Source organism: Stenotrophomonas sp. TWI1183 (genome assembly GCF_039673115.1).
GTDB classification, from domain to species: domain Bacteria; phylum Pseudomonadota; class Gammaproteobacteria; order Xanthomonadales; family Xanthomonadaceae; genus Stenotrophomonas; species Stenotrophomonas maltophilia_AA.
The window spans coordinates 1-57066 of the sequence record NZ_JBDJKZ010000011.1 but is presented as its reverse complement, the minus strand read 5'-3'; the positions used below and the strand labels follow the sequence as shown (position 1 = coordinate 57066).

Genomic DNA, 57066 nt, shown 5'->3' with positions numbered 1-57066 from the left:
CAGCGCTGGATCGAGGCTGGCGTGTGAGCGTCGCGCCAGGTGACGCACTGCTGCGGATGACCGCTCGACCGAACGCCGACAAGGCGTTGGCTGGAGGTTCGAAGGTTCAACCGGGCGGCAGACCGGTATCGATATCCGCACCTCCGTGAATGCTCCACGTGGAACATCGTTTCTTCCGCCCAAAAAGAAACCCGGCATTGCCGGGCTTCTCTGAACCACTCGGTTCCACGTGGAACCTGTGCGTCTCAGGTCACAGACGCAGCGGCATCACCACATGACGCGACTTCTCGCTGCTGGCCTCACGGACCAGGGCGGAGGAGTTCGAATCGCGCAGCTGGATAACGACGTGCTCATCGCGCAGTGCCGACAGCGCGTCCAGCAGGTAGTTCACGTTGAAGCCGATGGCCAGATCGCTGACCGTGGTATCGGCCTCGATTTCTTCCTGGGCTTCTTCCTGCTCCGGGTTGTGCGCGCTGATCTTCAGGTTGCCCGGCGAGACTTCCACGCGGATGCCGCGGTACTTCTCGTTGGACAGAATCGCAGCGCGCTGCAGCGAGGCACGCAGCGCTTCGCGATCGACCTTCACTTCGCGGTCGGCACCGATCGGGATCACGGCCTCGTAATCCGGGAAGCGGCCATCGATCAGCTTCGAGGTGAAGGTCACATCGTCGCGCTTGACGCGGACATGGCTACGGCCGACTTCCAGCTCGATCTCGCGATCGCCGCTTTCCAGCAGACGCTGCAGCTCGGTCACGCCCTTGCGCGGCACGATGATCTGACGCTTGGCGCCGCTGGCTTTTTCCAGCTCGGTTTCGCACAGCGCCAGGCGGTGACCGTCGGTCGCCACGGTACGCAGGGCATCGCCACGCAGGTCGAACAGCAGGCCGTTGAGGTAGTAGCGCACGTCCTGCTGGGCCATCGCGAACGCCGTGCGCTCGATCAGTTCCTTCAGGGTCGCTTCGCCGATCGCCACGCGCTCGGTCGCTTCGACTTCGTCTACCGACGGGAAGTCGTTGGCCGGCAACGTTGCCAGGGTGAAGCGGCTGCGCCCGGCCTGCACGGTGATCTTGTCACCGGTCTGCGAGACGGTGATCCGGCTGCCATCGGGCAGGGCGCGGATGATCTCGAACAGCTTGCGGGCGGGGATGGTGGTCTCGCCGTCCTGGGCATCTTCCACCGCGATCCGCGACACCATTTCCACTTCCAGGTCCGTGCCGGTCAGCGACAGCTGTCCGTTCTGGACCTGAACCAGGAAATTAGCCAGAACCGGCAGGGTCTGGCGGCGTTCGACCACGTTGACGACTTGTGCCAACGGCTTGAGAAAGGCTTCGCGCTGCAGTGTGAAACGCATGTGGTTCCGTGCCCCTATGCTTTAAAAAAATGTGGAATAAATCAAAAGCTTGGTGGTGCTGGTAGGGCCAGAATCGCGGGAAAACACGACTAAGCCTTTGTAAACAAAAGGATTTCTGACCTCGAAACCCTCTGCATTACTAGCCCCCAAGGGGTGGGGAAAGGTGTGGATAACTTTACCGTCGAATCGAGCGGCTTTTTTATCCACAACCTATCCCGCGCTTACTACCGGATTCTGCACCGTTTTATGCGATGACGCCTTAGCGGCGTACATGCATCATTCGCTCAACTTCCGGATCAGCTTGTCCCAGTCTTCCCGCAACTTGCCGTCCGCTTCCATCAACGTCCGGATCTGCCGGCAGGCATGCAGCACCGTGGTGTGGTCCCGGCCGGCAAAGGCGTCGCCGATTTCCGGCAGGCTGTGCTCGGTCAGTTCCTTGGTCAGGGCCATGGCGACCTGACGGGGACGGGCCAGCGACCGGGTCCGACGCTTGGACAGCAGATCCTTGATCTGCAGCCCGTAGTAGTCGGCCACGGTTTTCTGGATGTTGGGAATGCTGATCGCCTGCTGCTGGGCGCGAAGCAGGTCGCGCAGGGTTTCCTGGGCGAAATCAGTGGTGATCGCACGGCCGGTGAAATTGGCGCGGGCGGCCAAGGTATTCAACGCACCTTCGAGGTCGCGGACATTGGAGCGCATCTTCTTGGCAATCAGAAACGCCACATCGTCGGGGATATCGGTGCCACGCTCGCGGGCCTTGGCCAGCACGATCGCTGCACGCGTTTCGAAGTCCGGCGGCTCGATCGCCACCGACAGGCCCCAGGCCAGCCGCGACTTCAGCCGTGCTTCCAGGCCCTCGACTTCGCGCGGGTACCGGTCGCAGGTCAGGATGATCTGCTGCTTGCCGTCGAACAGGGCGTTGAACGTATGGAAGAACTCTTCCTGGGTACGGTCCTTGCCGGCGAAGAACTGGATGTCATCGATCAGCAGCGCGTCCACCTGCTGGAACTGGCGCTTGAACTGGTCCATGGTTTTTTCCTGCAGCGCACGGATCATCGCGCTGAAGAACTGCTCCGAACGCAGGTACAGCACCTTGGCCGCCGGATTGGCCTGACGCATCGCATTGCCGGCCGCGAACATCAGGTGGGTCTTGCCCAGCCCGGTCCCGCCGTACAGCAGCAACGGGTTGTGGGCCCGGTCGCCCGGCTTCTGCGCCGCCTGGAACGCCGCGGCCAGACCCAGCTGGTTGCTGCGGCCTTCCACGAAGTTGGCGAAGGTGTAGTGCGAATCCATGTTGCCGGCAAACGGCACCAGCGGTTCCGCCGGGGCCGCGGGCGCGGACAGGCCCGGAATCGACGCGATCTGCGCCTCTACCGGACGCGGACGCGAGCCGATTTCAAGAAAAACGTCGCCGAAACCGGCGAAGTGCGCCACCAGCTCCTTGATGCGCGGCAGGTACAGCTCGCGCACCTGGTCGACGATGAAGGCGTTTGGCGCATAAAGCACCAGGCTGTCCGCGCGCAGATCTGCCTGCAGCGGCTTCAACCAGGTGTGAACATCTTCGGGCGGGAACTCCGCTTCGAGGCGTTCGAGGGAACGAGACCAGGCATCCATCGGCAATAATCGTCTGAGGCCAGCGGATAGGCGAACAAAAGCGCCGCACCGCAGGCCGGAAGGGGGGAAGAATGGATGGCGCAGACTACCACCGACGAGGGGGGCCGGGAATGGTTGTCCCAAAGTTATTCACAAAATGATCCACAGCTATTGCACAGCCCGGTGAATTCCCGTAGTGAGAGACACTTGACGGGACCTCGATGAGGTCTATAGAATTTCCGGTTCTTTCCGTCCCCTTCATATAGAGGCCCGCATGGCCACCAAGCGCACTTTCCAACCCAGCAACCTCAAGCGTAAGCGCGACCATGGCTTCCGTGCCCGTATGAAGACCGCTGACGGCCGCAAGATCCTGTCGCGTCGCCGCGCCAAGGGCCGTAAAGTCCTGAGCGCTTGATTGCAATGCCGCTTTCCGCGGCAGACGCAATCCTGACTGTGAGCAGTTCCGACCCGCGCAAGCGATTTCCTCGCTCTGCGCGGGTTCGTACGCGTGCCGAATATACAACGGTCTTCAACGGCGCCCGCCGTGTGTCCGATCCGCTGATGACCCTGCACTGGCTGAAGAGCGATACGCCAGCCAGGTTGGGTCTTGCGGTGTCGCGCAAAGTCGATCCCCGAGCCGTGGGTCGCAACCGAGTGAAGCGTGTGTTGCGCGATGCCACACGCCATCTACGGCCGTGGATGAGTGCCGGCGATTATGTCGTCGTTGCCCGCAGCGCCGCCCGTACCGCCAGCAATCCCGAAATCCGCCAGGCCTTTGAACGCCTGCTGCGCCGCCTTGGCGCATTGCCCATGCCGGGCGCGGACGGCACAATGCCGCCGCCCCTGGGCGTTGCACCCCTTTCCCAGTCCGAGCCGGCATTGCGTGCCGGCCCCGCCGAGCCTGCACGCTGATGAACCAGACCCGCGTTTTCCTGATTTTTGCCTGGCTGATGGTGGCCGTGTTGCTGTGGATGGAGTGGGGCCGCGACAAAGCCGCGCCGCCGACCCCGGCCGTGGCCACCCAGACCACCCAGGCCAGCGTGCCGGGTGCCGCTGCCGGCAGCATCCCCGGTGCCGCCGTGCCCCAGGCCGACGGCACGCTGCCGGCGGTCCAGCCGACCGCGCAGGCGGCGACGGGCCCGGCCCGCGTGACCATCACCACCGACGTGCTGCGCCTGGTGCTGGACGGTGGCACGGTGCTGGACGCCGAGCTGCTGCAGTTCCCGCAGACCAAGGAAGAAGGCAGCCCGCCGGTCCGCCTGCTGACCGAAGAGGCGACCCACCCGTACCGCGCGGTGAGTGGCTGGATCAGCGAAGACAAGACCATGCCGGTGCCGGCCGCCAACGGCTTCAAGCTGGTCGGCGACAACCACGACTTCGTGCTGGCCAAGGGCCAGGACGAGGTCACGGTGCCCTTCGAATGGACCGGCCCGAACGGCGTGACCATCCGCCGTACCTACTCGCTGGGTCGCAACGAGTACGCGATCACGGTGAAGGATGAAGTGGTCAACGGCGGCAGCGCTCCGTGGAGCGGCTACGTGTTCCGCACCCTGGACCGCACCCCGACCATCCTTTCGCGCAGCATGACCAACCCGGACTCGTTCAGCTTCAACGGCGCGACCTGGTTCAGCCCGCAGGACGGTTACGAGCGTCGCGCGTTCAAGGATTACCTGGACGACGGCCACCTCAACCGCACCATCACCGGCGGCTGGCTGGCGATGCTGCAGCACCACTTCTTCACCGCGTGGATTCCGCAGGCCGACCAGGCCGCGCAGTACTCGCTGGCGCAGAACAACGGCCGCGACCAGATCGAAGCGCGTGGCCCGGCCTTCACCGTGGCCCCGGGCCAGCAGGTCAGCACCGAGGCCCGCCTGTGGGTCGGCCCGAAGCTGGTCAACCTGATCGCCAAGGAAGACGTGAAGGGCCTGGACCGCGTGGTCGACTACAGCCGCTTCTCGCTGATGGCGATCATCGGCCAGGGCCTGTTCTGGGTGCTGAACCAGGTCCACAAGGTCGTCAACAACTGGGGCTGGGCGATCGTCGGCCTGGTGGTGCTGCTGAAGCTGGTGCTGTATCCGCTCTCGGCCGTGCAGTACAAGTCCGGCGCCAAGATGCGTCGCTTCCAGCCGCGCATCGCGCAGCTCAAGGAACGCTATGGCGATGACCGCCAGAAGTTCCAGACCGCGATGATGGAGCTGTACAAGAAAGAGAAGATCAACCCGATGGGCGGCTGTCTGCCGATCCTCATCCAGATGCCGATCTTCTTCGCGCTGTACTGGGTGCTGGTGGAATCGGTGGAGCTGCGCCAGGCCCCGTGGCTCGGCTGGATCCAGGATCTGACCGCGCGTGACCCGTACTTCATCCTGCCGGTGATCAACGTGGCGGTGATGTGGGCCACCCAGAAGCTGACCCCGGCGCCGGGCATGGACCCGATGCAGGCCAAGATGATGCAGCTGATGCCGCTGGTGTTCGGCGTCATGATGGCCTTCATGCCGTCCGGTCTGGTGCTGTACTGGGTCGTCAACGGTGGCCTGGGCCTGCTCCAGCAGTGGTGGATGACCAAGCGTCATGGCAGCGATCCGCTGCCGGTCGTCACCGCCAAGAAGTAAGCCACACAGGAAACCCGCCGCAAGGCGGGTTTCCTGCATCTGCGGCCCGCGCAGCCGCGTGGTCCGTAGAATGCCCCCTGATTCCCCGCACGCTGCAGTGAGCCCGACATGACCCATGCCCCCGACACCATCGTGGCCATCGCCACCGCGCCCGGCGCTGGCGGCGTCGGCATGCTGCGGCTGTCCGGCCCGCAGGCGCGGCCCATCGCCGAAGCAGTCGGCGTGCGCGCGATGCAGCCGCGGCACGCGCACTACGCGCGCTTCCGCGATGCGGGCGGCGAGGTGATCGACGACGGCATCGCGTTGTGGTTCCCGGCGCCGAACAGCTTCACCGGCGAGGAGGTGGTGGAACTCCAGGGGCATGGCAGCCCGGTGGTGCTCCAGCAGCTGGTCGCGCGCTGCATTGCCTTGGGCGCACGCCAGGCCCGGCCCGGAGAGTTCAGCGAGCGCGCCTTCCTCAACGGCAAGCTCGATCTGGCCCAGGCCGAGGCCATCGCCGACCTGATCGCCGCCAGCGACACCCGCGCAGCGCGCGCGGCCCGCCGCTCGCTGGACGGCGTGTTCTCGCGTCGCGTCGATGAGGTCGCAGAACAGCTTGTTCTGCTGCGGATCCACGTGGAGGCGGCAATCGATTTCGCCGACGAACCGCTCGACACCCTCGGCGGGGCGCAGGTGCGCAGTGGCCTGGTCACCGCGCTGCAGGCGATGCTCCGGCTGCGCGACGATGCCGAGCGCGGCCGCAAACTGCGCGACGGCCTGCATGCGGTACTGGTGGGCCCGCCGAACGCCGGCAAGAGTTCGCTGCTCAATGCGCTGGCCGGCAGTGAGCGGGCGATCGTCACCGACATCGCCGGTACCACCCGCGACACCCTGCGCGAAACCATCCGCATCGACGGCCTGGAACTGACCCTGGTCGACACCGCCGGCCTGCGCGAGGGTGGCGATGCCATCGAGCGCGAAGGCATGCGCCGGGCACGCGCGGAGATGCAGCGGACCGACCTGGCCATCGTGGTGGTCGATGCACGCGAGCCGCAGGCCGGCCGCGACGCGGTGGGCGACAGCATCGCCGAGGTGCCGCAGCAGCTGTGGATCCACAACAAGAGCGACCTGCTGGACGTGATCCCGTCCGACGCCCCTGCGGACGTGGTGCATGTCTCGGCCGCGACAGGCCTCGGCCTGGATCAGCTGCACGCGCGCCTGCGCGCGCTGGCCAGTGGCAGCGCCGGCGACAGCGTGGACGGCGAGTTCTCCGCGCGCGCCCGCCACGTCGAGGCGATCAGCCAGGCCATCGGCCATGCCGAGCGCGCCGAATCCGAGCTGGTCCACGAGCACCTGGAGCTGGCCGCCGAGGAACTGCGCCTGGCCCATGAGGCGCTGGGCGAGATCACCGGGCGGATGAGCGCCGATGACCTGCTGGGGCGGATCTTCTCGAGCTTCTGCATCGGGAAGTAGGGGGTCGCCTTTCTTCGCGCTGTCACAGCCTTGCAGCAGACTGACCGCGTTCTTTGTCGACAGGGGTTTGCAGTGTCCAAGCAGTTGTGGGGATGTGTGTTGCTGGTGTCGCTGGCCGTGGCACCATCGGTGGCCATGAGCGCTGAATCGTCTTCCTCCCCGCCGGCCAAGGCCGCCGTCTACGGCCACCGTGGCGCCAGTGCGCTGCTGCCCGAGCACACGCTCGCCGCCTATGCCCAGGCCATCGCCGACGGCGCCGACTACATCGAGCCGGACCTGGTGATGACCAAGGACGGTGTGCTGGTGTCGCGCCACGAGAACGAGATCAGCGGCACCACCGATGTGGCCGCGCACCCCGAGTTCGCCAGCCGCAAGGCGGTCAAGACCATCGATGGCGAACGCATCGAAGGCTGGTTCACCGAAGACCTCACCCTGGCCGAGCTGAAAACCCTGTACGCCCGCGAGCGCCTGCCGCAGCTGCGCAGCACCGCGTTCGACGGCCAGTTCCGCATCGCCACGCTGGACGAGATCATCGCTTTCCTGGTGCAGCAGGCCGGCCGCGCCAACCGCGGCATCGGGCTGGTACCGGAGATCAAGCACGGCACCTACTTCACGCGCATCGGCCTGCCGATGGAAGACAAGGTGGTCGCCGCGCTGCAGGGCAACGCCTACACGCGCGTGGCGCCGGTGACGATCCAGTCGTTCGAGGTGGGCAACCTGCGTTACCTGCGCGGCAAGCTCGGTCGCGACAGCAACATCCGCCTGCTGCAGCTGCTCGGTGACCCGAAGCAGCAGCCCGGTGACGTGCTGGCTGCCCAGGGCAGCCAGCGCTATGCCGACCTGATCACCCCGGCCGGGCTGCGCGAGGTGGCCACCTACGCCGATGGCATCGGCCCGAGCCTGCGCATGGTCATTCCGCTGGACGCGCAGGGAAAACTGGGCACCCCGACGTCGCTGGTACGCGATGCGCATGCGGCCGGCCTGATGGTGGTGCCGTATACGTTCCGGCCGGAAAACTACTTCCAGCCCGCGGACTTCCGCAGCGGCGAGCCGAATGCCCGCAACGCGGAAGGTTCGGTCGCCGAGATGCGGGCCTACCTGGCCACCGGCATCGATGCGTTCTTCACCGATGATCCGGCGCTGGGCCGGCGTGCGGTGGATGGGGATGGCACACCGGCGACCCGGTAGGTACCGACCGTTGGTCGGTACAAAAGTGATCGGCGCGATATCGGAATGTCCGGCGCACGGCAGCCACGCATGGCGTGGCTCTACCCCGGCATGCCATCAGATGGCGTTGCCGGTCAGTCCAGCGATGACCCTTCATCGCGCCGCCGGAACGGCAGCACCACGAAGTCGCGGCCCTCGCGCGGTTGCCACAGCACCGGTACGCGGGTCGGGGAGGGCGGTTCCAGATCGGCGTCGCGCGCTGCCTCGGTGTCGTCCTCTTCCTCGTCCTCCCAGCTGTAGCGCTTGCGTGGCGCCATCGGGTCGGAGAGGCGGAACAGCAGTGCGCTGATGATGCCGGCGAAGGCACCGCCCATGTGCGACTGCCAGGACACGCCCGGTTCGTGCGGGAGGATGGTGAGCAGCATGCTGCCGTAGAACAGGAAGGCGATCAGTCCGGCCGCGATCGCCGGCCGGTCGCGGCGCAGCAGGCCGAGCACGAACACCAGGAACATCAGGCCGTGGGTGATGCCACTGGCGCCCAGATGGTGGCTGCCCAGATCGCCGAGCAGCCAGGCGCCCAGCCCCGAGCCGACCCACAACAGGGGCAGCGCGCGCAGGGTGGCCTTGGGATAGACGCTGCCGGCCAACGTGCCGAGGATCAGCAGGGCGGCCGCATTGGCACCGAGGTGCTGGATTGAACCATGCAGCAGCGGTGCACCGAGAATGCCGAGCAGGCCGGCCTTGTCCAGCGGGGCCACCGCCCACGGACGCCAGTCGAAGTGGCCCTGGGCGGTATAGACCGCGACCAGCAGCAGCACGAAGGCCAGGCTCAGGTTGAACGCCCGCAGCACACCACCACGGTCGTTGCGGGACGGGACCGGCGGCGCGCCGGCGGGCAGGGGCAGGTTGGCGTTCATACCCTTAGGGATGGCGTCGCCCCGGATGAACACAAGGGCAACGCCGTGGGAGAGAGAGGTACCGCCTGCGGGACAATCCCGCAGGCGGCACGGTCGGTCAGGCGTGGCCGCCTTCCTTCGGCGGGTTCTTCAGGCTCAACACCACGGTCGCGGCGATGATCACCGCCACCACGCCCAGCGAGATCGGGGTGGGGATCTTGAAGATGTCGATCAGCATCATCTTGATGCCGATGAAGGCCAGCACCAGGGCCAGGCCGTACGGCAGCAGGTGGAAGCGATCAGCCATGCCGGCCAGCAGGAAGAACATCGCACGCAGGCCCAGCACCGCGAACACGTTGGAGGTCAGCACGATGAACGGGTCGGTGGTGATCGCGAAGATCGCCGGGATGCTGTCCACCGCGAAGATCACGTCGGTCACCGCGATCAGGATCAGCACCACGAACAGCGGCGTGAACCAGCGCTTGCCATCGCGCATCACGCTCATCGCGTTGCCGGCATAGTCCGGCAGCAGGCGCAGGTGCTTGCGCATCCAGCGCAGGGCGGGGTTGGTCTCGAGATCCGGCTCGCTGCCGGCCGAGAACCACATCTTCCAGCCGGTGAAGAGCAGGAACGCGCCGAACACGTAGAGCAGCCAGTGGAACTTGGTCAGCAGCACGCTGCCGGCGAAGATCATGATCGTACGCAGCACGATCGCGCCCAGGATGCCGATGATCAACACCTTCTGGCGCTGTTCCTCGGGCACCGCGAAGTAGCCCATGATCATCAGGAACACGAAGATGTTGTCCACGGCCAGCGCTTTCTCGACCAGGTAACCGGTCAGGAACTCCAGGCCGACCTTGTTGGCCACCACCTGGCCGGCGGTCTCATTCAGGTAGTACCAGAGGCCACCGTTGAAGGCCAGGGCCAGCGCGACCCAGCCGATGGACCACCACAGGGCCTCCTTGAAGGTGACCTTGTGCGGCCCGCCGTGTCGCATCAAAACGAGATCGACCAGCAACGCGATGATCACCACCGCGCCGAAGCCGCCCCACAACCACACATTACCGATCGTCTGCATTGGGTTTGTCCGTTGGAAAAATAGAATGCCTCAAGCCGGACGGCGAGGATCTGCAACGGAGGATCGGGGGGATCCGGGGACAGAGCTTCGCCATACGGCGAAGGTCTCGCTCGCAGTCCCGATGGGTGGGACTGCCGTTGCACCGGAGCCTGCGGGCTCGAATTGACGGCGACAACGTCTGGGAGCTACTCCCCTTCTGCGGCCGATTCTGCGGGGTGGCCCGGCCGCCGTCAACTGGCGGCCTGCCGGCCGGGGCCGGGGGCCGTTTACAATACGCCCATGAATACCCCCCTTCCCGTTGTCCGCCTCAAGAACGCCTGGCGCTCCAGCCACCCGTGGATCTTCCAGAAACTGGTCGAAAAGCCGGCCGTCCGTCCCAAACCCGGTGCCCTCGTCGACGTCGTCGGCGTGGATGGGGAGTGGATCGGGCGTGGCTTCTACAACGGTCACTCGCGCATCGCCGTGCGCATCCTGGAGACCGATCAGGCCATCCCGGTCGACGCCGGCTGGTTCTCGCGCAAGATCGCCCAGGCGGTGTCGCTGCGTCGTGAGGTGCTCAAGCTGGACGAGATCTCCGATGCCTGGCGCGTGGTCCACAGCGAAGGCGACGGTCTGTCCGGCCTGGTCGTGGACCGCTATGGCGATCTGGTCGTGGTCGAGTTCTTCGCCGCCGGCATGTTCCGCCACCGCGAGTGGGTCTACGAGGCCCTGCGCGAGCAGTTCCCGGGCTGCCGTTTCCACAGCTTCGCCGACGAACACGTGCAGAAGCAGGAGAGCTTCGACTTCCACGGCAACACCACCACCGAAGCCTCGGTGATCACCGAGTATGGCGTGAAGTTCCGCGCCGACCCGGCCGGCGCGCACAAGACCGGCTTCTTCGCCGACCAGCGCGAGAACCGCCAGTGGCTGAGCCAGCAGGTGGAAGGCAAGACCGTGCTGGACCTGTGCTGCAACACCGGTGGTTTTGCGGTGTATGCCGCCGCGCGCGGTGCGGCCGAGGTGGTCGGCATCGACATCGATGAAGACGTGATCGCCATCGCCAAGGGCAACGCCAAGCTCAACAACGTGCGTCCGAAGTTCATCCAGTCCGATATCTTCCCGTGGCTGCGCGATGCCTCCAACCGCGGCGAGCAGTTCGACGTGGTGATCCTCGACCCGGCCAAGATGACCCGCGACCGCGATCAGGTCATCACCGCGCTGAAGAAGTACCTGGACATGAACAAGCTGGCGCTGGGCGTGGTCAAGCCCGGTGGCCTGCTCGCCACGTTCTCGTGCACCGGCCTGGTGGCCGAGGACCAGTTCCTGGACATGCTGCGCCGCGCCGCGTTCTACGCCGGCCGCACCATCCAGATCCTGAAGGTGGCCGGCGCCGGCCCGGACCACCCGTTCATGGCCCACGTGCAGGAATCGCGCTACCTCAAGGCCGTGTTCTGCCGCGTGGTGGATTGATCCGCACCGGGATCCCGGCCACGTTAGGCATCGGGTAGTGCCGGCCGCTGGCCGGCTCCTCCTGGTCTCCGATTGTCGCGGGGAGCCGGCCAGCGGCCGGCACTACCGTTTGTTGTCCTCTCGGCGCTATGGTCTGACGCTTCCCATCCAAGGTGAGGCGTCATGACGTTGCGCAGTCTGTCTTTGCTGGTTTCGCTGGCGTTGTGCACGCCACTGGCCGCCCACGCGATCGAATTCACCCCGCAGGAACTGGCCAGGGCGTCTACGCTGCAGCACCGGCTGCTGACCCTGGACAGCCACCTCGACACGCCGGCCAATTTCCACCGCGACGGTTTCGACATCACCCAGCGGCACGATCACAACGCGCTGTCGCAGGTGGACTATCCGCGCATGGTCGAAGGCGCGCTCGATGGCGGCTTCTGGGCGATCTACACCGACCAGGGCGACCGCAGCGCGCAGGCGCACCAGCATGACCGCGATGCCGGCCTGCTGCGCTTGACCGAAATCCGCGAGATGCTCGCCGCGCACCCGGACACCTTCCAGCTCGCGCTGACCGCCGCCGATGCCGCGCGCATCAAGGCCGCCGGCAAGCGCGTGGTCTACATCAGCATGGAGAACGCCAGCCCGCTGGTCGACGACCCCACGCTGCTCAGCTACTACCACCTGGCCGGCCTGCGCCTGCTCAGCACGGTGCACTTCGCCAACAATGAGTTCGCCGATTCGGCCACCGATCCCAAGGGCGCCGAGTGGAAGGGCCTGAGCCCCGCCGGCAAGGCGCTGGTCGATGAAGCGGTGCGGCTGGGCATCGTCATCGACCAGTCGCATGCCTCCGATGCGGTGTTCGATGATCTGATCGAACGCATGCCGGTGCCGTTCGTGCTCTCGCACAGCTCGGCCAAGGCGATCTACAACCATCCGCGCAATCTCGACGATGCGCGCCTGAAGCGGCTGGCCAAGGCCGGCGGCGTGATCCAGGTCAACGCGTATGGCGGTTACCTGATCGATACGGGCAAGAGCGAGGCGCGCAAGACGGCCGAGACGGCCCTGATGGAACAGCTCGGTACCGATTACGACGGCATGAGCATCCAGCAGGGCGTCGCGCTGAAGAAGGGGCTGGAAGAGATCGACCAGCGCATCCCGCTGCGCAAGGCCACGCTCGACGATTTCTTCGCCCACTTCGAGCACATCCTGAAGGTGGTCGGCCCTGAGCACGTGGGCATCGGGCTGGACTGGGATGGCGGCGGTGGCCTGGCTGATCTGCAGGACGTGAGCCAGCTGCCGAAGATCACCGCGTGGCTGCTGCGCAAGGGCTACAGCGAGAAGCAGATCGCCGGCATCTGGGGCGGCAACCTGCTGAGGGTGATGGCGCAGGCCCAGGCGCATGCCCAACAGGCAGCCAAACCCTGATCCCGGACCGGTAGTGCCGAGCCATGCTCGGCAACGCGCAATGCAGCCGAGCATGGCTCGGCTCTACCCGAACATGGCGGCGGTAGGTGCCGACCGTGGGTCGGCACACGCCCGGATCAGGCCTTGCCCAGCACCGCATTGCGACGCCCATAGGCGAAGTAGGCGATCAGGCCCAGAACGTTCCACGCCAGGAAGTACAGCTGGGTGGTGCTCGGCAGGCTGAAGAACAGGTACACGCAGCCGATCACCGCCAGCGGGCCGACCACGTAGGCCAGCGGCGTGCGGAACTTGCGCACCCGGTTCGGCTCGCGCTTGCGCAGCACCACCAGGCACAGGCCCACCGCGGTGAACGCGGCCAGCGTGCCGGCGTTGGCCAGTGCGGCGATCTCGTCCAGGCGTGCCACACCGGCCAGCGCCGCAACCAGCACGGCGGTGAACAGCGTGGTGGCGATCGGGGTGCCGGTGCGCGCGCTGACCTTGGACAGGCCACGCGGCAGCAGGCCATCGCGCGACATGACGAAGAAGATGCGGCTCTGGCCATACAGGAAGGCCAGCAGCACGGTCGGCAGCGCGATCACCGCCGCTGCGCCGATCCACTTGGCCGCGCCCGGGCTGCCCAGTTCGCGCAGGATCAGGGCCAGCGGCTCGGCGCTCTGGCCGAAGATCGTGTAGCTCATCGCACCCACGGCGGCCAGCGCCACCAGCACATAGATGATGGTGCAGCCGACCATCGAGCCGATGATGCCGATCGCCAGGTCGCGCTCGGGCTTCTTGGTTTCTTCAGCCGCGGTGGAGATCGCATCGAAGCCGTAGAACGCGAAGAAGATGATCGCCGCGGCCGCCATCACCCCGCGTTCCACGCCATCCGCGCCCAGCGACTTGACGAAGCCGAACGGCATGAACGGCTCCATGTGGCCGGTATCGAAGTGCGGCAGGGCGATCGCCACGAACACCGTCAGCGCGATGATCTTGATCACCACCAGGACCGCGTTGAGGGTCGCGCTTTCCTTGGTGCCGGCCATCAGCATGCCGGCCACCAGGAAGGTGATCAGCACCGCGGGCAGGTTGATGAAGCCGCCTTCCACGTGGGGGCCCGCGGTCAGCATCAGGGGCAGGTCGATGCCAAAGCCATGCAGGAAGCCGACCGCGTAGCCGGACCACCCGACCGCCACCGTACTGACCACCAGCGAGTACTCCAGGATCAGGCTCCAGCCGACCACCCAGGCCACCACCTCGCCGAGCGCGGTGTAGCTGTAGGTGTAGGCGCTGCCGGCGGCCGGCATCATCGTCGACAGCTCGGCGTAGGACAGGGCCGCACAGGCGCAGACCGCACCGGCGATCGCGAAGGAGATCAGCACTGCGGGGCCGGCCAGGTTCGCGCCGACACCGATCAGGGTGTAGATGCCGGTGCCGACGATCGCGCCGATGCCCAGCGCGATCAGGTGCGGCCAACTCAGGGTCGGGATCAGTTGCCTGCCGGCTTCATGGACGGTGACGGTGTCTAGGGATTTGCGCCGGAGCAATGACATGGGGCCTCGCGGTGGATGACTGTTAACGACAAGTCTGCGAGTTTTACCGAACGCGGCGCAGCATTACTACTGCCAAGCGTCGTAAGCAGCTGCGCGGCGCGCATGACCGGGGCGAAGGTGACGAAAGCGGCACAAAGGCCGGACACTCATTCCCAGTGGCAGCCGGTGTCGGTGATCGCCTCGACGTCTTCGCCGAAGGCGGTCTGCTGGCCGGTGCGGGCGTTGGTGTACGAGAAGCCATAGATGCGCGCGCCCTGCGAGCTGATCGCATAGTGGCCGACGACCTTGCCGTCCAGGTGCTCGTCCCACACCGTGTCGAACTGCCAGGGGCGGTCCTCGGCAAGCACCGTGCTCTCCTGCGAGGCCAGGGTCAGCCGCAGCCACTGGGTCTTGCCGGCATAACGCACATGGCTGACCCGTTCACCGTCCGCGGTGCCCTCGGGGAGTTTCCATTCGAGGTGGATCTGCTGGCGGGTGCCGCCGGTCAGGCAGCGGATTTCATCGGCGTGGGCCGGCGCGATGGCCAGCAGCAGCAACAACGGGGTGAGCCAACGCATGGGCCAGGGTCCATCCAGACAGAGAGGGGGTCATTGTCCTCCCGGCGCACCCGTAGGGGTGCATCGGCCGGATCGCGCCTGCCGATCCGGCCGATGAAGCTCAGCGGTTCAACGTCGCCATCGCCGCGGGGGCATAGCGCGGGCCGGCAGCGGCATGGGCCGGGAAGATCGCATTGATGCGCGACACGTCATCGGGACTGAGCTCGACCTGCAGCGCGCCGAGGTTCTCCTCCAGGTAGGCCAGCCGCTTGGTGCCCGGGATCGGCACCAGATCGTCGCCCTGCGCCAGCACCCAGGCCAGGGCCAGCTGCCCGGGCGTCACGCCCTTGTCGCTGGCCATCGCGGTGACCGCGTCGACCAGGGCCAGGTTGCGGTCGAAGTTCTCGCCCTGGAAGCGCGGCGACTGGCGGCGATAGTCATCGGCCTCGAAATCGGCCGGGTTGCGGATCGCGCCGGTCAGGAAGCCGCGGCCCAGCGGCGAGTAGGGCACGAAGCCGATGCCGAGCTCGCGCACCGTCGCCAGCACACCGTTTTCCTCCGGATCGCGCGACCACAGCGAGTACTCGGTCTGCACCGCGGTGATCGGGTGCACCGCATGGGCGCGGCGGATCGTGCCGGCCGAGGCTTCGGACAGGCCGAGGAAACGCACCTTGCCCTGCTCGACCAGCCGCGCCATCGCCCCCACGGTGTCTTCGATCGGCACCGTGCCGTCCACGCGGTGCTGGTAGTACAGGTCGATGTGGTCCACGCCGAGCCGCTTCAGGCTGGCCTCGCAGGCGGCGATCACGTACTCGGGGCGGCCATCGACGCTGCGCGCGGCGGTGTCGCTCGGCTCCAGCCTGATCCCGAACTTGGTGGCGAGGAACACGTGGTCGCGGCGGTCGGCGATCGCCTTGCCGACCAGCACCTCGTTGGTGTGCGGGCCGTACATGTCGGCGGTGTCGAGCAGGGTGACGCCGCTCTCCAGCGCGCGGTGGATGACCGCGATCGATTCGGCATCGCTGCCGCGGCCGCCATAGAAGGCGCTCATGCCCATGCAGCCCAGGCCGAGCGCGGAGACGGTGGGGCCAGTGCGGCCAAGGGTACGGGTCTGCATCGGGTACTCCGGGGGAAGAGAGGGAACACCCCCAGCATCCTCCTGTGGACTATGTGGATAAACTGGCTGCTCCTGCATCGTCCTTGAAGCCAGCCTTCACAATGAGTGCCCAGCACCCGCTGCCCGCCGTGGTCGCCTTCGCCCGCGTCGCGCACCATGCCAGCTTCACCCGGGCCGCCGATGAGCTGGGCGTGTCGCCCTCGGCGCTGTCGCAGACCGTGCGCGCGCTGGAAGCCCATCTCGGCGTGCGGCTGCTGCAGCGGACCACGCGCCGGGTCGGCCTGACCGAGCAGGGCGCGCGCTTCCTGGTACAGGTGCGCGAGGGCCTGGCCCGGATCGACGCCGCCTTCGAGGACCTGGACCAGGTGCGCGATGTGCCCGCGGGCAAGCTGCGCATCAACGTGCCGCGGATCGCCGCCGAACTGCTGGTGCTGCCGCACCTGCCGGGCTTCCTGGCGCGGTATCCACAAATCGAGGTGGAGCTGTTCGTGGAAACCGCGCTGAGCGACCTGGTCGCCGGTGGCTTCGACGCCGGGGTCCGGCTGGGGGAAAGCCTGGCCCGCGGCATGATCGCGGTACCGATCGGGCCGCTGGAGCGCCAGGTGGTCGTGGCCACGCCGGACTACCTGGCCCGGCACGGGATACCCGCCACCCCGGCCGAACTGGTCACGCACGAGTGCATCGTGCATCGGCTCAGCACCGGCCGGCGGATGGCATGGGAGTTCACCCGCGACGGCCGCGATCTCGAGGTCGAAGTGGCCGGCCGGCTGGTGTTCAACGACGCCGGCCTGATCCGTGCCGCGGTGATCGGCGGCATGGGCCTGGCGCAGGGGTTCGAGGCGCTGTACGCCGGCGATGTGGCGGCCGGCCGCCTGCAGTGCGTGCTGCAGGACTGGCAGCAGCCGTTCGCCGGGTTCCATCTGTACTACCCGGCCCGCGAGCAGATGGCGCCCAAGCTGCGGGTGTTCATCGACTACCTGCGCGACGCGATGCGGCGCTGACGAACGGGGCGCGCGCGGTGGCCGCCTTTCCCGCGGCGGCGGGGCCTCAGCCGCTGACGCCCAGCCGCACGCCGAACCCGACCAGGAACACGCCCGCCACGCGCCTCAGCCAAAGCCCGACCCGCGGGTGCTGGAGAATCCGACGGCGCAACAGGTTGCCGACCCCGATCAGCACCGAGCAGTACGCCAGTCCCATGGCGAAGATGATCAGCGCCATGGTCGCAAACGTCACCACGCCCTGGTGACGGGCCGGATCGATGAACAGCGGCAGGAAGGCCATGTAGAAGATGATCGCCTTCGGGTTGAGCAGGTTGATCAGCACCGCCTGGCGGAAGTAGTGGCCGGGGGTGAGCCGGATACCGCCTTCCTCGCCCTGGGCGCGCGGCTGGCGCAGCAGGCCGATGCCGATCCACACCAGGTAGGCCGCGCCCAGGTACTGCACGGCGTGGAACACCAGCGGGTTGGCCTTGAGCAGCGCGGCCACGCCGGCCACCGCCAGCCACATCAGAATCTGGTCGCCCAGCAACAGGCCGAACAGCGCCGTGTAGCCGCCGCGCACCCCACCGCGACCGGTGGCGGTAAGCAGGGTGAAGGTGCCCGGTCCCGGCAACGCCAGGAACACCAGCACGGCAGCGACAAAGGTCCACAGATCCTGGATGCCCATCCACGGCATGGCGGCGACTCGACAACGGGGAGGGGCATTGTCCGGCAGCCGCGCGCCGGGCGATAGCGTCAGCGCGCGCTGCTGGGCAATCCGGCGAGCAGCGGCTGCAGGCGGTGCGCGAACATCGCATGCAGCTGCCGGATCGCCGGGGAGAACTGCTTGCGGTGCGGGCACACCAGGTTCAACGGCAGGCTGTCGCCCGCGCCGTCCAGCAGCACCTGCAGGCGCCCGGCCTGGACATCGGCGCAGACATCCAGCCACGACTTGAACACGATGCCTTGCCCGGCCACCGCCCAGCGGCGCACCACGTCGGCATCGTCGCAGACCATGTTGCCGCGCACCGGGATCACCGTCCGCCGGCCATCGAGCTCGAAACTCCAACGGTCATACGCGCGCCCGGCCAGCTGGTAGAGCAGGCAGTGGTGGTCCTTCAAGGCCTCCAGGCTGTCCGGCGAACCGTGCCGGGCCAGGTAGTCCGGCGAGGCGGCCAGCACCCGGCGATTGCCGGGCAGCAGCGGCAGGGCGACGTAGCTGGCGTTGTCGAAGCGGCCCAGGCGGAAGGCGATGTCGACCGGATCTCGGAAGACATCGGCGACCTGGTCGGACAACTGCAGGCGCAGCTGCAGCTTCGGGTGGGCGGCGCGGAACTCGGTCAGCCACGGCAGCAGCAGGTTGCGGCCCAGGTCCGACGGTGCGGCCACCTGCAGCGTGCCGCGCAGCTCGGCATCCTCGCCGCGCACCCGGGCTTCGCCCTCGCGCAGCGCGGCCAACACCTCCTGCGCGTAGGGCAGGTACAGCGCGCCTTCGGCGGTCAGGCGCAGGCTGCGGGTGGAGCGCACGAACAGGCGCAGGTCCAGCTCCCGCTCCAGCCGCGCGACGGCCGCGGCCACCTGGCCCGGGAGCAGGTCGGCCTCGCGCGCGGCGTTGGAGAAACTGCCCAGCGCGGCGGTGCGGACGAACAGGGCGAGGTCGTCGAACCGGATCATTTTCATTCCTGCAGTGAAAGTGCTGCCCGATTTTGCGCCTTTCTCCGCCCGGCCGTGAAGCGCACGCTGTCCGTCTTACCCAACGGATCTCCCCACGATGAAAGCCGTCGCCTATACCCAGCATGGCCTGCCGATCAGCGATCCCGCCGCGCTGGTGGACATCACCCTGCCGATCCCCACCCCCGGCCCGCGCGACCTGCGGGTCGAGGTCCGCGCGATCTCGGTGAACCCGGTCGACACCAAGGTCCGCAACGGCGTGGCAGTCACCGAGCCGCGCGTGCTGGGCTTCGACGCGGTCGGCATCGTGGATGCGGTGGGCGACGAGGTGACGCTGTTCCAGCCCGGCGACGCGGTCTTCTATGCCGGTGCGATCGGCCGCGCCGGCAGCAACGCCGAGTACCAGCTGGTGGATGAGCGCATCGTCGGCCACGCGCCGGCCAGCCTGGATGACGCCGCCGCGGCCGCGCTGCCGCTGACCGCGATCACCGCCTGGGAGCTGCTGTTCGACCGCCTGCGCATCCCCGAGAACGGCGGTGAAGGCCAGACCCTGCTGGTGATCGGCGCGGCCGGTGGCGTCGGCTCGATCCTGGTCCAGCTGGCCCGCCAGCTGACCCGCCTGACCGTGATCGGCACCGCCTCGCGCCCGGATACCCAGGACTGGGTCTACGCGCTGGGCGCGCACCACGTGATCGACCACACCCAGCCGCTGAGTGAAGGCCTGCAGCGCCTGGGCATCGCCGAGGTCGGCCACGTCGCCAGCCTGACCCATACCGACCAGCACTACGACCAGATCGTCAGCGTGCTCGCCCCGCAGGGCCAGCTGGCGCTGATCGACGACCCCGGCCAGCTCGATGTGATGGCGCTCAAGCGCAAGAGCCTGTCGCTGCACTGGGAATCGATGTTCACCCGCTCCAGCTTCAACACCCCCGACATGCAGCGCCAGCACGACCTGCTCGAACGCGTGGCAGCGCTGATCGATGCCGGCGTCCTGCGCACCACGCTGGGCGAGCACTACGGCCGGATCAACGCCGCCAACCTGCGCCAGGCGCACGCCCTGATCGAGAGCCACCGCGCACGCGGCAAGCTCGTCCTCGAAGGGTTCTGACGCAGCCTTTGAGACCGCCGCGGCCTACACTTGCCGCATGCAAACCGAATTCCTCATCCTCGGCGGCCTGGTGTGTGCCGTCCTCGTGCTGCAGCTGCTCGCGCTGCTGCGGCGTTCCGGCCATGGCGACCTCGAACAGACCCTGCGCGAAGAAGCGCGGGTCGGCCGCAGCGAACTGCGCGAGCAGCTCGAAGGCCTGGGCCGCCAGCAGGACGCGCGGCTGGAAAGCTTCGCGCGCGCGCTGACCGATCTGTCCACCCGCACCGACCAGCGCCTGGACCTGCTGCGCGATGCGCTCGGCGAAGACGCGCGCAAGGCCCGAGAGGAAAGCACGCTCAGCCAGCAGCGCACCGGCGATCTGCTGGCGCTGCGCATGCAGGAAGTGCGCGCGCAGCTGGAAGCGTTCGGGCAACAGCAGCAGGCACGCATCGAAGCGTTCGGCCAGCAGCTGGTGGAACTGACCACGCGCACCGACAGCCACATGGCCGCGCTGCGCCAGGCCCTGGCCGAAGATGCGCGCCTTGGCCGCGAGGAAACCGGGCAGTCGCAGCAGCGCCTGGCCGAATCGCTGGGCCTGCGCCTGCAGGAGATGACCCAGCGCAACGAACAGCGTATCGGCGAGATGCGCGCCACGCTCGAGCAGCAGCTCAAGAGCCTGCAGAGCGACAACGCCGAGAAGCTCGACCAGATGCGCGTGACCGTCGACGAGAAGCTGCAGACCACGCTGGAAACCCGCCTGGGCGCCTCCTTCCAGCTGGTCTCCGAGCGGCTGGAGCAGGTCCAGCGTGGCCTCGGTGAAATGCAGCAGCTGGCCACCGGCGTGGGCGACCTCAAGCGCGTGCTGACCAACGTCAAGAACCGCGGCAGCTGGGGCGAAGTGCAGCTGGACAACATCCTCGAGCAGACGCTCACCCAGGAGCAGTACGCGCGCGGCGTCAAAGTGCGCCCGGACAGCAACGAGATCGTCGACATCGCGGTGCGCCTGCCGGGCCGCGGCCATGAAGACACGCCGGTGTGGCTGCCGATCGATTCCAAGTTCCCCCGCGAGGATTACGAGCGCCTGCTCGATGCGCAGGAACAGGGGGATGTCGAGGGCGTGCGCCTGCAGGGCGCCCAGCTGGAGCGCGCGATCCGCATCCAGGCCAAGTCGATCTGCGACAAGTACATCGCCCCGCCGCACACCACCGATTTCGCGGTGATGTTCCTGCCCACCGAAAGCCTGTACGCCGAAGTGATCCGCCGCCCCGGCCTGATCGACCTGCTGCAGCGCGACCATCGCGTCGTGGTGGCGGGCCCGACCACCGTCACCGCGCTGCTCAACAGCCTGCAGATGGGCTTCCGGACGCTGGCCATCGAACAGCGCTCAAGCGAAGTGTGGGGCCTGCTCGGCGCGGTCAAGAGTGAGTTCGGCAAGTTCGCCGGCATCCTGGAAAAAGCCGAGAAGCAGATCACCACGGTGGGTCGCAGCCTCGGCGAAGCCAGCCGCAAGACGCGCACCATCGAACGCCGCCTGCGCAGCGTGGAAACGCTGGGCGGAGAACAGACCCAGGACCTGCTCGGCGACATGAGCGGCGAGGACGAGGATGTGGCCGGCGACGAGGCCAGCACCCTGCAGGACTGAGCGCCGACGCCAAGCATGCATGCGATCGCGCATGCTGCGTGGCACGTCCTTCCCTGCCGTCTTCCACCTTTCAAGGAACCGCCCATGCGTCTGACCCTGATGCTGTCCCTCCTGCTCGCCCTGGCCGGGTGCAGCAGCACGCCCTCCGCCGATACCACGGCGGTCACACCCGCCACGCCGAGCGGCGCCGAATGCACCGCCGCCGGTGGCAGCCTGCAGCCGCTGGGCCGCCTGCAGCGCGTGCAGTGCGTGGTGCCCTACGCCGATGCCGGCAAGGTCTGCAGCGCCAAGGCCGACTGCAGTGGCCAGTGCCTGGCCACCAGCGATGTCGCGCCGGGAACCACCGCGCGTGGCGTCTGCCAGCGCGATGCCAGCCAGAACTTCGGCTGCCGCCAGCGCATCGATGGCGGCGTGGCGCTCGGCACGATCTGCGTCGACTGATCTCCCCACGGCACGGCTATGCTGTGCCTCCCCCGATGCAACGCAAGGAATCTGCAGTGAGCCAGACCGTCTACGACATCCCCGTCACCACCATCGAAGGCCAGCCGACCTCGCTGGCCGACTACCGCGGCAAGGTGCTGCTGGTCGTCAACGTCGCCTCCAAGTGCGGCCTGACCCCGCAGTACGCAGGCCTGCAGGCGCTGTACGCCGACAAGCAGGCGGCCGGCCTGGAAGTGCTGGGCTTCCCGGCCAACAACTTCCTGGCGCAGGAGCCGGGCAGCGAAGCGGACATCCAGCAGTTCTGCCAGCTGGAATACAACGTCAGCTTTCCGATGTTCGCCAAGATCAGCGTCGCCGGTGACGACACCCATCCGCTGTACCAGCAGCTGACCGCCGCCCAGCCGGCCGCCACCGGCGAAGGCCCGATGCGCGAGAAGCTGCAGGGCGCCGTGGCCAAGTACCCGGACCTGGTGGTCAACGCCGCCCCGGGCGTGCTGTGGAACTTCGAGAAGTTCCTGATCGGCCGCGACGGCCAGGTCGTCGCGCGCTTCGCCCCGGACGTGCCGGCCGACGATGCCCGCCTGGTGGCCGCGATCGACGCTGCGCTGGCAGCCTGATCGGCGGACCCGGAAACAGAAAAAGCCCCGCTCCGGCGGGGCTTTTTTTTGCTCGCACCACGACCAACGGTCGTGGTCTACCACCTCGGTAGGTACCGACCGTTGGTCGGTACTCCGATCAATTACCCCAGTTCGGCATCGGCATCGCATCGACCGGAATCGGCGCATCCGGATCGTCCTTGCCGCGCGCATGCTTGCCGCGCAGGTCGTTCTCGATCTGGTAGTTGCGGCGCTGCAGCCACGCATCGCGGACCAGCGAATACTCGTCCACCGCGTTGTCGCGCATGTCGTCCACCGCCAGCAGCTGCGAACGCATGTCCACCAGCTGCAGGCCCTGCAGGCCGATGCGGATCTTGTCCTCTTCGATCGTGCGGATCGGCGAGAGCGGCATGTCGCCGGCCAGGCCGAACACATCGCGCACGGTACGCGGGCCGAAGAACGGCAGTTCGACGTAACGCGAACGGCGCCAGCCCCAGGTGCCCAGGGTCTGGCCGAAGTCTTCCTTGCGGCGCGGCACCATGGCCTTGCTGGCCGGATCGAACAGACCGCCGATACCCAGCGTGGAGTTCATCAGGAAGCGGCCCAAGCTGTCCCAGGCATCATCCGGACGCCCCTGCAGCAGCTGGTTGGTGATCGTCACCGGTGCGCGCAGGTTGCTGAAGAAGTTGCTCACGCCGGTCCGTGCGAAGCGCGGGACGACGTTGGTATAGGCCACCGCCAGCGGCCGTGCGACCGCACGGTCGACCACGTTGTTGAAGCTGTGCACCCTGCGGTTGAACGGTTCCCAAGGATCGTACGGCGCGCCGGTGGGCTCGGTGCCGTCCGCGGTCGGGGCCGGGCCACCATAGAGGGCGGCGAAGTCGTCCTCGGCATTGGTCGGCGCAGTGCCGCCGGTGACCGGTGCGGCGGCCGGATCGGTGCTGGCCTGTGTTGCCTGGGCGGCCGTGTCGGCGACGGCCTCGGCCGGTACCGCATCGGTGCTGGCCACATCGGCAGCCGGCGCCGCCGCAGGGGCGACCTCGACGCTGACCGGTGCGCTGTCGCGTGCGGGCTTGCCGGCACAGGCGCTCAGGGCCAGCGCCAGCACAAGGAGGGGGAAGGTGCGTATGACGTTCATGTCAGCTCGCCGCAGAAAGGGCATGGAAATCCAGGGAGGGTGCCAGCCGGTAGGCGGCACGGAGGTCGGTGAAACCGTCCGGGCTGCCGACGATCGTCGGCGTTGTCCCGTTTGCGCGCAGGCGTGCGGCCAGCTCGGCCAGCAGCGCCAGACCGGCGCTGTCGAGCCGGCTCACTGCCGCCAGATCCAACTGCTGCACGCCGTCCAGCGCGGTCAGCGAGGGCCACAGGGCCGTCACCGCCGCGCGGTCGAGCAGTCCGCTGAAGACCAGCGAGGTGCCGTTGCGCTGCACGCTGGCGCTGTTACTTGCCACGCGGGGCCTGCCCGGCCTGCATGCTGCCGTTGCGCAGCTCGGTGGCTACCTGCTGGATCGACTTCTGGCGCAGCGGGGCGTCGAACTGGGTCTTGAAGGTCTGCACGTACGAGATGCCTTCGATCATCACATCGAAGATCTTCCACTGGCCGTTGACGTTGCGCATCAGGTAGTCGACCGGGGTCGGCTCGTTGCCGGCCCGGATCAGTTCGGTGGACACGCGCACGCCGCGGTTGCCCGGCAGCGGCGACTCGCTCTTCAGGCGGAAGGTCGGCTTGCCCTGGATCTCGAGCAGGGCCGAACCGTAGCGCTGCATCAGGTTGTCGGCCATGGCATCGGCGAACAGCTTGACGTCGGCATCGGAGGCGCCGCGGCCGTGCACGCCCAGCACCAGGCGGGCGGCGTAGTCACGGTCGAAGGTCTTGTTGAGCTCGCTGTTGATGAAGTCACGCAGCACGGCCGGGTTGGCCCTGAACTCGGTGCGGCGCTGCTGCAGCGAGGTCAGGATGCGGGTGCTGGCGTCCATCACGGCCTTGCTGGCCTGGCCCTGCTGGGCGGCAGCGGCGGCCGGGGCGGCCTGGGCGAAGGAGAGCGAAGGCGTGGCGGCGAGCAGGGCCGAGGCCAGCAGCGCCGGGATCAGGGTCTTTTTCATGGTTGCGGTTCCGTTGCAGGCGCGGGCGCGCCGTTGCCATCGTGGGAGTCAGCGCCACCGGTATTGGCCGGACCGCTGAACATGTACTTGCCGACCAGCTGGAGCAGGTCCACCGCCGGCTGGGTGAAGACGATCTCGTCGCCGGACTTGAGTACGTCCGGATCTCCGCCCGGCTGCAGTCCGATATAGCTCTCGCCGAGCAAACCGCTGGTGAAGATGCCGGCCGAGGTGTCGGCGGGCAGGTCCTTGAACTTGCCGTCGAGCTTGAGGGTCACGATCGAGTCGAACTTCTGGGGATCCAGTTCGATGCCCGAGACCTGGCCGATGGTCACGCCGCCGATCTTGACCGGCGCCTGCTTGCGCAGCTGGCCGATCTGGGTGAAGCGCGCCTTGAGTTCGTAGCCGCTGCCGCCGGTGCCCCACCGTTGGTTGGTGGAGGCCACGGCCAGCACCAGCAGCGAGGCCAGCGCCAGCAGCAGGAAGGCGCCGACGGAAAATTCGAGTCTGGGACCGCGGATGGCCATGGGATATCTCACTGTTCTTTGTCAGGTGCCTGGACAGGTGTCCGGGCGGGAAGTCTTTGCGTACCGAAGAAGCGCACCGAAGAGGCGTACCGACCAACGGTCGGTACCTACTGGAACATCATGGCGGACAGCACGAAGTTGAAGACCAGCACCAGCAGCGAGGCGTTGACCACCGCACGCGTGGTGGCGACCGAGGTGCCTTCGATGGTGGGCTCGGCATGGAAGCCGACATAGGACGCGACCAGGGCAGCCGTGCCGCCGAAGATCGCCGACTTCAGCATCGCCACGCCGAAGTCATCCCAGAAGTCCACGCTGTTGCTCAGCGCCGACCAGAACACGCCATTGTCCAGGCCGAGCACGTGCACGGCCTCGAAGTAGCTGGCACTGATCGCCAGCGAACAGAAGATGCCGGTCAGCAGCGGCACGGTCAGCACGGCCGCCCAGAAGCGCGGGGCGACGACCTTGGCGACCGGGTCGATCGCCATCAGCTCCAGGGCCTTGATCTGGTCGGTGGCGCGCATCAGGCCCAGTTCGGCGGCGATCGAACTGCCGGCGCGGCCGATGAACAGCAGCGCGGTCAGCACCGGCGCCAGTTCGCGGTACAGCGACAGGCCCAGCAGGGTCGACAAGGCATCGGCGGCGCCGAAGGTGGTCAAGGTGCGGTAGCCCTGCAGGGTCAGCACCAGGCCCACGAAAGCACCGCCTACGGCGATGATCGGCAGCGAACGCGCGCCGATCTTGTAGATCTCGCGGGTCAGCTCGGCCAGGAAATCGGCGGTCGGCAGCGAGCCGCGCAGCACCGTCAGCGAGAACAGGCCGGCGCGACCGAGCGAGCGGGTGGCGTCAACGAACGGCATCAGGCAACCCTCGCACGCGGTGCGGCATCGAACGGGATCGGGCCGTCCGGTTCACCGTGCAGGAACTGCCGCAGCAGCGGGTCCTGGCTGGATTCGAGCGCGGCCGGGCTGCCCTGGAACACGATGCCGCCGTTGGCGATCGCGATCACCTGGTCGCAGATCGGCAGGGTCTCGTGCACGTGGTGGCTGACGATGATGCTGGTCAGCCCCAGGCTGTGGTTGAGGCGCTGGATCAGGCTCATGATCACGCCCGAGGCGATCGGGTCCAGCCCGGTCAGCGGCTCGTCGTAGATCATCAGCGGCGGGTCCAGGGCCAGCGCGCGGGCCAGGGCCACACGGCGCGCCATGCCGCCGGACAGCTCACGCGGCCAGGCGTCGGCAGCCGCCAGCAGGCCGACCGCGTGCAGCTTCATCTGCACCAGGCGGCGCAGCACGGGCTTGGGCAGGCGGGTGTGGGTGCGCAGCGGCAGGGCCACGTTCTCGGCCACGGTCAGATCGGTCAGCAGGCCGTTGCCCTGCAGCAGCACGCCCACGCTCTTGCGCATCTCCAACAGCGCGCGTGCGCCGGTCGGGATGGGCTGGCCGAACAGGGTGATGTCACCGGCGGCCGGCCGCAGCTCACCGGTCAGTGCGGCCAGCAGGGTGGACTTGCCACTGCCCGACGGGCCGAGCACGGCGGTGATGCTGCCGCGCGGAACGGTCAGCGAAACGTCGCGCAGGATCGTGCGTCCGCCGCGGTCGATGCGGACGTTGGACAACTGCACCAGACTCTCTTCGGAAACCGTCATGAGCGCCATTAACAAAATTCCAACGTTGTAAGATCGTGGTGAACGGCTGAACATAACCGAACTGCACCGTGCAGTATTGTCGCACGGGCAGGTGAGGGCGGCGCCGACGCTGCGTTCGTGCGCGCGCTGCGGCACACTCCTGCGATGACCGACGCTGCTTCAGACTTCCGCCTGTACCACTCCAACTCGCTCGATGTGCTGGCCGCCCTGCTGGCCACGACGCTGCGCACGCCGGTGCCGGGCCAATCGATCCTGGTGCCGGAGGTGGTGCTGATCCCGCAGGTCGCGATGCGCCGCTGGCTGCAGTCGACCCTGGCGGCCGAGTATGGCATTGCCGCCAATCTTGAGTTCCTCACCCCTGGTGAGCTGGTCGCCCGCGCCCTCAACGCCAACGTGCCCGGCGAACATGACGATCTCAATGCCGAGGGCCTGCGCTGGCGGTTGTACGCCGCCCTGCGCGACCCGGCCTTGATGGCGCAGCCGCCGATGGCGGCCCTGCAGGCGTATCTTTTCGCGGCCGACCCGCTCAAGCCGTGGGCGCTGGCCGCCGAGCTGGCCTCGGTGTTCGAGAAGTACCAGGCCTGGCGTCGCGACTGGCTGCTGCGCTGGGAGGCCGGGGCGGCACCGAACGACCCGCAGGCGATCCTGTGGCGGCGCATTGCCGGCGGCAAGCAGTACCGTGCGCGCCGCATCGATGCCTATCTGGCCCGCTTCGAGGGCGCCGGGCAGCCGCTGCCGCAGGGCCTGCCGGCGCGTGTGTTCGCCTTCGCCACGCTCAACATCTCCCCGGACGTGCTGCGGGTGATGGCGACCCAGGCGCGGGTCGGCACGATGCACTTCTATCTGCCCACGCCGACCCAGGCCTACTGGGGCGATCTGCAGACCCTGGGCGAGAAGCTGCGCAGCGGCGCGCCCGATCCGTTCGGCGAGGCGGCGGGCGAGAACCGCCTGCTGCAGGCCTGGGGCGCGGCCGGTCGCGACTTCATGGCGGTGCTGGGCAGCTACGAGGTCGTGCACCCCTCCGGCGAGATCGCCGCCTACGATGATCCCGAAGACGATGCGCGTCCGGACATGGACGACGGTGGCTTGTCCGACAGCCTGCTGCACCGCCTGCAGCGCGACCTGTTCCACCGTCGCGGGCAGCCGGCCGGAGCGCTGCGCGACGGGCTGCGCCATGACGATCCCAGCCTGCAGGTGCATGCCTGCCACACCCGCCTGCGCGAACTGCAGGTGCTGCACGACCAGCTGCGCGGCCTGCTCCAGGACCCGCGCTTCGATCCGCCACTGCAGGCACGCGACATCGCGGTGCTGGCGCCGGACATCGATCCCTACGTGCCGTACCTGGAAGCGGTGTTCGGCGGACGCAGCGGGGGCGACGAGCACATTCCGTACGCGCTGGCCGACACCAGCCCGCTGGCCGGCGAGCCGCTGGCCGATGTGTTCGTGCATCTGCTCGGGCTCCCGGTGTCGCGCTTCGGCTTGAACGAAGTGCTCGACCTGCTCGCCAGCGCGCCGCTGGCCGAGGCGGCCGGTCTCGATGCCGCGGCGTTCGACCGCCTGCACGATTGGCTGCAGGCCGCCGGCGCGCGCTGGGGGCTGGATGCGATCCATCGCGGCCAGCACCAGGCCCCGGTCGACGATGCCTTTACCTGGCAGTTCGCGCTCGATCGCCTGCTGCTCGGGCATGCCAGTGGCAGCGACGGCGATATCGCCGGGGTCGCGCCGTGGCCGGAGCTGGAAGGCAGTGCGCTGGATGCGCTGGACCGCCTGCTCGGCCTGCTGCGCGTGCTGGCGCGTTACCAGAAAGTACTCGGCGAGGCGATGTCGCCCGGGCAGTGGCGACAGCGCCTGCTGGCCCTGCTCGATGCACTGCTGCCCGAGCCGCCGCAGGCCGCCAACAGCCAGCGCGCACTGGAGCGCCTGCGCAAACTGATCAACGAATTCGCCCGCGACGCCGACACCGCCGGCTTCGAGGGCGAGGTGCCGCCGGAGGTGCTGCGTGCGCATTTCGCCGGCGTCCTCGCCCAGGCCGATACGCGTGCACCGCTGCTCACCGGCGGCGTCAGCTTTGGCCGGATGGTGCCGATGCGGCTGCTGCCGTTCCGGGTGATCTGCGTGCTCGGCCTGAACGACGGTGATTTCCCGCGCCGCGACCCGGCGGCCGGGCTCAACCAGCTCACCGCCGAGCTGGGCACCGACAAGCGCCGGCACGGCGACCGCTCGCTGCGCGAGGATGACCGCTTCCTGTTCCTGCAGTTGTTCGCCTCGGCGCAGGACGTGTTCTACCTGAGCTATCTGGGTGCCGACCCGCGCGATGGCAGCGTGCGCGAGCCCTCGGTACTGGTCAGCGAGCTGATCGACGCGGCGGCCGACTACCACCTGGATCCGCCCGCGGCCGCCCGGCAGATGACGGTGCGGCATTCGCTGCAGCCGTTCGCGCCGGCCGCGTTCGGTGGCGGAGAAGAACCGCGCCGCTTCAGCTACCGCCAGCAGTGGCACCCGGCCGCCGGCTCGCTCGGCGGTGCACGCCGCGCGCTGGCGCCGTGGTTCGCGCGGCCCCTGCCGCCGATGGAGAGCGGCAGCGGTGAGGCCGACCTGAGCGTGGACGCACTGCGTCGCTTCCTCACCGATCCGGCCAGCCAGTTCCTCTCGCAACGGCTCGGCCTGCGCCTGCCCGACGACGTGGACACCGCCGAAGACGTCGAGCCGCTGGTGATGGCCGCACGCGGCAGCGACACCGCGCTGCTGCAGCAGGCGGTGATCGAGGCCACCCTCGACGAGGATGCCGCGCCGCTGTATCCCCGGCTGCGCGCGCGTGCGCTGTTGCCCTCCGGTGCGCTGGGCGAGCGCCAGTTCGCGCTGCTGCAGGCGCAGACCGAGCCGTACGCGCAGGCCCTGGCCCAGTGGCAGGCCGGTACCGCGGCCGACAGTCGCCGCTACGAGGTGGAGATCGATGGCGTGCGCCTGCACGGCCGGGTCGACGGCCTGCATCCGCACGGCCTGGTGCGCCTGCGCCCGGGCCCGCTCAACGGCCGCGCCGCGATCCGCCAGGGCCTGGACTGGCTGCTGGCCAACGCGGCCGGCGATGCACGCTCGCTGGTCCAGTTCCACGAGGCGGGCGATGACGGGCTGGGCCCGCATACGCTGCCGCCGCTGGACGCCGAGCGCGCGCGCCAGGTCCTGCGCCGCCTGCTGCAGCTGCGCGCTGAAGGCCTGCGCGCGCCGCTGTTGTATGGCCCGTCCACCGGCTGGGTGCTGTACACCGCCGCCGAGGCCAAGCGCGAGGCCGAGGGCCGCGCCAAGTGGCATGGCAGCGACCGCAGCTGGGGCGAATCCACCGGCGCCGGCTACCAGCTGGCGCTGCGCGGCCATGATCCCTTCGCCAGCGCGGACAGTTACCGACAACTGCTGCACAACAGCTTCGTGGTGTTCACCGCGGTGCGCGAAGGCCGGGTGTTCCCGGGCTTCGACGAGGAAGGAGCCCTGCGATGATCGACCACGACCTGCTCGACGATCCCTACCTGGCGCTGCCGCTGGACGGCGTGCGCCTGATCGAGGCCAGCGCGGGGACCGGCAAGACCTTTACCTTGGCCACGCTGTTCACCCGGCTGGTGGTGGAGAAAGGCTGGCGCATCGGCCAGATCCTGGCCGTCACCTTCACCGATGCCGCCACGCAGGAACTGCGCAAGCGCATCCGCGAGCGCCTGGCCTTGGCCGCACAGCTGGTGGAGCGCGTGCCGAGCGAACAGGACAGCCCGGAGGTCGCCTTGACCCGGGTGATCCTGCAACGCCAGCTCGCGCTGGGCGAAGAAACCCCGGCCGCGCTGGCGCGCCGGCTGCAGACCGCGGCCGATGAAATCGACCTCGCCTCGATTTTCACCATCCATGGCTTCTGCACCCGCGTGCTGCGTGAGCATGCCCTGGAGAGCGGACATACCTTCGATCCGCCGACCCTGCTGCCCAGCGAGCGCGAGCTGCATGAGGAACTCGCCGCCGACCTCTGGCGCGTGCATGCCAACGACCCGGCCACGGTCGATGCGCTGACCTGGCTGTGGTCGTCTCCCGAGGCGCTGGCCGGCGATCTCTCCACGCTGATCAAGCCCTTGCCGTTGCTGCCGCCGCGCCCCACCCACAGCGTCGACGACCCGGCGCCGCAGCTGCGGCTCGCCGCTGCGGCCCTGGCAGACGCGATCGAGGCGCACGCTGAGGACGCGCAGGCACAGATCGCCACCGCCTTTGACCGCAAGGTCTTCGACGGCCGCCGAGCCAAACGGCCGAGTTTCGACAAGGCCTTCGGCGAGCTGTCTGCCGGCCGCAGCGCGCAGCACTGGCCGCGCAGCGACAAGAGCCACCTGGGCAAGCTGCTGCCGGTGCAGCTGCTGGCCTTCTGCAAGGACGGCATGGAGGGACAGTGCCCGGTCTCGCCGCTGTTCGATGCGCTGCAGCGCTGGTGGCATGCCGCCGACGCGCGTGAGCAGTGGCTGCGCCAGCAGGCCACCGCGTTCCTGCATGACCTGCGCGACGAAGCGCGTACGCGCCTGGCCGAGCTCAAGCGAATCGGCCGCGTGCAGACCTACGATGACCTGATCGACGGTGTCGCCGACTCACTGGAGGGCCCGCACCGGGCGACCCTGGTGCAGCAGCTGCGTGCGCAGTACGCGATCGCGCTGGTGGACGAGTTCCAGGACACCGACGACCGTCAGTGGGGCATCTTCCAGCGCGTGTTCGGCGATTCGGAGGAGACCCGCGAGGCTGGCCTGGCACCGGCGCTGTTCCTGATCGGCGATCCCAAGCAGGCGATCTACGGCTTCCGCGGCGGCGACATCCATACCTACCTCAAGGCCAAGCGCCAAGCCGACGCAGCGCCCGCGCTGGACCGCAACTTCCGCTCGCGTCCGGCGGTGCTGCACGCGATCGAAGCGCTGTACGCCAATGCCGGTGAACGTGCCTTCCTCGAGGCCGACATCGCCTTCGAGCCGGTGCATCCCGGCAGCACCCGGGTGGATGCGGATTTCCTGCGCGACGGGATGCCCGCGCCCGGCCTGACCGTGCGCGTGCTGCACAACACCGAGGGCGGCGACCTCAAGGCCGATCCTTCCCGGCAGCAGGCCAGCGACGCCTGCGTCGCCGCGATCCACCAGATCCTCAGCGAGGCCCGCGAAGGGCGCGCGCTGCTGCGCGGTGCGCCCGTGCAGCCCGGCGACATCGCGGTGCTGGTGCGCTCGCACAAGGAGGCCACGCGCATCCAGCAGGCGCTCGGTGTGGTGGGCATTCCTGCGGTCGCCGCGGGCAAGCAGAGCCTGTACGCCACGCCCGAGGCACACGACCTGCGCCTGCTGTTGCTGGCCCTGCTGCAGCCGGCCGATGAAGGGCGCCTGCGCGCCGCGCTGTCGACCGTGCTGCTCGGCGAAGATGCCGAGGCGATCGACGCGCTGGAACGCGAAGGCGATGCGCAGCGCTCGTTCCAGGTGCGGTTGCTGGAATGGCGCGAGCGCTGGCAGCGCGGCGGTCCGTTCGCGGTGATCGCCGATCTCTGCGCCGAACATGCCGAGCGCCTGCTCGGTCTGCTGGATGGCGAGCGCCGCCTGACCAACTACCTGCAGTTGGGCGAGCTGCTGCAGCAGGCGGCCGGGCAGACCCTGGGCATGCATGGCCTGCTCGACTGGCTGCAGGTGCAGATGGCGCATGCCGACCAGGATGACGAACAGCAGCTGCTGCGCCTGGAATCGGATGCGCGCCGCGTGCAGATCATCACCCTGCACAAGAGCAAGGGGCTGGAGTATCCACTGGTGTTCCTGCCGTTCGTCGGCATCGGCGGCGGCGCGCCCAACACCGAGGCGAACTGCACGGTGTACGCCAACGGCCGCCGTGAGCTGCACTGGAAGCTGGACAAGGACGACAGCTGGAGTGCGGCCAGCACGCGCAGCGCGCAGGAACAGGAAGCCGAAGACGCGCGCCTGCTCTACGTCGGGCTGACCCGTGCCGAGCACGCGCTGTGGATCGCCGCCGGCGATCTCGCCGGGCTGGCCAGAACCCGCTTGGCGCCGATGTTGTCGGACCTGGAGGCGCTGCGTGCGCATCCGGACATCGCCGTGATCGAGGGCCCGGTGGAACCCCGCCCGGCGCAGCTCGCGTTCGAGCGCGAGGGCGAACTGCCACCGGTACGCGCGCTGACCCGCCGCGTGCCGCACGACTGGTGGGTGTACAGCTTCACCCAGCTGGCGCATGCCGACGCGGGCCATGACACCGATGCGGCCGCGACCGAAGTACCGGCCCCGGCCGCCGACGAACCGGCCGGTGTGGACCTCACGCTGGAGACCGAACAACCGGCCGTGCCCCTGGAAGAGATCGACCCGCGCTTCATGGGCAGCCGCTTCGGCAACGTGCTGCACGATGCGCTGGAAAACACCGACTTCGCGCAATGGGGCGGATGGCAGGCCGGGCAGCCGGCACCCGGCGAGGAAGCCGAGATCCTGCGTGCTTCGCTGCGCGCGGAAGGCTATGCCGAGGAAGACCTGGACGATGGCGTGGCCATGTTGACCGCGCTGGTCGGCCAGACCCTGACCGTGCCGCTGCCGGAAGGCGGCGCACTGCACGACCTGCCGGCCGAGGCACGCCGCGCCGAAATCGAGTTCCACTTCGCGATGCAGCCGACCGCGGTCCCGGCATTGCTGACCCTGCTGCACGCGCATGCGCTGGTCCGCGACCGCCATGGATTCGGCACGCGGCGGCGGCTGGAGGGCCTGATGACCGGCAAGATCGATCTCACCTACGTGCGCGCGGAGCGCTGGTACGTGCTCGACTACAAATCCAACCGACTGCCCGGCTACGACGCGGCCCGGCTGGCCAGTGCGATGCAGCACAGCGAATACGACCTGCAGGCGCTGATCTACACCGTGGCGCTGCACCGCTGGCTGCGCTTCCGGCTGGGCGCGCAGTACGACTACACGCGCGACATGGGCGGCATCCGCTACCTGTTCTGCCGTGGCCTGGATGCCCGCCGCGAGGACAGCCCCGGTCTGTACGCACACCGCTTCGATCCGGCCCTGGTCGATGCACTGGATGCGCTGTTCGCCGGTGGCGAACACGCCCAGGCCCGCATGGCCGCGCGCGCACGGGGGGAGGCATGAGCCTGCTCACCACGCTGTACCGCGGCAACGCGCTGCGTACGCTGGACCACGCGCTGGCGCAGAGCCTGCGCCGGCTGCGCCCGGAGACGCCCGATGCAGTGCTGCTGGCTGCCGCACTGGCATCGCTGGCGGTCTCGGAAGGCCACGCCGGCCTGGACCCGCACCAACCCCAGCGGCTGATCGACGCCGAGATCGAGTGGCCTGCGCCCGACGTGTGGCTGGCGCAGCTGCGCGCCTCGCCGTGGGTGGATGTGCCCGAGGCGGACGACGTGGTCGCCGGGGATGCGCCGCTGGTACTGGAGAACGGGCTGCTCTATCTGCGCCGTTACCGCGAGTACGAGCGCCGCCTCGCCGTTGGCCTGCAGCGCATCGCCACGCATCCGCTGGCCGAGGCCGATCCAGGCTCCCTGGCCACGCTGTTCGGCCAGCTGTTCCCGCAGGCGCGCGACGGCGTCGATCACCAGGCGCGTGCCGCGGCCGTCGCGCTGCGCCATCCGCTGGTGCTGGTGACCGGTGGCCCCGGTACCGGCAAGACCACCACCATCGCGCGGCTGCTGGTGCTGCTGGCCGCACAGGCGGTGCAGGCCGAACAGGCACTGCCACGGGTCGCGCTGGCCGCGCCCACCGGCCGCGCCGCCGAACGGATGGCCGAGAGCCTGCGTCTGGCCGTGCAGCGGCTGCGCCTGGTCGGTATCGCGCCGGCGCTGTGCGATGCGATGCCGAGCACCGGCACCACCCTGCATCGCCTGCTCGGGGTAATCCCGGATTCGCCGCGCTTCCGCCATCACGCCGACAACCCGCTGCCGTATGACGTGGTGGTGGTGGACGAAGCCTCGATGATCGACCTGCCGCTGATGACCAAGCTGGTCGAGGCCGTCGCCGATGGCAGCCGGCTGGTGCTGCTCGGCGATCCCGATCAGCTGCCCTCGGTGGAAGCCGGTGATGTGCTCAGTGCGGTCCTGCGCGCCAGTGGCGATGGCCTGGGCACCCAGGCCGATGATGCGCAGGCATTGCGCGCGCTGCTCGCGCCCGGTGCGCTGCAACCGCTGGCACCGCCACGCCGGTTCGGTGGCCGGCGCGTGCAGCTGCAGCGGGGCTACCGGCAGACCGACGCGCTCGATCTGGCGCCGCTGGCGCATGCCGTGCGCGACGGCAACAGTGCCACCGCGCTTGCCCTGCTACGCGTAGGCACGCTGTCTGGCGTGCATTTCCACGAGGACCAGAGCGATCCGCTGCAGCACCACCGCGAGCAGCTGCTCGGACATTGGCGTGGCCTCGGTGAGGCAGCCGATCCCGGCGTGGCGCTGGCCAATGCCGGCCGCATCCGCCTGCTCACCGCCGTGCGCGAGGGCCCTCAGGGTGCACGCGGACTCAATGCCCGCATCGAAGCGCTGCTGGCCGGTGTGCCGCGCCCGGGCATGGCGCCGGGCTACTTCCACGGACGGTTGCTGCTGATCACCGAGAACAGCTACCGGCACCGCCTGTTCAACGGCGACATCGGCATCTGCCTGATCGATCGACAGGGCAGCGTGACCGCCTGGTTCCCCGGCGAGACGCCGGACCAACCGCGCGGCTTCCACCCGGGTGCGTTGCCCGCACATGAAAGCGCGTTCGCGATGACCGTGCACAAGGCACAGGGCTCGGAGTTCGATGAGGTCTGGCTGCAGCTGCCGCGACGCGACAACCGCGTGCTCTCGCGCGAGCTGATCTACACCGGCATGACCCGCGCGCGGCAGTCGTTGCACGTGCTCGGCAGTGCGGAGGTAGTGGAGGCCGCGTTGGCGCGGCATGCCAGCCGTCTGTCCGGCCTGGCCGCACGCCTGCAGGGCGGCGTGGGGGAAACGCTGGCCGACGCCGTCGTGACGGCGCCGGCCCAGGGGCAGTTGTTCTAGCCCCGTGTCCGTTCTTACTCCGGAATCACCACGGTGCCATCGGGGAACACGATCGCACCGTCACCGCTGACATCGAAGAAGCCCAGCTGGTGGGTGTTGGCCAGCACCTGCACCAGGCCGTGCGCGTTCTCGGCCACCTCGTCATCGAACGAGGCGTAGACCACGTGCTGGCCGATGCTGTAGTCGGTCACTTCCGGGCGGTCGTCTTCCTCATCGGACAGCGGGCCGTCCATCGGCGGGTAGTGCTCGGCGAGCGCGGCGAAGAACGCCTGCAGCGCCGGTACCGACACCTTCGGGTCGTCGTAGTCGTGCGTCTCGTTCCACTCGGTCTGCGCGTCATACCACTGCAGGAAGGCCTCGGCCTCGCGCGGGGCGACGGCGGGGTCGAACACCATCAGGTCGTAACTCATCGGGAATCACCTTGATCCATGCGCAAATGCATGCGTCAGGATAGCCCTGATCGGCGCGGACCGGCCGGCCCGCGCCCCGGCCGGTTCAGCGCGGCGCGGGCAGGCCGGGTGGGCCTGCGGTGGTCTCGGCCGGCGCGGCGGCCACCGGTGCTTCGGGGAACAGCGCATAGCGCAGCCCGATCAGGCCCATCAGGGCCTCATCGCGGGCCTTGCCGGCCTCCACGGTCTGCACGCGCTTGAGCGAGGCCTCCAGCCGGGCCTGCAGCCCGGTGGGGGCGGGCAGGGGGCGCCGACGCGCCGCCTGCGCGCGGTAATGGGCCGCCACTTCGTCCAGGATCGCGTCGATCGCGGCCACGCTGGGCGCCGGCAGGCCATGCCGCGAGCGGCGCAGCTGCAGGATGTTCAGACCGATCCGCGCTTCGGTGAGCATGTCCACCGAGGCGATGTCGCTGCCTTCCGGCGTGGCCGCCAGGCGCGGTGCGAGCAGGCCGAGCAGATCGAGCATGCGCGCGGCGAACTGCTGGCGGTCCTGCTGGCCGCGGCCCTCGGCCGCATCGGCCAGCGTGTTCCAGCCCTGGCGCACCAGCCGGCGCGCGGTCCACTCGGCACCCACCGAGCGGAACAGCCGCGTCATCACCACCGCAAAGCCGATCCCGATGAACATCGCCACGGCCGAGTTGATGAAGCTCTGGATGTTGGCGCTGTAGGTGTTCTGCACGTTCAGCAGCGCCACCAGGTTCACCGTCAGCGGCAGGCCGATCAGCGCGGTCTTGGGCCGGTGCAGCAGCAGGCCCAGCGGCAGGAAGATCACCGCCAGGACCAGCACCAGGCTGCCGAAGTCGTGCACCGCCGGGAAGATCCCGAACAGGTACACACCGGCCACCAGGCTGGCCACGATGGCCCACAGCAGGAAGGACAGCATGCTCGGCGCGGGATCGTCCTGCGCGGCGAAGAACGCGGCGGCCACCGCGGCCATCATCGCGCCGTTGCCACCGCCTTCCCAGCCGAGCCCGATCCACAGCACGCAGTAGGTCATCAGGGCGACACCGGCACTGGCCGCGGAGAACAGCGCCATGCCGTAATCCACGTGGCGTACGTGGTCCACGCGCTGGGTGCGCACGCGGTAGTGCGCGGTATCGCTCGGCGCGGCGCCTTCGTCGATGGCCGCGTGCAGGGTGGTGCAGTCCTGCCAGAGGTCGACCAGTTCTTCCAGGCGCAGCAACAGGGTGACCAGCAGCAGGTGATCCAGCTCGCCGTCCACCGCCGGCTTGAGTGCGACGATGCGCGCGCGCAGCGTGGCGTAGGCGCTGGCACTTGATCGGCCCGGCTGCTCCAGCCAGTGCGCCAGATCGGCGATCAACGGCTCCAGCCCGGGCGGCAGCGCGCGGCCCCCCGCACGCAGTGCACCGAGCCGGTCGGCGATCGAAGACAGCACCGGCAGCATCAGCAGCATGCGCTCGCGCAGTCGCTCCATCGAGACCGCGGCGCCGGCATGGCGCGGGTCGTCACGACGCATGAATTCAATCAGCGCTTCGAACTGCACCAGGTCGGCGGCCAGACGATTGCGCGGGCCGTGTGCATGGCCGCGCGTCAGGATCTGCCGGCACCAGTCGGCGGCATCGCCCATCCAGCTGCCGATCCGCGCGCGCAGCATCGGCCGCACCGAGGCGGGGAAGAACAGCGAGGCGAACAGCACGGCCACCACGGTGCCGAGGATGATCTCCTCGCTGCGTGCCACCACGGTGTCGAAGATGGTGTCCGGCGAGGTCACCGCCGGGAAACCGATGAAGGCGGTGGTGTAGCCGGCCAGCAGGAAGGCATAGCCACGCGGGCCGCGGTTGAGCAGGGCGATGAACAGGCACGCGGACAGCCACAGCGACATCGCCGCGCTGAGCAGCAGTGGCGTTTCCACCAGGTGCGGCAGCATCCACAGCGTGGCCGCGCCGGCGATCAGCGTGCCCAGGATGCGGTAGGCACCCTTGGCACGGGTCGGGCCGAGCATCGGCTGGGTCACGATGTAGACCGTGGCCATCGCCCAGTACGGGCGCGAGAGGTTGCCGGCCAGCCCGATGTACAGCGCCGCGATCGCCGCCAGGAAGGTCTTGACCGAGAACAACCAGGCCTGTCTGTCCAGCAGCAGCATGGCTTACCTCGCGGCCGTGCCGGTGGCGACGGCGTCGGCATTCCAGCCGCCGCCGAGCACCAGGAACAGCTGGATCTGGTCGCGCGAGACCTGCGCCTGCGCTTCGGCCAGGGTCGCATCGGCGCTGGCCAGGCTGCGGTCGGCGTCCAGGCTGGCCAGGTAGGGCGTGCGTCCGCCCTGGTACAGACGGCGGTTCTGGCTGGCGGCCAGGTCGGCCTGCTGCTGCGCCTGCTGCAGGAACTGCAGGCGCTGCAGATCCTGGGCATAGCGGCTCAGCGCGGTCTGGGTTTCGCGCAGCGCCTGCAGCACGCTGTGGTCGAACTCGGCCAGCGCGGCGTCGGCACCGGCTTCGGTGGCGTGGATGCGTGCGTGCGTGCCGGAGGAGGGCAGCGTCCAGGAAATCAGCGGACCGATCGACCATTGCTGGGTCAGCGGTGTGCCGAAATCTTCCAGCAGGCCGGCCGCACCGACCGAGGCGCCCAGGCGGATGTCCGGGTAAAGCTCGGCGGTGGCCACGCCGATCCGCGCGGTGGCGGCAGCCAGCTTGCGCTCGGCCTGGCGGATGTCCGGGCGGCGTTGCAGCAGCGCGCGGCCATCGCCGATCGGCAGGGCCTGGGCCAGGGTCGGGGCCTGGCTGCAGTCGCTCACGCCCTCGGGCAGCTGGCCCGGGGTGCGGCCGAGCAGGGCGGCCAGCTGGTATTCGGAGGCCTGGCGGTGTGCGCGCAGCGGCGGCAGCGCGGCCTGCAGCATCGCCACCTGGGCATTGGCGCGGGCCAGCTCCGGCGGGGTGCCGCGACCGGCCGTGATCAAGCGCTGGGTGACCTCGCGGCTGCGCTGCTGCAGCTGCAGCGAGTGCTCGGCCACGTGCAGCTCATGGTTCGCGTGGCAGATGTCGACGTAGCTGCCGGCCACCTGCGCGACCAGCGACACGCGTGCCAGGTCCATCGCGGCGGCGGTAGCCTGCTCGTCGGCATGCGCGGCCTCGGAGGCGCGCTTGAGCTTGCCGAACAGATCGAACTGGTAGGACACCGCAAATTTGCCGTCGGCCAGGTTGATCGGCGGCAGTTCGTGCTCCAGCAGGAAGGATTCGGCGGACAGCTGCGCGCGGCTCACGCCGGCCTCGGCCTCGTACTCGAAGCCACCGGCATCCAGCGCCTGCTCGTACACGGCGGCGGCGCGGCGCAGGTTGGCATCGGCGACCTTCAGTTCGACGTTGTCGCGCAGCGCCTGCTGCACCAGCGCGTTGAGGGTGTCGTCCTGGTACAGCTCCCACCAGCGTGCGGGCAGCGCGGCACCAGCGGCGACCTGCGGGTTGCCGGTCTCGAGGAAGGCGGCATTCGCCTCCGGTCGCTGGAAGGCGGACCCGGCCGGCACCGCGTAGTCCGGGCCGACGGTGCGGCATGCGGCCAGCGTGGTCAGCGCCAGCCCCAGCGCGATGCGGTGCAGCGCCGGGCGGTTCACAGCGCCGTCCGTGCCGGTTGCACCGGCGTGGCCGGGGCGGTGTCCGGCTGGATGGTGACCGTGGCGGTACGCCCGGCGATCAGGTTCACGCCGGCCGGCACGCGGTCGATATGGATGCGCACCGGGATGCGCTGGGCCAGCCGCACCCAGTCGAAGGCAGGCGTCACGTTCGGCAGCAGGCTGCTGCCTTCGCTGCGGTAACGGTCTTCGATGCCGGCGGCGATGCTCTGCACGTGGCCCTGCAGCGGCTGCGCTTCGCCCATCAGGCGGATGTCGACCTTCTGGCCCGCATGCACGCCCTGCAGGCGGGTTTCTTCGAAGTAGCCGTCCACGCGGAACGAGCCGGTATCGAGCACGGCCATCACCGGGCGCCCGGCGGTCACGTAGTCGCCCGCGCGCACGGTGCGGTCATTGAGGTGGCCATCGCTGGGGCTGCGCACTTCGGTACGCGCCAGGTTGAGCTTGGCCAGATCGACGGCGGCCTGCGCGGTGGCCATCGAGGCCTGCGCGGCGAGCAGCTTGGCGCGGCGCACTTCGGCATCCTCGGCGGCGACCAGATCCTGCAGGCTGCGGTCGCGCGCGATCTCGCGGCGCAGCTGGTCCAGCGTGGCACGGCGTTCACCGAGCGCGGCCTGGGCCTGTTCCAGCGCGATCTCATAGCGCGCGCGGTCGACCACGAACAGCACGTCACCGCGCTTGACCGGCTGGTTGTCGGCGACCTTCACCGCCTCCACCAGCCCGGACACGTCCGGCGCGACCTGCACCACGTCGGCGCTGACGTGCGCATCGCGCGTCCACGGCTCGTCCATGTAGTACGCCCACAGGTGGCGCAGCACCAGCACGGCGGCCACCACGGCCACGACGGTCAACACGACCGGGAATGTCTGCTTGAGGATCTTGTTCACGATTGCATCCAACGCATCAGGGAAAACAACCCGCCGAGCACGATCACGTACACGGCCAGGTTGAACAGGGCGGGGTGCCAGATGTGGCGGTAGGCGCCGGTGCGCTGCAGGACCACGCGCAACCCGCTCTTGAGCAGGTAGGCAAGCAGCATCAGCCCGAGCAGGGTCGGGACGAACACACCATAGAGACTGAATTCACCGTACATCGAGGCAAAGGATTCACAGGAGAAAGGTAGGCGACGACCGTGGGTCGTCGTACGTCATGCCGTCGCAGCACGACACCGGGCGGTACAACGGGGGAACAGGCTTACGTCACGCGGTCGGCCGCATCGGCCAGCAGCTGCCACAGCTTCAGGACGGTGCGCAGTTCATCCATGGTCAGCTCGCCGAACACGTCCTGGCGCAGGCCGATCAACTGGGTCTCCAGCTCGCTGACCAGGGCCTCGCCCTTGTCGGTCAGCCACAACAGGTTCGCGCGGCGGTCGCTGGCGTCGCATTCGCGGCGGACCAGGTCGCTGGCGGCCAGCTTGTCCAGCAGGCGTACCAGCGAGGGGCCTTCCATGCCCAGCTGGTGGGCCAATGCCACCTGGCGGATACCCCCGCCGGCGCGCCCGATCATCAGCAGCGGCATGGTGCAGGCGGCCGAGATGCCGTAGCTGCCCAGGGCCTGGTCGGCCAGGCGCTGCCACTGCCGCCCTGCATAGAGCAGGCCGGAACTGAGCTGCATCTGCAGCTGGGTACGTTCGTCGAGGGATCGGTTCATCAGAATAGATAGGATACTACTAATTCGCGTCCTATCAATACCCGTGGCACAACCGCGGCCCAATGAGCGCCTGCCCGGGCGAGGCCGGGGCGCCGCCGCGCAGGACGCCCGAGGGGTCTGTCGGGTACGATGCTCGCCCCCCTTCGGGTGCTGTATGTAATGAGCAAGCAAGACAACGACGCCAACCCCGTCACCCAGGCCGAGGCCGAATCGGCGGTGCGCACCCTGCTGCGCTGGGCCGGTGAAGATCCGACCCGTGAAGGCCTGCTGGATACCCCGCGCCGCGTTGCCGAAGCCTATGGCGACTGGTTCAGCGGCTACCGCGACGACCCGCGCGCCTACATGGAGCGGACCTTCGAGGAAGTGGCCGGCTACGACGAACTGATCGTGCTGCGCGACATCGAGTACGAAAGCCACTGCGAACACCACATGGCGCCGATCATCGGCCGCGTGCACGTCGGCTACCTGCCGGCCGGCAAGGTGGTGGGCATCAGCAAGCTGGCCCGCGTGGTCGAGGCGTATGCACGCCGCTTCCAGGTCCAGGAAAAGATGACCGCGCAGATCGCCCAGTGCATCCAGGACGTGCTGCAGCCGGTCGGCGTGGGCGTGGTGGTGGAAGGTGCGCACGAGTGCATGACCACCCGCGGCATCCACAAGCGCGGCGTCAGCATGGTCACCTCGAAGATGCTGGGCAGCTTCCGCGAGGACGCGCGCACCCGCGCCGAGTTCCTGCGTTTCATCGAAGTGGGCGGCAAGCGCTGATTCCCCGCGCTGTCGCGCGCGACCGGCAGGCGCTGGGCTTCGGCCCGGCCCTGCGGGTGCGTGCGCGTCCCGTTTCCCTCCCGGCCGCCGCGATCCGCGCGGCCCGTCTTCCTGTCCCCGGTCTCGAATGAAACATCGCGAGCGCATTACCCGTTACCGCCACCTGCGCGAACAGTCGCAGTGGAAGCTGCTGGCGGCCGATCACGCGCCGGAGATCATCGGCCTGCTGCAGAGCCTGCTGATGCAGGACGAGCGCACCCTGTCCACCGCGGTGCTGCATGAACGCCTGCAGCGCGCGCTGGATGACCTCAAGGCCGATGAGCTGTCGCGCGATCTGCCGCGCACCGCACAGGCCTACATCGCGCACTGGCTGGCCCAGGGCTGGCTGGAACGTCGCCTGCCGGAAGGCGCCGACCAGGAACAGTACGAACTGTCCACCCAGGCCGCGCAGGCGATCCGCTTCGCCGACAGCCTGGAGCAGGCGCGCGCCGCCGCAACCGAGAGCCGGCTGGCGCTGGTGATCGAGCAGCTCTCGCAGCTGGCCGCGCTGACCGAATCCAACCCGGATGCGCGGCTGTCCGCGCTGCGCGACGAGCGCGACCGCATCGATGCCGAGATCGCCCGTGTCAGCGGCGGCAAGGTCTCCTCGCTGGACGGCAAGCGCGCGCTGGAGCGGACCCGCCAGATCATCGGCCTGGCCGACGAGCTGACCGAAGACTTCCGCCGCGTGCGCGACGACTTCGAACGCCTCAACCGTGAATTCCGCGAACGCATCATCGATGACGAGGGCGAGCGCGGCGACGTGCTGTCCAAGCTGTTCGAAGGCGTGGACGTGATCGGCGACAGTGACGCCGGGCGCAGCTTCGAGGCGTTCTGGCGCCTGCTCAACGATGCCGAACAGAGTGCCCAGCTCGATGCCGCGCTGGAGACCGTGCTCGCGCGTGGTTTCGCGCGCAAGCTGGACCGTAACGAGCGCACCTTCCTGCGCGGCTTCACCACCACCATGCTCGAGCGCGGTGGCCAGGTCCACGACGTGCTGCAGCACTTCGCGCGCAGCCTGCGCGGCTTCGTGCAGAGCCGTGGCTACCTGGAACAGCGCCGCCTCAACCAGCTGCTCAAGCAGGCCCAGGGCGAGGCGCTGGGCCTGCGCGACCACATCCCGGCGCAGCGCTCCATCGGCCGCGACCTGCAGCTGACCACCAGCCGGCTGCGCTCGCTCTCGCAATGGAAGCTGCACGATCCGCGCCAGGCGCAGGTCGATGGCAGCGTGCAGCGCAACGACACCGCCGCGATCTCGCTGGAGAGCGTCGGCGACCTGGTGGCGGCCTCGGAAATCGACTTCCGCACCCTGCGCCGCGACCTGCATGACCTGCTCGGCGCGCAGCCGCGGCTGTCGATCGCCCAGGTGCTTGAACACCGCGAGGCCCCGCAGGGCCTCGGCAGCATCATCGGTTACCTCTCCCTTGGCACCCGCCATGGCGAGGTCGCCGCCGACCAACAGGAGATCGCGCAATGGCGCGGCGGCGATGGCCACTGGCGTCGCGCCCGCATTCCGCTGATCTGGTTCACCCAGGAGAAACGCCATGAGCTGGCATGACCAATCCACCGACGCCCCGATCGACGGCGGCGCAGACGAGCACGACGACGAACCCGTCGTGGTGACGCCCGTCCTGCGGCGTAACAATGACGTGTTCTACATGGGCGACACCGGCCGGCTGCCGCTGGATGGCCGCCGCGCGCTGTGCCAGCTGCTGATCGGCCCGAGCATCGACCAGCTGCGCCACGCCAAGCTGTGGCCGGCGCTGATCCGCAGCGAAGCGGCGATCCGCTCGGCGCTCTCGGACCTGTTCCTGGAACTGGTGCTGGACCGCGAGAGCGGCGTGGCCTTCACCCGCCAGGCCGATACCGAAGATATCGATGCGCCGGTGCTGCTGCGTACCTCGCCGCTGACCTTCATAGACTCGGTGCTGCTGCTGCACCTGCGCCAGCAGTTGGCCGAAGCCGATGCGCGCGGCGTGCGCGCGGTGGTCGAGGATGCCGAACTGGCCGAAGCACTGGCCGTGTACGAGCGCCACCTGTCCACCGACCGCGCCGGCTTCAACCGCCGCGTCGCCAGTGCCGTGCAGAAGATGAAGGACAACCACATCCTCACCCGCCTCGGCGGTGACGATGCGCGTCATGAAGTCTCGCCGGCACTGAAACTGATGTTCTCCGCCGAAGATGTCGCCGCCCTGGCCCAGGTGTACCGCCGCCTGCGCGAAGCGCCGGCCGACCTCGACGCCTGAGCGCGCGCCCGCGCGCCGCTGCCCTGCCTGGATTGCTAGCCCTGCCATGACCGTCCACATTCCCGCACCCGCCCTGTTTCCCGGCGACCAGCCCGACCCGCGCGCGCAGCAGTTCCGCATGCGCCGCCTGCAGGTCCACAACTGGGGCACGTTCTCCGGCCTGACCGAAGTGCCGATCGCCGAACGCGGCTTCCTGTTCGTCGGCCGCTCCGGCTCGGGCAAGTCGACCCTGCTCGATGCGATGTCCGCGCTGCTGGTACCGCCGGCCCTGGTCGACTTCAACGCCGCCGCGCGCGAAGCCGAACGCAGTGGCCGCGACCGCAACCTGGTCTCCTACGTGCGTGGCGCCTGGGCCGACCAGCAGGACAGCGGCACCGGCGAGATCGCCACCCAGTACCTGCGCAAGGGCGCCACCTGGACCGCGCTGGTGCTGGAATACCGCAGCAAGGACGGCCGCATCGTCAGCCTGGTGCGCCTGTTCTGGATCGCCGGCAACGGCGCCGCCGCGGCCGATGTGCGCAAGCACTACATGGTGGCCGAGCGCAGCTTCGACATCGCGCGCGACCTCGGTGGTTTCGACCTGGACCTACGCAAGCTCAAGCAGCGCCTGGGCGACGTGCATCACTTCGACAGCTTCGCCAGCTATGCCGAACGTTTCCGCCACGTGCTCGGGATCGAGAACGAGATGGCGCTGCGCCTGCTGCACAAGACGCAGTCTGCGAAGAACCTCGGCGATCTGAACGTGTTCCTGCGCGACTTCATGCTCGATGCACCGCGCACCTTCGATGCGGCCGAGCGGCTGGTCGATGATTTCGCCGAACTCGATGGCGCCCACCAGGCCGTGGTCACCGCGCGTCGCCAGGTCGAGACCCTGCTGCCGGCGCGTGGGCATTACGCCGATCTGCAGGCACTGCGCCGCCAGCGCGAAGACCTGGACGAGATGAAGCTGGGCATCGACGGCGTGCGCGAGCAGCGTCGCCTGGCCCTGCTCGAGGCACGCCTGCTGGAACTGGATACCCGCGACCGCGGTCTGTCCGGGGAAGAAGGCCAGCGCCGCAGTGCGCTGGAGAACCATGAAAGCCACCTCGCCGAACTGGAGGCGCAGCGCCGCCAGCAGGGCGGCGAACGCATCGAAGAGCTGGAGCGCGAGCAGGGCCGTGTCGCCCAGGAACGCGACCGCCGCCTGGCCAAGCGCACCCAGGCCAACCATGCCAGCCGCGAACTGGGGGAAACCCTGGCCGAGACCGCGCATGGCTTTGCCGAGCAGCTCGCCCGCGCGCAGGCCCGCCTGGACGACGGCCAGCGCGCCGCGGCCGAACTGGACGAGGCCATCGCCGAACGCATGGGGGGCAAGCGCGACGACGAGCGCCGCTTCGCCGAGGTGCGCTCGGAACTGGACGCGCTCAAGCGCACCCCGTCCAGCATTCCCGCGCCGATGCAGCAGCTGCGCGCGCGCCTGAGCAGCGACACCGGCATTCCCGAGGCGGCGCTGCCGTTCGTGGGCGAACTGCTGCAGGTCCGCGACGAAGACGCCGCATGGCAGGGCGCCATCGAGCGCGTGCTGCACGGCTTCGCGCAGTCGCTGCTGGTCGATGAGCGCCACCACGCCCAGGTCTCGGAGTGGATCAACCAGACCCACCTGGGTACCCGCCTGGTGTATTACCGGGTGCGCCGCAACGACGATGCGCTGCACGGCCGCGAGCCGGGCGCGCGTTCGCTGCTGCACAAGCTGGAACTGCGCGAGCACGGCTATGCCGGCTGGCTGCGCCGCGAGCTGGGCAAGCGCTTCGACTACGAATGCGTGGATGCGCGGCATCTGCGCGACACGGACCGCGGCATCACCAAGGAAGGCCAGGTCAAGCATCCGGGCGAACGCTTCGAGAAGGACGATCGCCACAACATCAGCGATCGCCGTCGTTGGCTGCTCGGCTTCAACAACCGCGACAAGCTGGATCTGTACGAGCGCGAAGCGATCGAACTGGCCCAGCGCATCGCCGCCTGCGACAGCGACGTGGCCGGCCTGCGCGCGCAGCGCGAACAGGACGGCAAGGCCCGCCTGGCCTGCCATCAGCTGTGCACGCTGGGCTGGGACGAGATCGATGTGGCCGCACCGCTGCAGCGCCTGGACGACATCGCCCAGGCGCTGCACGACCTGCGCGAAGGCAATGCCGATCTGCGCAGGCTGGGCGAACAGATCGAGAAGACCCGGGCCGATGTGGCCCAGGCCAAGCGCACCTATGAAGACGTGCGCGTGGAGCGCGGCCAGCTCGGCCGTGAGCATGAACGCCTGGAACGCCTGCACGAGCAGTGCGCGCCGCTGGCCAAGCGCGTGGTCACGCCGCTGCAGCAACAGGGCCTGGACGAACGCCTGAAAGCGCTCGGCGTGCTCAGCCTGGAGAACCTGGAAGCCCACTTCCGGCAGATCAGCAACACGCTCAACGAACAGCTCGGCGGTTCCCAGGCCGAACACAACCGCCTGGAGAACCTGCTGCTCGGCTGCTTCCGCCGTTACTGCCAGGCGTGGCCGGAAGACAGTGGCGATTTCACCGTCAGCCTGTCCAGCGCCGAGGATTTCCTCGCCCGCCTGCAGCGGCTGGAGAACGATGGCCTGCCGCAGCACGAAGCGCGTTTCTTCGATCTGCTGCAGAGCCAGAGCAAGAACAACCTGCTGGCCCTGCAGCGGCACACGGCCGAGGCGCGCAAGTCGATCGCCCAGCGCCTGGACGAGGTCAATGCCTCGCTGGAGCAGGTGCCGTTCAACCGCGGCACCCTGCTGACCATCGAACTCACCGACCGCCGCCTGCCCGAGGTACTGGATTTCCACCAGCGCCTGCGCGACGTGCTGTCCCAGCAGCAGACCGAGCAGCGCGAACTGGCCGAAGCGCAGTTCGCGGTGCTGCGTGAGCTGGTCGCCAAGCTCGGCTCGCAGGAAGGCGAGGACAAGCGCTGGCGCGAGCTGGTGCTGGACGTGCGCCTGCACGTGGAGTTCGTCGGCGTCGAACTCGATGCCGCCACCCGCCAGCAGGTCGAGATCTACCGCAGCGGTGCGGGCAAGTCCGGCGGCCAGCGCCAGAAGCTGGCCACCACCTGCCTGGCCGCCGCGCTGCGCTACCAGCTCGGCGGTGCCGACGGCCAGCTGCCCAGCTACGCGGCGGTGGTGCTCGATGAAGCCTTCGACAAGGCCGACAACGAGTTCACCGCGCTGGCGATGAACATCTTCGACAACTTCGGGTTCCAGATGGTCGTGGCCACCCCGCTGAAGTCGGTGATGACGCTGGAGCCCTTCATCGGGGGGGCCTGCTTCGTGGAAATCAGCGGTCGCCACGACTCCGGCGTGCTGCTGATCGAGTACGACGACGAGGGTCGGCGCCTGAAGCTGCCGGAGCGGGCCCGCGCGGGTGAGACGGCCGCGGTATCGGCACCGGCACCCGCGGCGATCGCGGCGTCTGACGTGGTCGATGCCCCGAAGGAGGTTGCCGACCAGGTGATCGCCGGATCGCCCGCCGGGCAGGCCGACGCCGAGGTGGACGCCGTGGACGCACCGGCACCGGTATCGCGCCCGAAGGTGGCGGCACCCAAGGCCGCGGCCAAGGCGCCGGCAAAGAAAGCTGCAAAAAAGACGGCCACCAAGGCCGCCGCGAAGAAGCCGGCCAAGCCGAAGCGCTGAGCCATCGACGGGTCAGCCCCAGGGCTGGCCCGTCCGGCTAACCGGCGAAGGTATCCCAGCCCATCCGGGCGATCAGCACCACCACCAGGCCGACGAACAGCTTGCGGATGAAGGGCGTGCCACCGCGCAGCGCCATCCGCGTGCCGACCACCGAGCCGATGATGTTGGCCGCGGCCATCGGCAGCGCGAACAGCCACAGGATGTTGCCGGTCGGCACGAAGAACGAGATCGCCGCGACGTTGGTCGCCAGGTTCACCACCTTGGACGCGGCCGACGCACGCAGGAAGTCCAGCCCGAAGAAGCGCACGAACAGGAAGATCAGGAAGCTGCCGGTGCCGGGCCCGAAGAAGCCGTCGTAGAATCCGATCACCGCACCGATCGCCAGTGCGGTCACCAGCTCCCTGCGGCCGATCTCGCGCGGGCGGTGCAGGGCACCGAAGTCCTTCTTCCACAGCGTGTAGCCGAGCATCGCCACCAGCAGCACCAGCACCAGCGGGCGCACCGCGTCCTTGGGCAGCAGGCTGACCGCCGTGGCCCCGGCAAACGAGAACACGAAGGCCGTGCCCGCCGCGAACAGCACCGGCCGCCACGGGAAGCGCACATTGCGCGCATAGCGGAATGCCGCGGCTGCGGTGCCGAACATCGAGCTGAACTTGTTGGTGCCGAACAGCATCGCCGGCGTGTGCTGCGGCAGGATGGTGAACAACCCGGGCAACTGCACCAGCCCACCGCCGCCGACGGCGGCATCGACGAGGCCGGCGATGAAGGCGATCGCCACCAACCACAACAGCTCAGGGGGAACCAGCTCAAGCACGGCGGCACATCGCGGCAGAAGGCGCGCCAGCATACGCCCGCCCATCGCGCGACAATACCCCCATGACCATCGTCCCCTCCGATCCCTGTCCCTGCGGCCGCCCGCTGGCCTACGCCGCGTGCTGCGGCCTCTATCACGCCGGCACCCCCGCACCGGATGCCGAAGCGCTGATGCGGTCGCGCTACAGCGCCTACGTGCGCCACCTGGCCGACTACCTGCTGGCCAGCTGGCACCCGTCCACGCGTCCGGCCGAGCTGTCGCTGGATGCAGCACCCGGGCAGCGCACCCAGTGGCTGGGGCTGACGATCCACGCACATACCCGCTCGGATGCCGACCACGCGCAGGTCCGCTTCACCGCGCGCTACAAGGTCGGCGGCGGCAGCGCGGTGAAGATGCTCGAACACAGCCGCTTCGTCCGCGAGGACGGCCGCTGGTTCTATCTCGACGCAGTGCCCTGAGCCAGCGCGGCCGTGCGCACCGGCACGGTCCCCTGCTGGCCATGCGCGCGCACGCAGTTGCGGCCGGCGTCCTTGGCCGCATACAGGGCCTGGTCGGCGGTCTTGATCACCGCCTGCGGACTGTTGGCGACCCGGCTGTCGGCCACGCCGATGCTCACCGTCACCTGCACCACCTCGCCGCTGCCACCGCGCCCGCGCTGCAACTGCCCTGCCGCATCATCGCGGCTGCGGGCGGCGCGGTCGCGCAGGTGCATGCGCCCGCCCTCGATCCGCGCGCGGATCTCCTCCACCGCCGCTACGCAGGCCGGGGCAGGCCGATCCAGGAACACCAGCGCGAATTCTTCGCCGCCATAGCGGAACGCGCGGCCACCGCCGCCGATGTCGGCCAGGCGCGCGGCCACCAGCCTGAGCACGTCATCGCCGGCGTCGTGGCCGTGGGTATCGTTGAAACGCTTGAAATGGTCCACGTCCACCATGGCGATGGTGTAGGTCGTCCCGACCCGCTGCAGGCACTCGTTCAAGGCCCGGCGTCCGGGGAGGCCGGTCAGTTCGTCGCGGTAGGCCATGTGGAAGCCTTCCTGCAGCATCGCCGAGGTGATCAGCAGCAGGGCCATGCCGCTGACCGCAGGCAACAGCGCGGGCGAGACGAACACCCGCGGCAACATCCACCACAGGCAGAGCAGGGCGACCAGCAGGGCGGTGTGCAGGGGCCGCGGCCGGCGCCAGGCCTGCACCGCCAGCGCTGCGGTGGCCACCACGAACAGCAGCGCCGGGAACTGGGCCAGCGCGCTCCAGCCACCGGGCAGCCACGCCAGGTGCCGGTCTGACAGCAGCGCCTGCATGCCGTCGGGGCCTTGGGCGGCCAGCAGCAGGAAAATGCCCAGTGCGGTTCCACTGACCACGCCGCGCAGCAGCAGGTCCTGGCGCAGCCGCCCGCGCTCGGGCCACAGCCCGTGCAAGAGGAACAGCAGCGGCAGCCACCAGGACACCGCATGGAAGATCAGCGGGGTCAGCGCCGAGATCGTGCCCTGGCGCAGGAAGGTGCCGACCACGCCGTGCAGCACGGCGAAGGCCAGCGCGATCGCCAGCATCAGGCACACGGCCCGCACGCGGGCGTAGATCAGTCCGAGGCCGACGCCCAGGCAGGCCAGCACCAGCGGCAGCAGGCGGTGCACGGGATTGCCGACCTCGGCCGCCGGCGTGGCGCCCCACAGCCCGACGGCCACCAGCACGGCAGGCAGCACGAACAGATAGTGGCTGGGCTGGCGTAGCAGGTGCGTCCGCAAGTAGGGGTCCACGTGGTGGGCCGGCGCGCCGTGGCTGCAGCGTGCAAACCGGACAACACAGGCAAGGGGTCTCCCCGATAGCGGCCCACGCGTATTCAACTTGAGCGCTGTCACCGTACCGATGCCGTGCCATGACGTGGCACTCACCCCGGCTGGTCGATCCTGATCGGGATGAATACCGCCGTTGCTGCCGCACCACCCCTCACTGCCGCCCCGCCGTCGTCGCTGGCCGCCCGCTATGCCGGTGTGCGCGCCCGCACGGTCGCGCTGGCCGCGCCGCTCAGCGCCGAAGATGCCATGGTGCAGAGCATGCCCGACGCCAGCCCGGCGAAATGGCATCTGGCCCATACCACCTGGTTCTTCGAGCGCTTCGTGCTGGCGACCCGGCCCGGCTACGTGCCGATCGATGCGGACTGGCATTACCTGTTCAACAGCTACTACCAGAGCATCGGCCCGGCGCATGCGCGTCCTCAGCGCGGCCTGCTCTCGCGGCCGACGCTGGACGAGGTGCTGCGCTTCCGCGCCGAGATCGACCAGCGCGTGATCGCCGCACTGCAGGCCGGCACGTTGAGTGGGCAGGCCCAGCAGCAGCTGCTGCTCGGCCTGCACCATGAGCAGCAGCACCAGGAACTGCTGTTGACCGACATCAAGCACGCGTTCTGGTCCAACCCGCTGCAGCCCGCCTACCGCGATGACCTCGTGGCGACGCCGGCATCTGCGCTGCCCCTGCAGTGGCTCAGCAGTCCCGAGCAGATCGTGGAGATCGGCGCGCCGGTCTGGCCGACCCAGCCCACCTTCGCCTATGACAACGAATCGCCGGTGCACCGTGCCCTGGTCCCCGCCCATGCGCTGGCCAACCGCCCGGTCAGCAATGACGAGTACCGCCAGTTCGTGCAGGCTGGCGGCTACCGCGAGCCGCGCTGGTGGATGAGCGAGGGCTGGACGCTGTGCCAGGACCAGCACTGGCAGCATCCGCTGTACTGGGACGACGCACTGGAGCGCGAGTTCACCCTTGGAGGCTGGCGCGCGCTCGATCCGCACGCACCGGTCTGCCATCTCAGCTATTTCGAAGCCGACGCGTATGCGCGCTGGCAGGACGCCCGCCTGCCCACCGAGTTCGAGTGGGAAGCAGCGACCGCGGGCCGTCCGCTGCGGGGACGCTTTGTCGAGACCGATCAGCTGCACCCCGGCGGCGCGGAGGAGGACGGCGACATGGTCCAGCTGTTCGGCGATGTCTGGGAATGGACCAGCAGCGCTTACGGGCCGTATCCGGGCTTCCGCACCTTCCCGGGCAACCTGGGCGAGTACAACGGCAAGTTCATGTGTGGGCAGTGGGTGCTGCGAGGCGGCAGCTGCGTCACCCCGGCGGATCACCTGCGCGCCAGCTACCGCAATTTCTTCGCCCCGTCGGCCCGGTGGCAGTTCGCCGGCGTGCGCCTTGCACGGGACGCCGCATGAGTTCGGTCCGGGATGCGCTCGACGCACTGACCGATCTGCAGCCGGATCGCGACCAGATCACCGCCGACATCCTGCGCGGGCTCTCGGCCACGCCGCGCCAGCTGCCGTCCAAGTACTTCTACGATGCCCACGGCTCGGCGCTGTTCGAGCAGATCACCCGGCAGCCCGAGTACTACCCGACCCGCACCGAGCTGCAGCTGCTGCAGGACTGCGCGCGGGATATCGCCAAGGTGGTCGGCCCGCACCTGCATGTGGTCGAACTGGGCAGCGGCAGTGGGCGCAAGACCGAACTGCTGCTGCATGCGCTGCGCGATCCGGTTGCTTACACCCCGATCGAAATCTCCCGCGCCGCGCTGCTGGACAGCATCAGCCGGCTGGCCGCGTCGCTGCCGGACATCGAGATGCTGCCGGTCTGCGCCGACTTCACCCAGCCGGTGCAGCTGCCGACCCCGCAGCGCGAACCGGCCCGCCGCCTGGTGTTCTTCCCCGGCTCGACGCTGGGCAACTTCGCCCATGACGAGGCGGTCGCGCTGTTGAAGGCGATGCGCCAGACCATGGGCCCGGAGGGGATGGCCCTGATCGGCATCGACCTGCACAAGGATGCGGCGTTGATCGAGGCCGCGTACAACGACGCCGCCGGGGTGACCGCCGACTTCACCCTCAACCTGCTGCGTCGTCTGAATCGCGACATCGGCAGTGACTTCGATCTGGACGGCTTCCGCCATCGCGCCCGCTACAGCGTGCCGCGCCTGCGCATCGAAACCGAACTGGTCAGCCAGCGCGACCAGCGCGTGCATGTGGATGGGCAGAGCTTCGATTTCGCCGAAGGTGAGGCGATGACCGTCGAGTACAGCCACAAGTACACCGACGTGGTGTTCGCCCGGATGGCCGCCGACGCCGGTCTGCAGGTGACGGCGCACTGGAACGCCACCGATCCCGCCTTCGGCCTGCGCCTGCTGCAGCCGGCCTGACCTGCGCGGCATTGCCGCTATGATGCAGGTCCACTGGCTGCAAGGATTCCCGCCAATGCGATGGTCGCCCCTGTTGTTGGCCGGGCTGTGTCTCGGCGTACCGTCGCTCGCGATCGCCGCGCCGGATGCCTTCTCCACGTGCCTGGGCACGCTCAAGGCGCAGGCCGTCAAGCAGGGCGTCACGGGCGAGCGCTTCGACGTGCTCACCGCCGGGCTGACCCCGGACCCCAGCGTGCTGCCGCTGCTCGATGCGCAGCCGGAGTTCACCACCCCGTTGTGGGATTACCTGGCCGCCCTGGTGGATACCCAGCGCGTGGCGGATGGGCGCGCCCGCCTGGCCGAGCACCGTGATCTGCTGGCGCGGGTATCGGCCGAGTACGGTGTCGATCCGGCCACGATCGTGGCGGTCTGGGGGGTGGAGAGCGATTACGGGCGCGTGTTCGGCAAGCGCCCGCTGCTGCAGTCGCTGGCCACGCTGTCCTGCGAGGGCCGCCGCCAGCCCTTCTTCCGCGGCGAACTGCTGGCCCTGCTCAAGCTGATCGACACCGGCGACCTGCGTCCCGAAGGCCTGACCGGCTCCTGGGCCGGCGCGTTCGGCCACACCCAGTTCATGCCCTCCACCTATGCGCGCATCGCGGTGGACGGCGATGGCGATGGTCGTCGTGATCTGGTCGCGTCCATTCCCGATGCCCTGGCGTCCACTGCCAATTACCTCAAGAAGGCCGGCTGGCGCACCGGGCAGCCGTGGGGCGTCGAGGTGAAGATTCCGGCCGGCTTCAAGGCCGGCCTGGCCGGTCGCACCCAGCGCAAGCCGCTGGCCGACTGGCGCGCGCTGGGCATCGTGCCGATCGCCGGGGGTGCCCTGGCGCCTACCGGGCTCCCGGCGGACAGCAATGCCGCATTGCTGCTCCCGACCGGTGCCAAGGGCCCGGCCTGGCTGGTGTTCCGCAACTACGACGCGATCTACGCCTACAACGCCGCCGAGAGCTACGCGCTGGCCATCGCCACGTTGGCCGACCGCCTGCGCGGTGGAACAGGTATCGTCGCGGCCTGGCCGACCGACGATCCCGGCATCGGCCGGACCGAACGCCGCGAGCTGCAGACCCTGCTGCTGGCCCGCGACCACGATATCGGTACTGCGGACGGCATGATCGGCACCGCGACCCGCCGCGCCATCCAGGCCGAACAACAGCGGCTGGGCTGGACCCCTGCGGATGGCCGTGCCGGCCAGCGCATCCTTACCGCCCTGCGCGGTGCTCCTCCTTCTTCAACGCCGACCATGCCCGCATCCACCGTGTTCACCCTGCCGCCGAACCATGCCCAGTACGTCCAGTCCCCGGCCGCGCCGCGCGCTGCCCTGCCCAAGGTGCCCGGCCTGAGCCTGGCCGATGTGCAGGGTTTCCCCGCGTGGACGGTCGAGACCCCGTTCGCCACCGCCGCGATCAGCGTGTTCGGCGGCCAGCTGCTGTCCTATGTGCCCAAGGGCGGGCAGGACGTCATGTGGCTCTCGCCGAGCGCCCAGCCGCTGCCGACGCCGATCCGCGGCGGCACCCCCGTGTGCTGGCCCTACTTCGGCCGCCAGGGGCAGGGCAATGACGTGCCCTCGCACGGTTTCGTCCGCAACGTGCCGTGGACCCTGCAGCAGGCACGCCGCGAGGCCGACGGCACGATGGTGCTGACCCTGGCCCCGCCGGTGCTGGAGAACCTGGACCTGCGCCTGCGCATGGAACTGCGGATCGGCCGCACCCTGGAACAGCGCCTGATCACCGAGAACACCGGCCGGCAGCCGGTCGCCTTCACCCAGGCCCTGCACAACTACTTCCATGTCAGCGACGCGATGCAGGTCAGCGTCGAAGGCCTGGACGGTCTGTCCTACCTGGACAAGTTCGAGAACTATGCCGCGCCGCGCCAGCAGCAGGGCGAGTGGAACCTGCGCGACCCGCGCGATCCCGGCCGCAGCGACCGCATCTATACGCAGGCCGGCGGCCGCTACCTGCTCAAGGACCCGGGCCTGAAGCGGCGCATCGAGATCACCACCACCGGCAGCCGCTCGCTGGTCGCGTGGAACCCGGGCGAGGCGGGCGCCAGCAGGATGGCCGATGTCGGGGCAGGCTGGCGCAACTATGTATGTCTGGAGGCGGCCAACGCCGGTCCGGACGTGGTGACCCTGGCGGCGGGTGCCAGCCACACCCTGACCCAGACCTTCCGGGTGCTGCCGCTTCACTAAGTCATGGCCGGGGGCAGGGCGTTCGTCGCGCGCTGCCCCGGCTGTATCAGGCAGGGCGCGGTCGCAGCGCCACCAGGCAGATGCCACCGGCCACCAACCCCCAGAACGCCGAGCCGATCCCGGCCAGCGACAGGCCCGAGGCAGTGACCAGGAAAGTCACCAGCGCTGCCTCACGATCCGCCTCCTCACGCAGCGCCATCGCCAGGCTGTTGGCGATGGTGCCGAACAGCGCGATACCGGCCACGCAGGCCACCAGTTCCTTGGGGAAGGCGGCGAACACGGCCGCCACCGTCGCCCCGAACAGCCCGACCACGATATAGAAGGCGCCGGCGGCCACCGCTGCGGTGTAACGCCGCGCCGGATCCTCGTGTGCCTCGCGCCCCATGCAGATCGCCGCGGTGATGGCGGCCAGGTTGAGCCCAAAGGCGCCGAAGGGGGCAAGCATCGTATTGACCACCCCGATCCAGCCGATCACCGGCGACACCGGCGTGTCGTAGCCGGAGGCGCGGATCACGGCCACGCCCGGGATGTTCTGCGAGGCCATGGTGACCACGAACAGGGGCAGGGCGATGCCGAACACTGCCGACCATGACAGCGTCGGCCACGTGAACACCGGCGTCGCCAGTTCCAGCCGTACGTCCTGCATATGCAGCAGGCCCTGGCCGGCCGCCACCATCACCCCTACCAGCAGGGTGGCGATCACCGCATAGCGCGGGAACAGCCGTCGCCCCATCAGCCAGGTGGTGAACATCGCCAGCGCCATCCCGAGCTGGGTGCCCATGGATACGAATACATCCAGTCCAAAGCGCAGCAGCACACCGGCGAGCATGCCGGCGGCCAACGCCATCGGTACACGCTTCATCACCTTCGCGAAGATCCCCGAGAAGCCGGCCAGCATCCCCAGCACCGCGGCAAGGACGAATGCACCGATCGCATCGCTGTAGCCGACGGCGCTCGCACCCACCACGAGCATGGCAGCACCCGGCGTCGACCATGCGGTGACGACGGGCATCCGATGACGCAGTGACAGACCAATGCACGTCACGCCCATGCCAAGGCCCAACGCCCACATCCATGAGGCGATCTGCGCCTGATCAGCGCCCACCGCACGTGCGGCCTGGAACACGATCACCGCCGAACTGGCGAAGCCCACCAATACCGTAATGAAGCCTGCCATCACCGCTGGCAGAGAGAGATCGCGCCACAACGAACGTTTGCCGACCGCAGACATCGCATGCATTCCTGATGACAAGAGATGCATTGTTAGCAAGCCAGCGGCAGCACGCGCAACGCGCGTGCTGCCGCGCTTGTTGATGAGCAGCACGTAGGGATGACGCGTTGATGAAAAAGATCGACGAAAACGCTTGACGAATTTCCAGAAGTCTTTAGTATTCGCTCCCTCGCTGCGACGCGGTCTTCACCCCGGTGAACACCCACCCGCAGCGACGGCAACAAGCTTCGAAAGAAGGTGTTGACGGAAACGAAAAGCCTGACATAATAGGCGGCTCGCAACGACGAAAGCCTCTCGGGGCAAACGACGAAGCGGCATCGGCAACAACGGTTCACT

47 protein-coding genes are annotated in these 57066 nt (G+C 68.7%); 23 read left to right on the top strand and 24 right to left on the bottom strand.

Annotation, left to right across the window (positions count from 1 at the left end; translation table 11 throughout):
- Positions 1-250 precede the first annotated feature (250 nt).
- The gene (gene dnaN, locus ABE434_RS11820) at positions 251-1351 is read right to left on the bottom strand and encodes a DNA polymerase III subunit beta (RefSeq protein WP_019184048.1); all 1101 of its coding nucleotides are present in this window, start codon (positions 1349-1351) and stop codon (positions 251-253) included.
- Positions 1352-1627: 276 nt separating this feature from the next.
- Complete coding sequence (gene dnaA, locus ABE434_RS11815; RefSeq protein ID WP_176990746.1) at positions 1628-2962, bottom strand: chromosomal replication initiator protein DnaA; 1335 nt, start codon at positions 2960-2962, stop codon at positions 1628-1630.
- A 253-nt stretch (positions 2963-3215) separates the two neighbouring features.
- On the opposite strand from dnaA, the gene rpmH reads away from it, so the two are divergent.
- The 5 genes from rpmH to ABE434_RS11790 all read left to right on the top strand — a co-directional run bounded on the left by rpmH (position 3216) and on the right by ABE434_RS11790 (position 8190).
- Positions 3216-3356, top strand: coding sequence for a 50S ribosomal protein L34 (gene rpmH, locus ABE434_RS11810; RefSeq protein WP_006404565.1), 141 nt, complete (start codon positions 3216-3218; stop codon positions 3354-3356).
- 5 nt (positions 3357-3361) lie between these two features.
- The gene (rnpA, locus tag ABE434_RS11805) at positions 3362-3853 is read left to right on the top strand and encodes a ribonuclease P protein component (RefSeq protein ID WP_176990745.1); all 492 of its coding nucleotides are present in this window, start codon (positions 3362-3364) and stop codon (positions 3851-3853) included.
- On the top strand, positions 3853-5550 hold the full coding sequence (gene yidC / locus ABE434_RS11800) for a membrane protein insertase YidC (protein WP_346478967.1): 1698 nt from the start codon (positions 3853-3855) through the stop codon (positions 5548-5550). Before rnpA ends, yidC begins: the two co-directional genes overlap by 1 nt.
- Positions 5551-5658: 108 nt before the next feature.
- Positions 5659-7002: a tRNA uridine-5-carboxymethylaminomethyl(34) synthesis GTPase MnmE gene (mnmE, locus tag ABE434_RS11795; RefSeq protein WP_346478966.1), complete on the top strand. Its 1344-nt coding sequence runs from the start codon at positions 5659-5661 to the stop codon at positions 7000-7002.
- Between the two features lie 135 nt (positions 7003-7137).
- Positions 7138-8190 carry a glycerophosphodiester phosphodiesterase gene (locus ABE434_RS11790; protein WP_346479011.1) on the top strand — a complete coding sequence of 351 codons (1053 nt, stop codon included), beginning with the start codon at positions 7138-7140 and terminating at the stop codon, positions 8188-8190.
- A 113-nt stretch (positions 8191-8303) separates the two neighbouring features.
- On the opposite strand, the gene ABE434_RS11785 is transcribed toward ABE434_RS11790, so the two are convergent.
- Entirely contained in the window at positions 8304-9086 is a 783-nt protein-coding gene (locus tag ABE434_RS11785) for a rhomboid family intramembrane serine protease (RefSeq protein ID WP_346478965.1), read from the bottom strand.
- Positions 9087-9183: 97 nt separating this feature from the next.
- The gene (locus ABE434_RS11780; RefSeq protein WP_123730941.1) at positions 9184-10143 is read right to left on the bottom strand and encodes a TerC family protein; all 960 of its coding nucleotides are present in this window, start codon (positions 10141-10143) and stop codon (positions 9184-9186) included.
- A gap of 279 nt (positions 10144-10422) precedes the next feature.
- Between ABE434_RS11780 and ABE434_RS11775 the strand changes: the two genes are divergently transcribed.
- Together ABE434_RS11775 and ABE434_RS11770 are read left to right on the top strand one after the other, a co-directional pair.
- Complete coding sequence (locus tag ABE434_RS11775) at positions 10423-11592, top strand: class I SAM-dependent rRNA methyltransferase (RefSeq protein ID WP_176991004.1); 1170 nt, start codon at positions 10423-10425, stop codon at positions 11590-11592.
- Between the two features lie 162 nt (positions 11593-11754).
- Positions 11755-12999 (top strand): dipeptidase, encoded by a 1245-nt coding sequence (locus tag ABE434_RS11770; protein ID WP_346478964.1) that lies wholly within the window; start codon positions 11755-11757, stop codon positions 12997-12999.
- 116 nt (positions 13000-13115) lie between these two features.
- Here ABE434_RS11770 and ABE434_RS11765 read toward each other — a convergent pair whose 3' ends face one another.
- The 3 genes from ABE434_RS11765 to ABE434_RS11755 all read right to left on the bottom strand — a co-directional run bounded on the left by ABE434_RS11765 (position 13116) and on the right by ABE434_RS11755 (position 16181).
- Positions 13116-14528, bottom strand: a complete 1413-nt coding sequence (locus tag ABE434_RS11765) for an amino acid permease (protein WP_176991006.1) — start codon at positions 14526-14528, stop codon at positions 13116-13118.
- 146 nt (positions 14529-14674) lie between these two features.
- The gene (locus tag ABE434_RS11760; RefSeq protein WP_346478963.1) at positions 14675-15085 is read right to left on the bottom strand and encodes a hypothetical protein; all 411 of its coding nucleotides are present in this window, start codon (positions 15083-15085) and stop codon (positions 14675-14677) included.
- 100 nt (positions 15086-15185) lie between these two features.
- Complete coding sequence (locus ABE434_RS11755) at positions 15186-16181, bottom strand: aldo/keto reductase (protein WP_346478962.1); 996 nt, start codon at positions 16179-16181, stop codon at positions 15186-15188.
- Between the two features lie 101 nt (positions 16182-16282).
- Here ABE434_RS11755 and ABE434_RS11750 point away from each other — a divergent pair, with 101 nt between their 5' ends.
- Positions 16283-17182, top strand: a complete 900-nt coding sequence (locus tag ABE434_RS11750; protein ID WP_176991009.1) for a LysR family transcriptional regulator — start codon at positions 16283-16285, stop codon at positions 17180-17182.
- Positions 17183-17228: 46 nt separating this feature from the next.
- On the opposite strand, the gene leuE is transcribed toward ABE434_RS11750, so the two are convergent.
- Together leuE and ABE434_RS11740 are read right to left on the bottom strand one after the other, a co-directional pair.
- Positions 17229-17855: a leucine efflux protein LeuE gene (gene leuE, locus ABE434_RS11745; RefSeq protein WP_176991010.1), complete on the bottom strand. Its 627-nt coding sequence runs from the start codon at positions 17853-17855 to the stop codon at positions 17229-17231.
- A 59-nt stretch (positions 17856-17914) separates the two neighbouring features.
- On the bottom strand, positions 17915-18838 hold the full coding sequence (locus tag ABE434_RS11740; RefSeq protein WP_346478961.1) for a LysR family transcriptional regulator: 924 nt from the start codon (positions 18836-18838) through the stop codon (positions 17915-17917).
- A gap of 91 nt (positions 18839-18929) precedes the next feature.
- Here ABE434_RS11740 and ABE434_RS11735 point away from each other — a divergent pair, with 91 nt between their 5' ends.
- The 4 genes from ABE434_RS11735 (at position 18930) to ABE434_RS11720 (ending at position 22616) form a co-directional block, all read left to right on the top strand.
- A complete protein-coding gene (locus ABE434_RS11735; protein WP_346478960.1) occupies positions 18930-19937 on the top strand; it encodes a zinc-binding alcohol dehydrogenase family protein in 1008 nt (335 codons plus the stop codon).
- A 37-nt stretch (positions 19938-19974) separates the two neighbouring features.
- Positions 19975-21558, top strand: coding sequence for a DNA recombination protein RmuC (gene rmuC / locus ABE434_RS11730; RefSeq protein WP_346478959.1), 1584 nt, complete (start codon positions 19975-19977; stop codon positions 21556-21558).
- Positions 21559-21642: 84 nt separating this feature from the next.
- On the top strand, positions 21643-21999 hold the full coding sequence (locus ABE434_RS11725) for a hypothetical protein (protein ID WP_346478958.1): 357 nt from the start codon (positions 21643-21645) through the stop codon (positions 21997-21999).
- A 56-nt stretch (positions 22000-22055) separates the two neighbouring features.
- Positions 22056-22616, top strand: a complete 561-nt coding sequence (locus ABE434_RS11720) for a glutathione peroxidase (RefSeq protein ID WP_346478957.1) — start codon at positions 22056-22058, stop codon at positions 22614-22616.
- 118 nt (positions 22617-22734) lie between these two features.
- Here the strand turns inward: ABE434_RS11720 and ABE434_RS11715 are convergent, their stop codons facing one another.
- The 6 genes from ABE434_RS11715 to ABE434_RS11690 all read right to left on the bottom strand — a co-directional run bounded on the left by ABE434_RS11715 (position 22735) and on the right by ABE434_RS11690 (position 26867).
- The gene (locus ABE434_RS11715; RefSeq protein WP_346478956.1) at positions 22735-23733 is read right to left on the bottom strand and encodes a VacJ family lipoprotein; all 999 of its coding nucleotides are present in this window, start codon (positions 23731-23733) and stop codon (positions 22735-22737) included.
- 1 nt (position 23734) lies between these two features.
- Positions 23735-24046 (bottom strand): STAS domain-containing protein, encoded by a 312-nt coding sequence (locus ABE434_RS11710; protein ID WP_346478955.1) that lies wholly within the window; start codon positions 24044-24046, stop codon positions 23735-23737.
- Positions 24036-24698 carry an ABC transporter substrate-binding protein gene (locus tag ABE434_RS11705; RefSeq protein WP_019183995.1) on the bottom strand — a complete coding sequence of 221 codons (663 nt, stop codon included), beginning with the start codon at positions 24696-24698 and terminating at the stop codon, positions 24036-24038. The genes ABE434_RS11710 and ABE434_RS11705 overlap by 11 nt, the downstream gene beginning before the upstream one ends.
- Positions 24695-25222: an outer membrane lipid asymmetry maintenance protein MlaD gene (gene mlaD, locus ABE434_RS11700; protein WP_019183994.1), complete on the bottom strand. Its 528-nt coding sequence runs from the start codon at positions 25220-25222 to the stop codon at positions 24695-24697. Before mlaD ends, ABE434_RS11705 begins: the two co-directional genes overlap by 4 nt.
- Before the next feature lie 107 nt (positions 25223-25329).
- Positions 25330-26079 (bottom strand): MlaE family lipid ABC transporter permease subunit, encoded by a 750-nt coding sequence (locus tag ABE434_RS11695; RefSeq protein WP_019183993.1) that lies wholly within the window; start codon positions 26077-26079, stop codon positions 25330-25332.
- The gene (locus ABE434_RS11690) at positions 26079-26867 is read right to left on the bottom strand and encodes an ATP-binding cassette domain-containing protein (protein ID WP_176991021.1); all 789 of its coding nucleotides are present in this window, start codon (positions 26865-26867) and stop codon (positions 26079-26081) included. The genes ABE434_RS11695 and ABE434_RS11690 overlap by 1 nt, the downstream gene beginning before the upstream one ends.
- A gap of 144 nt (positions 26868-27011) precedes the next feature.
- Between ABE434_RS11690 and recC the strand changes: the two genes are divergently transcribed.
- Genes recC through recD form a run of 3 tightly spaced genes read left to right on the top strand, consistent with a single transcriptional unit; the run spans position 27012 to position 35889 of the window.
- Complete coding sequence (gene recC, locus ABE434_RS11685) at positions 27012-30359, top strand: exodeoxyribonuclease V subunit gamma (protein ID WP_346478954.1); 3348 nt, start codon at positions 27012-27014, stop codon at positions 30357-30359.
- The gene (gene recB, locus ABE434_RS11680) at positions 30356-33997 is read left to right on the top strand and encodes an exodeoxyribonuclease V subunit beta (RefSeq protein WP_346478953.1); all 3642 of its coding nucleotides are present in this window, start codon (positions 30356-30358) and stop codon (positions 33995-33997) included. Before recC ends, recB begins: the two co-directional genes overlap by 4 nt.
- Positions 33994-35889 (top strand): exodeoxyribonuclease V subunit alpha, encoded by a 1896-nt coding sequence (gene recD, locus ABE434_RS11675; RefSeq protein WP_346478952.1) that lies wholly within the window; start codon positions 33994-33996, stop codon positions 35887-35889. Before recB ends, recD begins: the two co-directional genes overlap by 4 nt.
- Before the next feature lie 14 nt (positions 35890-35903).
- Here the strand turns inward: recD and ABE434_RS11670 are convergent, their stop codons facing one another.
- The 6 genes from ABE434_RS11670 to ABE434_RS11645 form a co-directional block, all read right to left on the bottom strand.
- The gene (locus ABE434_RS11670) at positions 35904-36299 is read right to left on the bottom strand and encodes a hypothetical protein (RefSeq protein WP_088435243.1); all 396 of its coding nucleotides are present in this window, start codon (positions 36297-36299) and stop codon (positions 35904-35906) included.
- An 85-nt stretch (positions 36300-36384) separates the two neighbouring features.
- Entirely contained in the window at positions 36385-38442 is a 2058-nt protein-coding gene (locus tag ABE434_RS11665) for an FUSC family protein (RefSeq protein ID WP_346478951.1), read from the bottom strand.
- A gap of 3 nt (positions 38443-38445) precedes the next feature.
- Positions 38446-39903: an efflux transporter outer membrane subunit gene (locus ABE434_RS11660; RefSeq protein ID WP_313219794.1), complete on the bottom strand. Its 1458-nt coding sequence runs from the start codon at positions 39901-39903 to the stop codon at positions 38446-38448.
- A complete protein-coding gene (locus tag ABE434_RS11655) occupies positions 39900-40808 on the bottom strand; it encodes an HlyD family secretion protein (RefSeq protein WP_346478950.1) in 909 nt (302 codons plus the stop codon). Before ABE434_RS11655 ends, ABE434_RS11660 begins: the two co-directional genes overlap by 4 nt.
- Positions 40805-41014 carry a DUF1656 domain-containing protein gene (locus tag ABE434_RS11650; protein ID WP_019183984.1) on the bottom strand — a complete coding sequence of 70 codons (210 nt, stop codon included), beginning with the start codon at positions 41012-41014 and terminating at the stop codon, positions 40805-40807. The genes ABE434_RS11655 and ABE434_RS11650 overlap by 4 nt, the downstream gene beginning before the upstream one ends.
- A gap of 101 nt (positions 41015-41115) precedes the next feature.
- Positions 41116-41571 carry a MarR family transcriptional regulator gene (locus tag ABE434_RS11645; protein WP_176991028.1) on the bottom strand — a complete coding sequence of 152 codons (456 nt, stop codon included), beginning with the start codon at positions 41569-41571 and terminating at the stop codon, positions 41116-41118.
- Between the two features lie 159 nt (positions 41572-41730).
- On the opposite strand from ABE434_RS11645, the gene folE reads away from it, so the two are divergent.
- The 4 genes from folE to ABE434_RS11625 all read left to right on the top strand — a co-directional run bounded on the left by folE (position 41731) and on the right by ABE434_RS11625 (position 48285).
- The gene (folE, locus tag ABE434_RS11640; RefSeq protein ID WP_019183982.1) at positions 41731-42333 is read left to right on the top strand and encodes a GTP cyclohydrolase I FolE; all 603 of its coding nucleotides are present in this window, start codon (positions 41731-41733) and stop codon (positions 42331-42333) included.
- A 127-nt stretch (positions 42334-42460) separates the two neighbouring features.
- A complete protein-coding gene (locus ABE434_RS11635) occupies positions 42461-43930 on the top strand; it encodes a DUF3375 domain-containing protein (RefSeq protein ID WP_346478949.1) in 1470 nt (489 codons plus the stop codon).
- Positions 43917-44618, top strand: coding sequence for a DUF4194 domain-containing protein (locus ABE434_RS11630; protein ID WP_179460692.1), 702 nt, complete (start codon positions 43917-43919; stop codon positions 44616-44618). Before ABE434_RS11635 ends, ABE434_RS11630 begins: the two co-directional genes overlap by 14 nt.
- A gap of 46 nt (positions 44619-44664) precedes the next feature.
- Entirely contained in the window at positions 44665-48285 is a 3621-nt protein-coding gene (locus ABE434_RS11625; RefSeq protein ID WP_346478948.1) for an SbcC/MukB-like Walker B domain-containing protein, read from the top strand.
- Positions 48286-48322: 37 nt separating this feature from the next.
- Here the strand turns inward: ABE434_RS11625 and ABE434_RS11620 are convergent, their stop codons facing one another.
- Positions 48323-49099, bottom strand: a complete 777-nt coding sequence (locus ABE434_RS11620; RefSeq protein ID WP_346478947.1) for a TSUP family transporter — start codon at positions 49097-49099, stop codon at positions 48323-48325.
- 62 nt (positions 49100-49161) lie between these two features.
- On the opposite strand from ABE434_RS11620, the gene ABE434_RS11615 reads away from it, so the two are divergent.
- A complete protein-coding gene (locus ABE434_RS11615; protein WP_346478946.1) occupies positions 49162-49557 on the top strand; it encodes a YchJ family metal-binding protein in 396 nt (131 codons plus the stop codon).
- Here the strand turns inward: ABE434_RS11615 and ABE434_RS11610 are convergent.
- The gene (locus ABE434_RS11610) at positions 49536-50843 is read right to left on the bottom strand and encodes a GGDEF domain-containing protein (RefSeq protein ID WP_346478945.1); all 1308 of its coding nucleotides are present in this window, start codon (positions 50841-50843) and stop codon (positions 49536-49538) included. The genes ABE434_RS11615 and ABE434_RS11610 overlap by 22 nt on opposite strands.
- Positions 50844-51014: 171 nt before the next feature.
- Between ABE434_RS11610 and egtB the strand changes: the two genes are divergently transcribed.
- The 3 genes from egtB to ABE434_RS11595 are packed head-to-tail and all read left to right on the top strand — an operon-like array spanning position 51015 to position 55499.
- Positions 51015-52301 carry an ergothioneine biosynthesis protein EgtB gene (egtB, locus tag ABE434_RS11605; RefSeq protein ID WP_346478944.1) on the top strand — a complete coding sequence of 429 codons (1287 nt, stop codon included), beginning with the start codon at positions 51015-51017 and terminating at the stop codon, positions 52299-52301.
- On the top strand, positions 52298-53272 hold the full coding sequence (gene egtD, locus ABE434_RS11600) for an L-histidine N(alpha)-methyltransferase (protein ID WP_346478943.1): 975 nt from the start codon (positions 52298-52300) through the stop codon (positions 53270-53272). The genes egtB and egtD overlap by 4 nt, the downstream gene beginning before the upstream one ends.
- A 55-nt stretch (positions 53273-53327) precedes the next feature.
- Positions 53328-55499 carry a lytic murein transglycosylase gene (locus ABE434_RS11595; RefSeq protein WP_346478942.1) on the top strand — a complete coding sequence of 724 codons (2172 nt, stop codon included), beginning with the start codon at positions 53328-53330 and terminating at the stop codon, positions 55497-55499.
- Between the two features lie 46 nt (positions 55500-55545).
- Here ABE434_RS11595 and ABE434_RS11590 read toward each other — a convergent pair whose 3' ends face one another.
- The gene (locus ABE434_RS11590; protein WP_346478941.1) at positions 55546-56730 is read right to left on the bottom strand and encodes a benzoate/H(+) symporter BenE family transporter; all 1185 of its coding nucleotides are present in this window, start codon (positions 56728-56730) and stop codon (positions 55546-55548) included.
- Between the last annotated feature and the right edge of the window lie 336 nt (positions 56731-57066).

What these genes read in the sequence shown, in the direction of transcription:
- ABE434_RS11780 (WP_123730941.1), bottom strand. Translation starts at nt 10,143, where the DNA reads ATGCAGACGATCGGTAATGTGTGGTTGTGGGGCGGCTTCGGCGCGGTG.
- ABE434_RS11645 (WP_176991028.1), bottom strand. Translation starts at nt 41,571, where the DNA reads ATGAACCGATCCCTCGACGAACGTACCCAGCTGCAGATGCAGCTCAGT.
- ABE434_RS11715 (WP_346478956.1), bottom strand. Translation starts at nt 23,733, where the DNA reads ATGAACGTCATACGCACCTTCCCCCTCCTTGTGCTGGCGCTGGCCCTG.
- egtB (WP_346478944.1), top strand. Translation starts at nt 51,015, where the DNA reads ATGAATACCGCCGTTGCTGCCGCACCACCCCTCACTGCCGCCCCGCCG.
- ABE434_RS11615 (WP_346478946.1), top strand. Translation starts at nt 49,162, where the DNA reads ATGACCATCGTCCCCTCCGATCCCTGTCCCTGCGGCCGCCCGCTGGCC.
- folE (WP_019183982.1), top strand. Translation starts at nt 41,731, where the DNA reads ATGAGCAAGCAAGACAACGACGCCAACCCCGTCACCCAGGCCGAGGCC.
- ABE434_RS11760 (WP_346478963.1), bottom strand. Translation starts at nt 15,085, where the DNA reads ATGCGTTGGCTCACCCCGTTGTTGCTGCTGCTGGCCATCGCGCCGGCC.
- ABE434_RS11595 (WP_346478942.1), top strand. Translation starts at nt 53,328, where the DNA reads ATGCGATGGTCGCCCCTGTTGTTGGCCGGGCTGTGTCTCGGCGTACCG.
- ABE434_RS11755 (WP_346478962.1), bottom strand. Translation starts at nt 16,181, where the DNA reads ATGCAGACCCGTACCCTTGGCCGCACTGGCCCCACCGTCTCCGCGCTC.
- mlaD (WP_019183994.1), bottom strand. Translation starts at nt 25,222, where the DNA reads ATGGCCATCCGCGGTCCCAGACTCGAATTTTCCGTCGGCGCCTTCCTG.
- ABE434_RS11785 (WP_346478965.1), bottom strand. Translation starts at nt 9,086, where the DNA reads ATGAACGCCAACCTGCCCCTGCCCGCCGGCGCGCCGCCGGTCCCGTCC.
- ABE434_RS11670 (WP_088435243.1), bottom strand. Translation starts at nt 36,299, where the DNA reads ATGAGTTACGACCTGATGGTGTTCGACCCCGCCGTCGCCCCGCGCGAG.
- ABE434_RS11725 (WP_346478958.1), top strand. Translation starts at nt 21,643, where the DNA reads ATGCGTCTGACCCTGATGCTGTCCCTCCTGCTCGCCCTGGCCGGGTGC.
- ABE434_RS11690 (WP_176991021.1), bottom strand. Translation starts at nt 26,867, where the DNA reads ATGACGGTTTCCGAAGAGAGTCTGGTGCAGTTGTCCAACGTCCGCATC.
- ABE434_RS11775 (WP_176991004.1), top strand. Translation starts at nt 10,423, where the DNA reads ATGAATACCCCCCTTCCCGTTGTCCGCCTCAAGAACGCCTGGCGCTCC.
- ABE434_RS11630 (WP_179460692.1), top strand. Translation starts at nt 43,917, where the DNA reads ATGAGCTGGCATGACCAATCCACCGACGCCCCGATCGACGGCGGCGCA.
- ABE434_RS11770 (WP_346478964.1), top strand. Translation starts at nt 11,755, where the DNA reads ATGACGTTGCGCAGTCTGTCTTTGCTGGTTTCGCTGGCGTTGTGCACG.
- recB (WP_346478953.1), top strand. Translation starts at nt 30,356, where the DNA reads ATGATCGACCACGACCTGCTCGACGATCCCTACCTGGCGCTGCCGCTG.
- ABE434_RS11705 (WP_019183995.1), bottom strand. Translation starts at nt 24,698, where the DNA reads ATGAAAAAGACCCTGATCCCGGCGCTGCTGGCCTCGGCCCTGCTCGCC.
- leuE (WP_176991010.1), bottom strand. Translation starts at nt 17,855, where the DNA reads ATGCCGTGGATGGGCATCCAGGATCTGTGGACCTTTGTCGCTGCCGTG.
- recD (WP_346478952.1), top strand. Translation starts at nt 33,994, where the DNA reads ATGAGCCTGCTCACCACGCTGTACCGCGGCAACGCGCTGCGTACGCTG.
- ABE434_RS11735 (WP_346478960.1), top strand. Translation starts at nt 18,930, where the DNA reads ATGAAAGCCGTCGCCTATACCCAGCATGGCCTGCCGATCAGCGATCCC.
- dnaN (WP_019184048.1), bottom strand. Translation starts at nt 1,351, where the DNA reads ATGCGTTTCACACTGCAGCGCGAAGCCTTTCTCAAGCCGTTGGCACAA.
- rnpA (WP_176990745.1), top strand. Translation starts at nt 3,362, where the DNA reads ATGCCGCTTTCCGCGGCAGACGCAATCCTGACTGTGAGCAGTTCCGAC.
- ABE434_RS11740 (WP_346478961.1), bottom strand. Translation starts at nt 18,838, where the DNA reads ATGAAAATGATCCGGTTCGACGACCTCGCCCTGTTCGTCCGCACCGCC.
- ABE434_RS11625 (WP_346478948.1), top strand. Translation starts at nt 44,665, where the DNA reads ATGACCGTCCACATTCCCGCACCCGCCCTGTTTCCCGGCGACCAGCCC.
- mnmE (WP_346478966.1), top strand. Translation starts at nt 5,659, where the DNA reads ATGACCCATGCCCCCGACACCATCGTGGCCATCGCCACCGCGCCCGGC.
- dnaA (WP_176990746.1), bottom strand. Translation starts at nt 2,962, where the DNA reads ATGGATGCCTGGTCTCGTTCCCTCGAACGCCTCGAAGCGGAGTTCCCG.
- ABE434_RS11790 (WP_346479011.1), top strand. Translation starts at nt 7,138, where the DNA reads ATGAGCGCTGAATCGTCTTCCTCCCCGCCGGCCAAGGCCGCCGTCTAC.
- yidC (WP_346478967.1), top strand. Translation starts at nt 3,853, where the DNA reads ATGAACCAGACCCGCGTTTTCCTGATTTTTGCCTGGCTGATGGTGGCC.
- ABE434_RS11665 (WP_346478951.1), bottom strand. Translation starts at nt 38,442, where the DNA reads ATGCTGCTGCTGGACAGACAGGCCTGGTTGTTCTCGGTCAAGACCTTC.
- egtD (WP_346478943.1), top strand. Translation starts at nt 52,298, where the DNA reads ATGAGTTCGGTCCGGGATGCGCTCGACGCACTGACCGATCTGCAGCCG.
- ABE434_RS11750 (WP_176991009.1), top strand. Translation starts at nt 16,283, where the DNA reads ATGAGTGCCCAGCACCCGCTGCCCGCCGTGGTCGCCTTCGCCCGCGTC.
- ABE434_RS11765 (WP_176991006.1), bottom strand. Translation starts at nt 14,528, where the DNA reads ATGTCATTGCTCCGGCGCAAATCCCTAGACACCGTCACCGTCCATGAA.
- ABE434_RS11650 (WP_019183984.1), bottom strand. Translation starts at nt 41,014, where the DNA reads ATGTACGGTGAATTCAGTCTCTATGGTGTGTTCGTCCCGACCCTGCTC.
- ABE434_RS11695 (WP_019183993.1), bottom strand. Translation starts at nt 26,079, where the DNA reads ATGCCGTTCGTTGACGCCACCCGCTCGCTCGGTCGCGCCGGCCTGTTC.
- recC (WP_346478954.1), top strand. Translation starts at nt 27,012, where the DNA reads ATGACCGACGCTGCTTCAGACTTCCGCCTGTACCACTCCAACTCGCTC.
- ABE434_RS11635 (WP_346478949.1), top strand. Translation starts at nt 42,461, where the DNA reads ATGAAACATCGCGAGCGCATTACCCGTTACCGCCACCTGCGCGAACAG.
- ABE434_RS11590 (WP_346478941.1), bottom strand. Translation starts at nt 56,730, where the DNA reads ATGTCTGCGGTCGGCAAACGTTCGTTGTGGCGCGATCTCTCTCTGCCA.
- rpmH (WP_006404565.1), top strand. Translation starts at nt 3,216, where the DNA reads ATGGCCACCAAGCGCACTTTCCAACCCAGCAACCTCAAGCGTAAGCGC.
- rmuC (WP_346478959.1), top strand. Translation starts at nt 19,975, where the DNA reads ATGCAAACCGAATTCCTCATCCTCGGCGGCCTGGTGTGTGCCGTCCTC.